Here is a 57,671-nt window from a genome sequence, read left to right as displayed (position 1 = left end):
GTGCCACGCCAGTCGGATCATCAGGCCGCCATAGTGGCCCCAATCGGCTGGCCACCAGTCCTGACTGTCGGTCAGCAACGCTTCGACGTCAGCACGAACAGCATTGAAATCCAGCCCTTTGACCGCTTCGCGGTGGTTGTAATCCGCGTCCATCGGGTTGGTGCGGGTGTCGTGCTGGCTCAGAATGTCCAGGTTCAGCGCATCCGGCCACCATTTGGTGACAGAGTTGCCTGTGCCCGTGTTCCCGCCATGCAAGACTGGGCAGCCGCCGGATTGATGATTGTGGGGATTGCCGTCCATTGTAAATCTCCTGAGTATTTACTGAGGGGTTCAGATGTCTTGACTCGTATCCCACAGTTTCGATAATTGGAAATTTGTAATTACTATCATTGTGATTAGTTTTTTCTATGAAGTCACTCACGCTTAAACACCTGCGCTACTTTGAAGCGCTTGCCACCTACCGCCATTTTGGCAAAGCCGCGGCGGCCAGCGCGATTTCGCAACCCGCGCTTTCCATACAAATCAAAGAGCTGGAGGCCATCATGGGTGGCCCCTTGGTCGAACGCGCAGCGCGCGAGACGCGCCTGACCGCGCTTGGCGAAGATGTCCTAAAACATGGCCGCGAAATCCTGACGCGGGTCGAAGATTTGGGGAATCTTGTGCAATCTTCCGCTGGTCCCTTGTCGGGTCGCATCAGAATCGGGGTCATCCCCACGGTCGCGCCTTACTTGCTGCCATCAATCATCAAGGCACTGTCGCAACGATTCCCACAGCTGACGATCGAGCCCAAAGAGACCATCACCCAAACCCTGATCGGCGAAATTTTGGACTCAAGACTGGATTTTGCCGTTGTCGCTTTGCCAGTATCGGAGCCCAGCCTTCGGGAATTTTCGTTGTTTAACGAAGACTTTCTGCTGGTTCGCCCGGCGCGGGACGCCGGGTTGCCAATGCCAAGTTCGTCACAGCTCAGAACGATGCGGCTGTTGTTGCTGGAAGAAGGGCATTGTTTCAGAGATCAGGCGCTTTCCTTCTGTTCGATCCGCAATATCGAACCGCAGCACATTATGGAGGGCAGTTCTCTGTCCACACTGGTACAGATGGTCGGGGCGGGCATCGGTGTGACGCTGATACCGGAAATGGCCGTGGGGCTGGAAACCCGGTCTGCCGACGTGTCCATCGCCCGCTTTCAGGACACCCCACCAACCCGAACCATCGGCCTGATCTGGCGAAAGACCAACCCGCTGGGCGAAAACCTTCTGAAAATCGGTGCAATTATTCGCAAAACCGCAGAAGAAAACGCGGGAGGCATGGGGCAAATGAAACCGGAACCAAACGCCTGATCATAACCCGCATTAATGCTATGCGCGGCAATTACCCGGAAAACACATCATAAGCCTTCAGCGCTTTGGCGCTGTAAGCATAAGACGGCCCGCCGCCCATATAGGTCGCCATCGCCAATGCCTCGCACATCTCGTCTCGGGTTGCACCCAGCCGGACAAGGGAACGCACGTGAAACCCTATGCAGCTGTCGCAGCGGGTCGCAATGGCGATGCCAAGGGCCATGAATTCCTTGGTTTTCTCACTTAGTGCGCCATTGGTCTTGGCGGCCTTGCCCATGATGCCAAAGCCGCGCACGGTTTCGGGCACTTCCTGCGAAAAAGTTCCGATATTGGCCTCGGTCTCGGCCATGAAAGCTTTCCAGTCCATATCAATTCTCCTTATCCGCGCTCGTCCGCGCCCATGCGACGCTCCAGCCAGCGCACACCCGCACTGATGATCAGAACCAGGATCAGGTATTCAAAGATCAACAGGGTATAGATTTCCAACGGGCGGTATTCCGTAACCACCAGCTCATTCGCGCGGCGGGTCAGTTCCTGCATCCCGATGACGCTGGCGAATGCACTCATCTTTACGATGTAGATGAACTGGTTTGCCAAGGGCGGCAGAATGCGCCGGATTGCCTGCGGCAGGATCACATAACGCATGGTCTGCACGTAGTTCAGCCCGATGGTCTGCGCCGCTTCGCTTTGACCTCGCGCAATGGATTGAATGCCTGCGCGGTAAATCTCGGCAGTGAAGGCGCTGTCAGAAATCGCCAATGTGATGATCGCACCCCAAAAGGGATCGATGGGGACATTCATGCCCATAGACTTGAACACGATGGGCAAGCCATAAAAGACCCAGAACAGCATTGGCAGCAGGGGAATGGCGCGAATAAATTCAACGTAAACACGGTTAACCAGCCGCCAGCCGCGTTTCTCGGACAATCCCGGCAGGGCCACCAACAATCCGATGACGATCGAAATCGCCGCTGCGATCAGTGAAATCTGGATCGTTGCCCCCATCCCCGAGATCAGAAATTTCACATTGATCCAGCCCGATGCAGTGGTCGGGTCGATCACATACCAACCCCAGGTCTGGGAAGACGAACAGCCTGCCAGCAGCAGCAAAGGTACAATTAGTAGAAGTTTTTTCATCAGCCCTCTCAGTGCTGCAGTATCTGAGACAGGAATTTGCGACAGCGGTCAGACTGAGGGTTGGTGAAGAAATGTTCCGGCTTGCCTTCTTCGACGATTTCACCAGCATCCATGAAGATCATTTTGTCAGCCACTTTCCGGGCAAACCCCATCTCGTGGGTCACGACCACCATGGTCATGCCCTCATTCGCCAGTTCAACCATAACTTCCAACACTTCCGAGATCATCTCGGGGTCCAGCGCCGACGTGGGTTCATCGAACAACAGCACGCGCGATTCCATGCATAAGGATCGTGCAATCGCCACACGTTGCTGCTGACCGCCGGACAACTGCATGGGCTTTTTGTCCGCCTGATCGGGAATATGTACACGATCCAGATAATGGCGCGCTTTTTCCTCCGCGTCCTTCCGGCTCAGGCCGCGCGCTTTGATCGGACCCAAAGTCAGGTTTTCCAAAACGGTCAAATGCGGAAACAGATTGAATTGCTGGAAGACCATCCCGACATCGGACCGGATGGTTGCCGTTGACTTCGCGTCATCCGCCAGGTCAACCCCATCTATCCGAATGATCCCTTTCTGGTGTTTTTCCAACCGGTTGATACATCGAACGACGGTGGACTTGCCTGACCCCGAAGGCCCGCAAATCACCACCTTTTCGCCGCTGCTGACCGTCAGGTTAATGTCCTTGAGAACGTGAAACGTGTCATACCACTTATTCACGCCCACAAGTTCGATTGCGGCGCCTGCCATAAGCTGAACTGCCCCCGTTTTTGCCCCATAGTAATATTTTCTTGAGGTTATCTTTCCCTTTGGACTGAAATCAATGAGGATTGCAATCACAAGGTCGTAACGCCACCAACGGGAGATACCTATGAGCGTTTTTTGGAAAGCCGCGGCGGTTGCCGTGTTGGGGCTTGTATTGTCCGGTTCCGCACAGGCGCAATCTGCGCTGAACGAGGTGCTGGATTCCGGCGTTCTCAAGGTTGGTACCACAGGTGACTGGAACCCGATGACACTGCGCGACCCGGCAACCAACAGCTACAAAGGGTACGACATCGACATCATGAATGCATTGGCCGCCGATCTTGGAGTTGAGGTCGAATTTGTCCCCACCGACTGGAAAACACTGGTGAATGGTGTGGTCGCGGGCAAGTACCACCTGACCGGGTCGGCATCGATTTCGCCACCGCGCATGAAAGTTGCGGGTTTTTCGGACAGCTATATTTCGGTCGAACTTTTTCCCTACACCACCAAGGACAAGGCTAACAAATTCGACGGCTATGACTCGATCAACCAGACCGGTGTGAAAGTCGCGACGACTTTGGGCACCACATTCGAAAAACGGGTCCGTGAATGGTTCCCAAACGCCGAGATCAAGGTGGTCGAGGCCCCCGCCCGCGGGTATCAGGAAGTAATCGCCGGTCGTGCTGATGTATTCATAACGTCGAACATCGAGGGCTCGACCCTTGAGGAGAAGTTTCCTGTTATCCGCGTGAAAAACGCCGGTCCCCGGACACCTTCGCCGATTGCGATGATCCTGCCACAAGGCGATCAGATCTGGATCAACTATGTGAACAACTGGATCGAAGTAAAAAGAGCGGAAGGCTTTTTTGAAGCAAACCGCGAGAAATGGGGGCTCTGACGCCATCAAGGATATGCAATTTTCCAAACGCCCGGTGCCTTGGCCCGGGCGTTTTCGTTTGCCATCTGGTTCTTCAGAAAAGAGGATGCAGACACGCGACCTGATGGGTTTCATCATCCAGTTCAGGCAATGTTTGCCTGCACTGATCAGTCACAAGCCAGCATCGTTGCGCAAAAGCGCACCCTTTCGGGATGTTCATGGGTGACGGCAACTCGCCTTCCAGCTTGATCCGTTCTTTGCGGGCATCCGGGTCGGCGCGGGGCGTCGTGGACAGCAACGCCTTGGAGTACGGATGTCGGGGTGCCGCGAACAGCTGCTCTTTCGGGCCTTTTTCAACCGCGCGCCCCAGATACATGACAATCACGTCATCGGCGAAATGCCGGACAACCGACAAGTCATGTGAAATGAACAGGTAGGCTAGGTTCAGCCGTTCCTGAAGATCGACCAGCAGGTTCAGGATCTGCGATTGAATCGAAACATCCAGCGCCGAAACAGGTTCATCCAGAACCAGCACCTTGGGGTCCAGCATAAGCGCCCTTGCAATAGCGATCCGCTGGCGTTGCCCACCCGAGAACATATGCGGATAGCGGTCATAATGTTCGGGGCGCAGGCCTACCATCTCGATCATCTTGCGTGCCTGCGTTTCACGGTCGGCGGCCGTCATCTGTGGCCGGTTGATGATCAGCGGTTCTTGCAGGATCTGGCCGATGCGCTGACGCGGATTCAACGAGCTATATGGGTCTTGAAAGACGATCTGCACCGTCTCTCGCATCTTGCTCCATTGCGAAGGGGTAATGTCGACCCCGTTGATCGTCAGGCTGCCCGAGGTTGGTTCTTCGATCATTGTGATCAGTCTGGCCAGCGTAGACTTGCCACAGCCTGACTCTCCGACAATGGCCAGTGTTTTTCCCGGTTGCAGGTCGAAATCCACCCCCGACAGTGCCTTTACGGTTGCGGGCTTGGACAGCAACCCGCCTTTGACCGTGTAAAACCGGGTCAGGGCGTTGGCCTGAACGATAGGTGTGGTCATACCAGCTCTCCGGCGGCAATCTTTTCAACATGGTGACAGCGCGCCTTGCCAAATGCCTCGGCATGAGGGGTCGGCGGGGTCTGGGCGCAGGTCGCATCGGCAAAGCGGCACCGTGGACTGAATAGGCAACCTTTTGGCCTGTCGAATTGCCCCGGAACAACACCTGGAATCGTCGGCAGAATCTTGGACGTCGCCCGTTCCGGCAAAGCACTTAACAGAGCCGTGGTATAGGGATGACGTGGGGTTCGGAACAAATCTCTGACAGGCTGTTCTTCAACCTTTTGCCCGGCATATTGCACCTGAACCCGCTCGGCGGTTTCCGCAACGACGCCCATGTCATGGGTGATCAGAACAAGGCCCATGTCATGCTCATCACGCAACCGGATCAGCAGATCCAGAATCTGCGCCTGAATGGTCACGTCCAGTGCCGTGGTCGGTTCATCCGCGATCAGCAGCTTGGGCTTGCAGGCAATGGCCATCGCGATCACAACCCGTTGGTTCATACCCCCTGACATCTGATGCGGAAAAGTATTCAGGCGGCTTTCAGGCGCGGGAATGCCAACCTGATCGAACAATTCGACCGCACGCTCGTGACGCTCTTTTCGGTTCAGGCCAAGGTGGATGCGCAATGCCTCTTTGATCTGGAACCCGACAGTAAAACAGGGGTTCAGCGAAGACATCGGCTCCTGAAAGATCATCGCCATGTCCTTGCCTATGATCTTGCGCCGTTCACGGGCCGAGATACCGGACAGGTCGCGGCCTTCAAAGCTCATCTCATCGGCGGTGATCGTGGCGGTCCAGGGCAGCAAGCCCATCAGTGCCAGCATCGACACAGACTTGCCCGAACCGCTTTCGCCAACGATGGCCAGCAATTCGCCTTTGTCGACCGACAGATCGACACCGTCCACGGCGCGGAAACTGCCCGAAGATGTGGCGAACTCGACAGTCAGATTACGGATCTGCAAAAGGCTCATGCGATCAGCTCCGTTTCAGTTTCGGGTCCAGCGCATCGCGCAACCCGTCGCCCATTAGGTTGATGGCAAGCACGGTGACCAGAATTGCGAGACCGGGGAAGGTGACAACCCACCATGCGCGCAGGATGAACTCGCGCGCTTCAGCCAGCATGGTGCCCCATTCCGGCGTGGGGGGCTGCGCGCCCATGCCCAGAAACCCAAGGGCCGCCGCGTCCAGAATGGCAGTGGAAAAAGACAGGGCCGCCTGAACGATGATTGGCGCCAGGCAATTGGGCAATACCGTGATGAACATCAGCCGCGACTTGCCAGCACCGGCCACACGGGCCGAGGTCACATAGTCTTTCTGCCGTTCCGCCAGAACCGACGCGCGGGTCAGGCGCACGTAATGCGGTTGAAACACGATGGCGATGGCGATCATCGCATTGGTCAGTGATGGGCCCAGAATGGCGACCAGAACAAGGGCAAGCAGCAGAGACGGGAAAGCCAGGACGATGTCCATCACCCGCATAATCAACGTATCAACCCATTTGGGCGCAAAACCCGACAGAAGGCCGACCATTACGCCGCCCGTTACGGCAACACAGACCACAACGATCCCCACAAAGAAGGAATAGCGTGAACCCATGATCAGCCGCGACAGCATATCCCTGCCCAAAGGATCGGTGCCCAACGGGAAGGCCCAGCTTCCGCCTTCCTGCCAGGCAGGGGGTTGCAGGATATGGTCCCGGAACTGTTCGGTCGGATCATAGGGGGCCAACAAAGGGGCAAAGGCCGCACAGAACACAAAGGCGGCAAAAACCCACAACCCGATCACGGCACCGCGGTTTTCGCTGAAATAGTACCAGAACTCTCGCAGTGCGCTGGGACGATTTTCGGCCATTGGCTGGTTCGACGAAAGCTCGGTCATCATCGTCTCCGGATTTTGGGGTTGATGATGCCGTACAAAACATCGACCAGCAGGTTCACCAGCATCACGATCACCGCGATCATCAGCAAACCCCCTTGCACCACCGGGTAATCCCTGCGGAAAATACTATCGACCATCCACTTGCCGATGCCCGGCCAGCTGAAGATGGTTTCAGTAAGAATTGCCCCCGCCAGCAACGTACCAACCGACAACCCGATCACCGTGACAACCGGTATCAGCGCGTTACGTAGCGCATGCAGCCCGTTTACCCGGGTCGGCGACAACCCTTTTGCACGTGCAGTGCGGATGTAATCCTCGCCCAGAACCTCCAGCATCGCCGACCGGGTCTGACGCGCGATCACTGCCAGCGGAATAGTACCCAGCACAATCGTCGGAAGGATCAGATGACGAACGGCCGACCCGAATGCGCCTTCCTGCCCGGACAAAAGACTGTCGATCAGCATAAAGCCAGTGACACTTGGGAAGTAATAAAGCAGGTCGATCCGACCGGACACCGGTGTCCAGCCAAGATTGCCCGAAAACACGATGATCAGCAGCAGCGCCCACCAGAAGATGGGCATCGAATACCCGACCAATGCCGAAGACATCAGTGCCCTGTCAAAAAACTTCCCCCGGTTCACCGCCGCAATCACACCGGCAGGCAGACCCAATGCGATGGCGAAGATCATGGCGCAGAGCGAAAGTTCCATTGTCGCGGGGAACAGCGAAAAGAACTCCTCCCAGACCGGTTTTTTTGTGACAAAGCTTTCGCCGAGATCGCCCTGCAAAACTCCGGCAAGGTATTCCCAGTATTGCTGCAACACCGGTTTGTCGAAACCCAGCTTTTCCACCATTTCCTGGTAGCGTTCTTCAGTCATGCCGCGCTCGCCGGCCATGACGATGATCGGATCACCCGGCAGCACCCGGATAAACATGAATGAAATCAACGTCACGCCCAGAAAGGTCGGGACGAACAGGCCAATGCGGGTGAGTAAGTAACCAAACATCAGCGACCTATGATTGTAAGCTCTTTGGGGAAATGGGTCAGCGACCGGCAGCCATCCTCAGTGACAAGCACATCATCTTCGATGCGAACGCCAAAACTTTCGAGCGCGTAGAGACCTGGTTCATTCGTCCAGACCATGCCCGGCAGAATTTTCTGGTGGTTTCCGCGCATGATATAAGGTGCCTCGTGCACATCCCGGCCAAGCCCGTGGCCCGTTTTGGTACGTATACGATCCGCAAATGGCGAGGCTTCGAGCACGCTTGTGACCGCATCGTCGATGTCATGGGCCGTTGCACCCGGGCGGCAAGCTTCGAACCCGGCTTTGTTGGCGCGCAGAACGGTATCGTAGACTTCCCTACCCTCGTCCGACACGTCCTGAACAAAGAAGGTTCGCGTGATGTCAGCGGCAAAACCATCGTTGCAGGCGCCGAAATCGAACAGTAACGCGTCGCCTGCCCTGATCTGGTAGTCGCTGCGTGCTTTCCCATGCGGCCGTGCAGAGTTGTCGGCAGCCGCAACGATTGGCGAAAACGCCAGAGACTCGGCTCCTTCTGCAAACAGCGCCTGTATCAGGGCCTGCTCGACCTGTTTTTCAGTCTGACCGACGCGCACATCTGCAATCACACGACCCAGAGCACGTTCCGAGATATCGATGGCCGCCTGCATCGCAGCAATGTCTTCATCGGTTTTGATAATGCGCAGGCCCGAGATTTCGCGTTCACCGTCAACGATCCGCAAGTCCGGCATAGCACGTGTGAAAGCCGCAGAGACAAAAACCCGCATCACCTGACCTTCCACCGCAAGAGAGCGGATCGGCATATGTGCGGCCAAAGCAGTAAACGCATCATCATAACCGCTCTGATCGCGCCAATCGAAAACAGCGCCCTCGAACCCTACAAGATCCCATGACGCCAGTTCCAGATTGGGCACAATCGCTGCGGCCTGTCCCTCAGCCGGGACAATCACCACGAAGGGCCGCTCGTGGCTCATGAAAGCTTTTCCCAAAGCGCGGGTGAAGTTCGGGCCAGGCACAAGAGCTACTGCGTCGACTGACAGGTCCCGTGCCAGTTGACGATATTCGGACAGATCCGGCATTCAGGCCGACCTCCTCAATAAAAAAGCCGGAGCTGCCAAACAGGCAGCTCCGGTGAGTGAGTGGTGGCTTACTCGACGCTCACACCATAGAAGATGTGGCCGCCCAGCGGGTGCACTTTGTAGCCTTGCACCTTGTTGCTCATCGGCATGAATACAACCGAGTGAGCAATGGTTGCCCATGGGGCCTGCTCTTTGAACACGACCTGCGCTTGTTCATACAGCTTGGTCCGCTCTGCCTGATCGGTGCTTTGCTTGGCTTTCAGGATCAGATCCTCGAACGGCTGGTGGCACCATTGTGCACGGTTCGATGCTTCGACCCCGTCACAGCCCAGCAGAACGGCCAGGAAGTTGTCCGGATCGCCGTTATCACCGGTCCAACCCAGCAGAACAGCACCGTCGCGGTTCAGTTCTTTCGAGCGTGACAGGTATTCGCCCCACTCGTATGAGACGATTTCGACGCCCACACCAACCTTGGCAAAATCAGCCTGGATCAGCTCGGCCATGCGGCGGGCATTGGGGTTATAGGGGCGCTGAACAGGCATCGCCCAGATCTTCATCGACAAGTCCGAGACACCTTCGGCATCAAGCATGGCCTTGGCCGCTTCGGGATCATAGGCATCGTCCACAATAGCGTCGTTATAGCCCCACATGGTTGGCGGGATCGGGTTCTTGGCAGCCTGGCCCGAGCCCTGGAAAACCACGTCGATGATCGCCTGCTTGTCGATCGCCATGTTCAACGCTTTGCGAACCTTGGGGTTGTCGAACGGCGCCATCGTGGTGTTGTAAGCCAGATACCCGACGTTCAGCCCTTCCTGCTCCATCATGTTGATGTCTGCATCATCCTTCATCGCCTGAATGTCAGCCGGGTTCGGGTAAGGCATCACATGGCATTCGCCAGCTTTCAGCTTCTGGTAACGAACAGACGCGTCCGGCGTAATGGCAAAGATCAGGTTTTTGACCTGCGCCGGTTCTTTCCAATAATCGCCATTGGCCGCATAGCGGATCACCGCGTCTTTCTGGTAGGCCACGAACGAGAAAGGCCCGGTCCCGATGGGTGCAGTATTCAGTTTTTCAGGCGTTCCGGCAGCCATCATAGCATCGCCATATTCGGCTGACATGATCGATGCAAAATCCATCGCCATGTTCGCAACAAAGGGTGCCTCTGGCTTGGACAGGGTGAACTTCACCGTGTAGTCATCAATCTTTTCGATAGAAGAGACCAGATCCGGCATCCCCATACCCTGGAAGTATTCCCACGTGCCGCCAGACACTTGGTTATAGGGGTGGTTCTCGTCCTTTTGGCGCATGAAGGAAAAGATTACGTCATCAGCGTTGAAGTCGCGGGTCGGGGTGAATTCGTCATTCGAATGGAATTTGACACCCTGGCGCAGCTTGAACGTGTATTCCAGGCCATCATCACTGGCCTCGACACTTTCAGCCAGACCGGGGATCACATTGGTTGTACCGGTTTCGAATTCAAGCAACCGGTTGTAAATAGGATGCGACGAGGCATCAAAGGTAGTTCCTGCGGTAAACAGTGCAGGGTCAAACCCCTCGGGTGAACCTTCGGAACAATACACCAGGGTATTTGCCTGTGCCACGGCACCCGACAGGGCTATTGCCGTGGTTGCGGCCAGAAGATTGAGTTTCATGATTTTCTCCCAGAAATGGACTTGGCAAGACAATCGCAGGGCTCTTTGTCGTCAGAGCGTTCAGTGACAATACAGGTCGTTGCGATATCCCTGACAAATGTATCCAAAATACAAAACCTGTTGTCAACCGGCTCTGTCACTGACTTTCGTGAAAGATGCCTGTTGCCAGGGTGTGTCTTGAACCTGAAAGCGCCCTGCCCCAAGGAAATCACGAAGGGCAACACTTACATTCCACTGGGCCCGGCAGTTTGGCCACAGATATTGACTGTCATTGACCCGAAGTCATTCAGGTAAGAAAGGATATCTAACTTTGACTGTTAGCTGATGAAGCATCCTTGCGCATATCGCGAATGCAATCGTAGCCCAGCCAGAATAAGACTGTCAGTGCTACCAGAAATACGTAGGGAAGCAGCGAGATATGCATAACCAACACGCCATAGAACATGGCGGCGTACGCAGCGATTTGGACTATCACCAACAAACCCCACGCAACCATTCCCCAAAGATTGCGCGCTTTCCTCTGACCGGCCGAGTTGCGCAGGCTTTGACACTCTGCCTCGTTCACCACAGGGGACGCGGCACGCGTTGAATTGAGAATGCCGTTGGTGTCGAGCGCGCTGGATCGACATGCATCGAAACAAGGGGCCGCCTCTCGACAGGTGGGCGCAGTGTGTAGCATTGATTGAGTCCTTGGACATCTGGGGTTTGGCAGCGAGCCTTCACTGTGCCCCAAGACACCGACCCTCTGCACCATGCCGCGCGCGAGATCAGGTGCCACCGTTGCCGTCTTGCAATCATATCCAGCGGAGAAATGCCGATCCTCGCTCAGGCGCAGCATAAAACCGCACAAATAGTCGATTGGCCCGCGAAAACCGCGATCAGATGAGGTCTGAAGAACTTTCTCATGACCCTCGGTGGCTCATGACTTTTGGCGCGGTTTCGGAAGCGCACTAACCACCGAACAGGGACTTCGCATGCTTCCAGCGCTCTATTCTACTGCGTCCTTCGATGCTGAGGGCGAATACCCTGTACGCGTACCATGATCTCCTCGTTAGATAACCCATTAACTTCTAATAGGGGTTTCGGTTCAGGTATCGCTTACAAGTTCATTTGTGTACAAATTGGAAAGATTGCGCTCAAGTACATGTCATATCCAGCCTCCGAGGATGCCATGCCGATTGAACACGCCCCCTTCAGCCAAGCGGAATATGACCGCAGGATCGCCAAGACCCGAAGCGCTATGGAAAAAGCGGGGCTAGAGCTACTGTTTGTCACCGACCCTTCGAACCAGGCTTGGCTGACTGGCTATGATGGTTGGTCCTTTTACGTGCATCAGGGCGTATTGCTCGGCATGGAAGGTGAGCCGATTTGGTGGGGACGTCAGATGGATGCATTGGGTGGGTTGCGCACATGCTGGATGTCCAAGGACAACATTCGCGGCTATGCAGACCACTACGTTCAATCAACCATACGCCATCCAATGCAGGATCTGGCTGGCCACATTCGCGCGCTTGGGCTGAGCACCGCCCGCTTCGGCGTTGAGATGGAGAACTATTACTATTCCGCAAAGGCACACGAGGTTTTGGGCAAGGAATTGCCCGAAGCGACGCTGGTGGATGCGACGGCACTTGTAAACTGGCAGCGTCTGATCAAATCGGAAGAAGAAATTGTCTTTATTCGCAAGGCGGCCCGGATCTCCGAAAAAGTAATCCAAACGGCCATTGATCGCGCCGCGGTGGGCGTGCGCAAGAACGACCTTGTCGCAGATATCTTTCATGCCGGGATTACCGGGGTTGAGGATGATTGGGGGGATTACCCGGCCATTGTCCCTTTGACACCCTCAGGGCTGGATGCCACTGCCGCGCACCTAACATGGAATGGCGCGCCGATGAAAGAAGGTGAGGCAACATTTTTCGAACTATCAGGCTGCTATCGGCGGTACCACGCTCCGCTTTGCCGCACGGTATTTCTTGGCACTCCGCCGCCAGAAATGCGGGACGCGGAACGCGCGCAGATCGAAGGGATAGCGGCGGGTCTGGAGGCTGCACGGGCTGGCAATCGGACCAGCGACATTGCAACCGCTTTTCTTAAGGTTCTTGCCCGTCACGGACTCGAACGGGAGGGGCGCATGGGATACCCTATCGGCCTGAGCTATCCGCCAGATTGGGGCGAACGGACAGCGTCGATCCGCGCCGAAGACGAGACCATTCTGCAACCGGGCATGGTTTTCCATTTCATGCCTGCGCTATGGATGGACAGCTGGGGGCTTGAGACCACGGAAACCATTCTTATCACTGAAAACGGCCCCGCCGAAGCCCTGTGCAATATCGAGCGAAAGCTCTTTGTGAAAGACTAAGCCTTGAGCACCCTCGAAGACGCCAAGACCCTGCTGGGCGAACTGATCAGCTTCCCCACGGTTTCGTCAGACAGCAACCTGGACATGATCAAACACCTCGCGGACCGGTTGAGCGATTGCGGTGCAGAGGTTGAAATATGGCATGATGAAACCGGCACCAAAGCCAATCTTTTTGCCACATTGGGCCCAAAGCGCGACGGTGGTATCGTTCTGTCAGGCCATTCCGATGTAGTGCCTGTCGCCGATCAGGACTGGTCCTCGGACCCGTTCGTGATGGAGGAGCGGGACGGCAAGTGGTTTGGGCGCGGAACCTGCGATATGAAAGGGTTTATAGCGGCGGCAGTCGTCATGGCCCCGTATTACGCAAAGCTGGACCTTCAGCGCCCGGTGCATTTTGCCTTTACCTATGATGAAGAAATCGGCTGTTTTGGCGCGCAGGCTTTGGCCAAGACCCTGCGGGAGAAAGCGATCAAACCCGCTGTGGTCATCATCGGCGAGCCCACCTCGATGCGCATCATCGAAGGCCATAAGGGTTGCTATGAATATACAGCGCATTTTACCGGGTTCGAAGGCCATGGCTCGGCCCCCGAGCGCGGCGTTAACGCAGTCGAATACGCGGTGCAATACGTGTCGAAACTGCTGGCGCTGAAGGCTGATTTGCAAGGGCGAGCACCGGCAAACAGCCCGTTCGACCCGCCATGGACAACAATCAATACCGGTACGTTGGTGGGCGGGGTGGCCCATAATGTGATCCCCGGTAAGGCGCGGGTCGATTGGGAGATGCGACCAGTGCAAAAGGCGGATGCGGATTACGTCAAAGACGAACTGCACCGGTTTTGCGCGCAAACCCTGATCCCGGCAATGCAGACTGTTCATCCCGGTGCCGGTATCAAGACCGAAGTAATCGGTGAGGTCGACGGGCTGGAGCCAATGGACGAGAACGAGGCGCGTGACCTTGTGATGGAACTGACAGGGGCAAATGGCGCCGACGTTGTACCTTTCGGCACCGAGGCCGGGATATTCCAGCAGTTGGGGATGAGCGTCGTTGTCTGCGGCCCCGGATCAATCGATCAGGCGCATAAACCTGATGAATACGTCTCGGTCGACCAGATGGCCCAATGCCTTGATATGCTTGGGCGATTATCTTCGAAGCTGGAATAGATGATGACCTCGGCCCGCGCGGTATCGATATTCTGGTTGGGTGCACCGGTTCTGTTCGTGCTGTTCTGGGCGGGTGGCTACAGCTTTGCCAAGCTGGGGCTGCCCTATGTGGAACCTATGACCATGCTTGCGATCCGTTATGGTCTGGCTGTTCTGTGTCTTCTGCCGCTGCTGGCGCTGTTCCGCCCTGCCCTGCCGCGTGATCCGGCGCACTGGGCCGCTATGGCGGTAAGTGGGTTTCTTATTCAGTGTGTTTATTTCGGTCTGGCCTATCAGGCGATGAAACAGGGGTTGGGTGCCGGCACCACTGCCATCGTGATGGCCTTGCAGCCCGCCCTTGTCGCCGCCTTCTCTCCGTTGGTCGGAGAAGCGCGTGGACGGCCCGTGATGTGGGTTGGCCTGGCGCTGGGTTTTGCGGGGGTTGCAATCAGCGTCTTTGACAAGACCAGCGCAGTGCCTCTTTCCGCCGGGCTGCTTGCGGTTAGTGCATTGGTCGGCCTGACCGCCGCCACTTTGCTGGAAAAACGTCACGGGCGGCGCAGCGACCCAGTGTTGGGTGGTGCTGTTCAATATGTGATCGGATTTGCCGTGCTGCTTCCCATCGCAATGGCGACCGAAACGATGGAAGTCACCTGGCATCCAAACCTGATCCTTTCCCTTGCGTATCTGGTCATCGCAAATTCCCTGATCTCGATCAGCCTCTATGTCGCACTTGTTCAGCGCGGCGACGCGACCCGCGTGTCCACATTGCTTTACCTTGTCACACCTTTGGCAATTGCACTGGCCTGGATGATCCTGGGCGAGCCGGTAACCTGGCGCATCGCCTTTGGTTTCGCTCTCTGCCTCGCAGGCGTATATATCGTGCGGAAATCCAAAGATTGACGCCTATGGCAGTTTTCGATCGGACAACCGGAAATTCAAAGCCTGCGACCAGTTCTATAATGGAAACCACCTGAACCGAGATCACATCCGTCAGGAAAGCGCATTCAGATAGCTTTTGATCGTCGTCCGGCATCCGTGCTGCCAGATCCGTGGCAACCAGCGTATGAAGGCTTCTGCGAACTGGGCTTCACGACCAGTACTTCCGTACAGGTTTGCTGCCTCAAGCCACTTTTCGGGCTGTTCCCTGGCGGCAAGGGCCGCACTCTGCAAATCGCTCCAGATGGGATCATTGGGCGCAATCTCTGATCCATCCTCACGCAGACCGGCGCACATCCGGCACCAGAAAGCTTCAACCAGCGCCAGACCGGTGACAGATGTACCCGAGGCCAGTGCATCGCGAAGGGACGGGAGCAAGAATCCGGGGTGGCGTGCAGACCCATCAAAGGCCACGCGCCGCGTGGTGTCGTGAATAGCCCTGTTCGAAAACCTGCGTTTGACCAGATCCAGATACTGTTCCGGTGTCATCCCGGGAACTGCAATGGCATGAGGAAGAATTTCTTCGGTCTGTACTTTCAGGAAGAATGCCGAAATTTCCCGGTCGTTCATGCAGTCCGCGATTGTGGGGATGTTCAGAACCTCACCCACATTCGCCAGAATCTGGTGCCCGCCGTTCAGAATACGCAATTTCAGGGTTTCATATGCGTGTACGTCTTTGGTGATCGTAACGCCGACATTCTCCAACATCGGCCGCCCAGCGCAGAAATCATCTTCAATCACCCATTGGCGAAAGTTCTCGTGTGAAACCGGAACGCTGTCTTCAATTCCCAGGGCGCGGGCCTGCAACCGGACATGATCAGAGGTGGCAGGAACAATGCAATCCACCATCGAATTCGGGAACGCCCCGTTCTGATCGATCCAATCCGCAAGATCAGGGTCCGTAAGGCGTGCCAGTTCAACAACGCAATTGCGCAGGATGGTTCCGTTGCCCTGAAGGTTGTCACAACTTAATGCCGTAAAGGGCAGATGCCCGGCGGCACGGCGATTGCCAAGTGCCGCCACAATGGCACCAAAAACCGTGCGAGGCCGTTGCGGGTTTTGCACGTCGTGTCGAATATCACCGTGGTCCACGTCGAAAACACCCGACTTGGCATCCAGAAAATAGCCGCCTTCAGTAACGGTAAGGGACACGATCCGAATGGCGGGATCGGACATCTTCCTGATCAGAGGTGCATTTCGGGGTTCAATGGGCAGATAGTCGATCAACGGGCCGATGATTTCGGCCGAAACACCGGACGGGTCAAGCTCGATCAAAGTTGTCAGACAGTCCTGCCCAATCAGCTTTTCGCGCATGTCCGCGTCATAGGCCCGAACACCGGCCCCGATGATCGCCCAGTCGAGGGCCAACCCTTTTTGCATCAGCCTGTGAATGTACCACGCCTGATGCGCACGGTGAAAATTCCCAAGTCCGATATGAACAATCCCAGGTGCCAAATCTTCTCGCCGGTATCCGGGTTTCTTGATATCTGCCGGAAGCGCCCCAAGGTGGTTAAGGCGCAGCTCTACCGGTGTTATGTCCGCCAAAGGGGTCATCAGCTCATCCAGTTTCCGCCATCGACATTGTAAGTCTGGGCCACGATGTATTCCGCTTCATCAGACGCCAGAAACACAGCCATCCCGGTCAAATCCTCGGCACGTCCCATACGGCCGAACGGTACCGCTGATGCAACTTCGCGCTTCTTCTGTCCCGGTTGTTTATTTTCATACTTCGCAAAGAAGGCATCGACGCCATCCCAATGTTCTCCATCCACAACACCAGGTGCGATCGCATTCACATTTATCCCGTGAGCGATCAGATTGAGCCCCGCTGACTGCGTCAAAGAGATTACGGCGGCCTTGCTGGCGCAGTAAACGGCGACCAGAGATTCGCCACGCCGACCAGCCTGTGAGGCCAGATTGATGATCCGGCCTTTGACATTGGCGTCGATCATGTGTCGCGCGACGGCCTGCAGTGTAAACAGGGTGCCCGAGACATTGATATCGAAGACGCGCTGGTAATCGGCGCGGTCGATTTCGGTGATTGGCGCTGCTGAAAAGACGGCGGCATTGTTGATCAGAATGTCAATCTGGCCGAACTGATCCACTGTGCGCGCAACAGCATTGTCGATGCTGTCCTGATCAGCGACATTCATTTCGACCGCCATTGCTGCGCCACCTATTTCCGAGGCTGCGGCTTGCGCCCGCGTGATATCAATGTCGGCAATGGCCACACGCGCACCTTCGGCGACGTAAGCTTTTGCAAAGGCCAGCCCGATTCCGCGCGCAGCCCCGGTGATGAGCGCGGTTTTTCCGTCCAGTCGCTTCATTCGATCCGCAGCCCTTGGGCGTCAAAACGATGAAGCACGTCGGCACGTGGCGTCAGGTAGATACGGTCGCCATGCCGAAATCCAACCTCTCCGTCCGCGCGCACCGTGATTGTTTCCGCCAGACCGGTTTCATGTATGTGGAAAAACGTATCTGATCCAAGATGCTCGGACACGCCGACGACACCGCTCCAGGTTCCTTCGCTCTCGGACACAGCAATATGTTCGGGGCGGATACCGATTGTATGCGCGCCGTGTTTTGCAGCCTCTTCGCCTTCGATAAAGTTCATCTTGGGCGAGCCGATGAACCCGGCGACAAAAAGGTTCCGCGGTGTACGATACAGGTCCAGCGGGCTTCCGACCTGCTCGATTACACCAGCCTGAAGCACGACGATCTTGTCGGCCATCGTCATCGCTTCGACCTGATCATGGGTCACATAGATCATGGTGGTCGCCAGCCGTTCGTGCAACTCGCTGATCTCCAACCGCATGCCAACGCGCAGCGCGGCGTCCAGGTTGGACAGCGGCTCATCGAACAGGAACGCTGCGGGTTCGCGGACAATGGCACGCCCGATGGCCACGCGCTGACGCTGGCCACCGGACAGCTGGCCGGGGCGGCGATCCAGATAGTCGGTCAGGTTCAGAACCTGCGCGGCCCCTTCCACACGTTTGTCGATTTCGGCCTGATCCAGTTTTGCCATGCGCAAGGGAAAGGCGATGTTCTTGCGAACGGACATGTGCGGATATAAGGCATAAGACTGGAAAACCATCGCCAGACCGCGTTTTGCAGGTGGTACGTTTGTTGCATCGGCCCCATCAATGCCGATGGAGCCAGAGGTGATGTCCTCCAACCCCGCAATCAGGCGCAGCAAAGTGGACTTACCGCAACCCGATGGCCCGACGAACACCGTGAACTCTCCGTCTTCGATGGTCAGATCCAATGGCGGGATAACCTGCACGTCGCCAAAGCTTTTGGTCACGGACTTGAGTTGAATACGTCCCATGAGAAGTTTTCCTTATTTCACAGCGCCAAAAGTCAGGCCGCGGACAAGTTGTTTCTGGCTAAACCAGCCAAGGATCAGGATCGGTGCAATGGCCATTGTCGAAGCCGCGCTGAGCTTGGCAAAGAACAGGCCCTCGGGGCTGGAATAGCTGGCGATAAATGCGGTCAGCGGGGCCGCGTCAACGGCTGTCAGGTTGAGGGTCCAGAATGCCTCGTTCCAGGCAAGAATGAAGTTCAGCAAAACAGTCGAAGCGATGCCCGGTACAGCCATGGGTGTCAGGATGTGCAGGATTTCCTCTTTCAGCGTTGCCCCGTCCATCCGCGCGGCTTCAAGGATTTCACCGGGAATTTCGCGAAAGTAGGTGTAGAGCATCCAGACGATGATCGGCAAGTTGATCAGCATCAACACGACAACCAGTCCACCTCGTGTATCAAGCAGCCCCAGACGGATGAACAGCAGGTAGATCGGGTAAAGGACCCCGACTGCGGGCAACATCTTGGTAGAGAGCATCCAAAGCAGAATGTCCTTTGTACGTTTCGAAGGAACAAACGCCATTGCCCATGCTGCCGGTACGGCAATGATCACACCCAACAGGGTTGACCCGCCTGCGATGATGACTGAGTTCCAAAGGAAACGCATGTAGTTCGAGCGTTCCTGCACGACAGCATAGTTCTCGAGCGTCCAGTCGAAGTTCAGGAACAGTGGCGGGCTTGCGATGGCCTGTGCTTCGGTTTTGAAGCTGGTCAGGATGGTCCAGAGGATCGGGAAAAAGATCAGCAGACCGACGGCCCAGGCCAGGGCAGTGTTCAGCGACTTGCGTTGGATTGTAACGGTGCGGGCCATGGTTTTACCTCTTCACGCGTCCAGGTTCTTGCCGACGATGCGCATCAGGAAGACCGCAACGATATTGGCGAGAATGATCGCATAGACACCTCCGGCTGATCCGAGACCGACATTCTGGCTTTCCAAAACGCGCTGGAAGATCAGGTAGGTGAGTGTACGGGTGCCGAACGCGCCACCGGTGGTGACGAAAATCTCGGCAAAGATCGAAAGCAGAAAGATTGTCTGGATCAGAATTACGATTGTGATTGCACGGCTCAGGTGCGGCAGAATGATGTGGTAGAACCGCTTGATCGGCGGTGCGCCATCCATTTCAGCAGCTTCCAGTTGCTCACTGTCCAGCGACTGGATTGCGGTCAAAAGGATCAGTGTCGCAAATGGCAACCATTGCCACGACACGATCATGATAATCGAGGTCATTGAAGCTTCGGACAACCACGAGACCGGTTCAGCCCCGAAAAAGCGCCACAGATGGGCCAGCAACCCGTTGACCGGGTCCATGAACATGTTTTTCCAGACCAGAGCTGACACAGTCGGCATAACAAAGAATGGTGCAATAACGAGGATGCGCACCACCCCCTGGCCCCACATCGGTTGATCTAAAAGCATCGCCAGCAGGATGCCCAGTAGGACCGTAATCGCCAACACGCCGATAACAATGACAAGCGTTGCCTGTACCGCAGGCCAAAACGAACTGGACGAAACAAACCGGATATAGTTGTCGAAACCCACCCATCCGAGATCACCGCCCCGCAAGGGAAGGTATTTCTTGAAGGAAAAATACAGAGTCATCGTCAGCGGCACGAGCATCCAGCCAAGCAGCAGCACCACTGCGGGTGCCATCATCAGGCGTGCAACTGATCTGGAATGTTGAGTTGCCATTGTGCAAGACCTCTCTGTTCAGGCGTAAGGCAGCCTGCGAGAAAAACACGAATTGTGGAAGTGGGAGCAGGGGGCAGAAGGTCTGCCCCCCGCTGGGAAGGTTGCCTCAGTACCCTGCGGCTTCCATCTCTTCTGCTGTGAAGGCCTGCGCTTTGGCAAGCGCCTCATCCACCGTTTGCTGTCCGGCATAGACGGCCGAGAACTCCTGGCTGACTTGCGTGGCGATACCTGCAAATTCCGGAATTGCCGCAAACTGAACGCCAACATAAGGCACCGGCTTCACTGTCGGGTTGCTTGGATCGGCAGACAGGATCGAGTTCAACGTCATCTGAGCGAATGGAACTTCCTGATAGTTAGGGTTTTCGTACAGCGATTTGCGCGCACCCGGCGGCACGTTCGCCCAACCTTCGGCTGCGGCAACCAGTTCAATATAGTCCTTGGACGTGGCCCACTCGATGAATTGTTTGGCTGCATCCTGTTTTTGTGTGCCCGCTGGAATGGCCAGCGCCCAGGCCCAGAGCCAGTTGGACCGCTTGCCCAAACCGGTGTCTGGCGCAAGAGCAAAGCCAACGTGATCCGCCACTGTCGAGTCGTTGGGGTTGGTCACGAAAGAGGCTGCAACTGTCGCATCGATCCACATGCCGCACTTGCCCTGCTGGAACAGCGACAGGTTTTCATTGAAGCCGTTGGTGGCATATCCGGCCGGTCCGGATTCCGACATCATTCCAACGTAGAAATTCAGCGTTTCAGCCCATTCGGGCTGGTCGAATTGCGGCTTCCAGTCTTCGTCAAACCAACGTGCACCAAACGAGTTGGACATGGCCGTAATGAACGCACCACCTTCACCCCAACCTGCCTTACCACGCAGGCAGATGCCGTTGATGTCGTTGTCACGATCGGTCATGGCAGCCGCAGCTTCACGGATGAATTGCCATGTAGGTGCTTCGGGCATTTCCAGACCGGCCTTTTCCATCAGGTCGGTGCGGTACATGATCATCGAGCTTTCGCCATAAAACGGCGCAGCGTAAAGCGTGCCATCATGGCTCAACCCGCCTGCCATCGCAGGCAGCAGATCACCAACATCATATTCATCGGACAAACCGTCCAGCGGTACCAGCCAGCCGTTCGCGCCCCAGATCGGAGTTTCGTACATGCCGATGGTCATGATATCGAACTGACCGCCCTTGGTCGTGATGTCGGTGGTCACGCGCTGACGCAGTACGTTTTCTTCAAGCGTCACCCACTCGACATCGATGCCGGTCGCTTTAGAGAAATCGTCTGTGTAGCCCTGCATCCGGATCATGTCGCCATTGTTGACGGTCGCGATCGTGATGGTTTCCGCTTGGGCTGCTGCCGTAGCGACGAAAGTCAACGCAGTCGCCGCACGAAGTGCGTTCTTCAAATACATCCCTGTCCTCCCTGAGCTTGGATGCTGTACAGAGACCCTAGTTTATAAATTGTCGCGGCGTCAATAATAACTTTACGCGCGTTAAGTTTTAATTCACGCGGATTCTCTCAAGACAAGCCGCGCAGGAAACAGAGTCTCCGTCCGGTCGTCAAATTTTCCGCCGCTTTCAATGAGTTCAAACAAGGTATCCACACTGCGCCCAGCCACGTTGTCATAATCATGCGCAGCTGTTGTCAGCGATGGGCAGGTAAATTTTGCAAAGGGGTGGTCGTCATTTGATGCGACACGGAGTGAGCAATCTTCCTTTCGCCCAACCCGAATCCCCTGCTCATAACAGGCTGCCAGAAATCCGATCGCAAGACGGTCATTGCTGCACAAAACCGAGTTCGTCCTGAGAGCACCTTTCTCCAACACTCTCAAAGCACCCTGATGCCCGATCTCTTCAAACGCCCAGCCTTCACCATCGATTTTTATGACATGGGGTTCGAACCCCAGACGTTCCATAACCTCAATATATGCCTTGCGTCGCTTGTTGGCGTTTGGGTTTGCTGGCGTGCGCATTTCAAAGAAAGACGGAGGTTCACCCGTCCGGGTCATGTATTCCACGGTTTGGGAAACAAAACTGAAATTGTCCGACCCTATAAAGGCTGCACCCAAACCTTCGAGGTTGCTGTCAAACAGAACTGTTGGCACCTCGGCACAAAATTTCTCGATGTGAGCTCGGTCCGACCCGCGCCCCAAAGGAGCAAACAGTACTCCGGCCGGCTTGAGCGACCGCAGGCTGTCGAGTATATCGTTCTCGAGTTCCTGCTCACCGTGCGAGCTGAAAAGAGATGGACGATACCCGGCGACAATACAACTCTGCTCAAGGTATCTGGCCATCTCGGCGAAAAATGGATCGGCAAGATAGGGAACAACGATACCGATATTCTTGGTCAGCTTTCGGTTCTGGTTCACCGCATAGATATTTGGACGGTAATCGAACTTTTCCAATGCTTCTTCGATACGCGCCCGCGTAGAGGAACGAACGCTTTCCGGGTCGTGGAAATATTTGGAAACCGTTGGCCGAGAAATCCCGCTCAGGGCCGCGAACTCCTCCATATTTCTTATTTTTACCATACCTACCCGCTTGCGGAACTCTTTTGCTTTGACCTTACATCTTCTTTACGCGCGGCAATAAATCAATAGGCAGCCGTATCCGCGCGAATGGCCAGATGCGTGACACCAACGCCGACAGGCGAAAACCTCCTGATCACGTCGCGACGTTTTGGAATTGAGCCCAATATACCGCCCCTCAGCGCAGCCATCTTGGCAGTCAGGTCTGTTCAGGCTCATTTTGCTTCTTAGCAGTACCTGCTGCGACGTCCTAGTAGTCGCCCTGAACACCATAAGAAGCGAAACCGGATAGCGTTTCGAAAATCTGTTCATCGGTCAGGATCACCGGACCGAGGGTCAGGGAAAGGTAATATTGACGGGCAATGGTTTCCAGCTCGACTGCGCGCCATATGGCCTTGTCCAGGTCCTCTCCCATGGCAATGGACCCATGATTTCCAAGCAGACAGGCGGTTCGACCTTGCAGCGCTTCGATCGCCAGCTCCGACAGCTCGGGCGTTCCAAAGCGCGCATAGGGTGCGCAGCGAACATTGGGACCGCCGAAGGCCGCGACCATGTAATGCGCTGCCGGGATTTCTTTGTGTGCAATCGCCAGCGCCGTGCAATAGGTCGGATGTGCATGGACCACCGCGCCCATATCGGGGCGGGTCTTGAGAATGTCGAAGTGAAACCGCCATTCGGTCGAAGGTTTGAGCGGGCCATCCCAGGTCCCATACTCTCCATCAAATGGCATTGAGACGATCATCTCGGGGGTCAGCTTGTCATATGGCGTCGCCGAAGGTGTGATCAGCATCCGGTTCTCGTATCGGGCCGAGATATTGCCGGATGTGCCCTGGCTAAGACCGCTGGAATTCAGAAAAAGGCATTTCTCGATAATTGCCTCACGGATTCTGCGTTCCTTGTCATCCATCTTGTGCTCCTGTCCTAGCGCCACCCCGGCAGAATGGACCAGCCTTAGTTATCAGAGGTCGCACCATCAGGCGACAAGCCCAACCTCGCAATTGCATTGTCCAAAGCCAACCCGAAAACCTGCGCCTGAGGTGACAGGACCTGGTCAGGCCGACGCATCAGCCCAACGGGCCCGCGTGTGATCGACGTATCAAACGGCAGCGCCACAAGGTGGCCATCGCTGATTTCATTGGCGACCACCCCCGCCGAGATGATCCAGATCGCGTCGGTCTGCCGGGTATACACCCGCCCGAAAGCACCCGAGACAGTTTCCAGACGATCTTCGATTTCACCAATCCCATGCGCGATCATGAGGCGATCCACCAAGGGCCGAATTGCCGATCCTTCAGGCGGGTAAAGCACTTGCCACTCGGTAATCCGCCTGAGATCGGGGGCTTTCAGCAGCGGGTGATCCGCGCGCACGACAAAGACGACCTTCTCCTCGTAAAGCTGGGTAAAGGAAATGCCCTGCATGGTTTCAGGGCGACCCAAACGCCCGATAACAAGCTCTAGGTCGCCCAGTCGAAGACGCTCCATCAAATGGCCATGTGGACCGTCGAAAACGCTCAGTCGGGCATTGCCCGCAAGTTCGGAAAACTCGGTAGCAACGGCTGGCATCAAACGGGCCGCAACCGAAGGCAGCACCCCGACCCGAAGGCTGGCCCTGCCCCGCGCCTCGATCTGTTCCACACCAGAAAAACCTTGCTGCAAAGCGGCCAGTGACATTTCGGCAAAATGCAGAAACACTTCGCCCTGCCGCGTCAGAGAAACACCGGACCGGTTACGGGACAACAGCACAGTGCCCAGAATATCCTCAAGCTCCTTAAGTGTCTTGGATATCGCCGGTTGCGTGAGAAACAGCTTCTCTGCCGCAACTTTCAGGCTTTTCTCGCGACATATCTCAATAAAACATTGAATATGCCTAACTTTGATGCGGCGATCTATCATTACTTTCCAATTCCGGCAACTAAGTCCAAGCAGAACTCATTTTACATATCGAGATATGGCGTTCAATTATTAGATACGCGAAATCAGGAGAGCCAACATGCGCGTTCAGGTCGCGATCATCGGCGGTGGACCTTCAGGTCTTTTGCTCAGCCAGTTGTTGCACCGCAAAGGCATAGACACCATCGTATTAGAGCGCAAAACCAGGGAATATGTTCTGGGCCGCATTCGCGCTGGTATTCTGGAAACCGGTTTTGTGGAACTGATGCGCGAAGCCGGTGTGGCAGAGCGGATGGACAAGGAATGCTTTGTCCATGACGGCACAGTGATCTCGTATGGCGATATCGAATTCGGCATCAACTTTAAAAAGCTGACAGGCAGTCATGTGGTTGTTTACGGACAAACTGAAGTAACCCGTGACCTGTATGATGCGCGCGAGGCAATGGGCGGTAAGATCGTTTTCAACGCCGATGATGTTCAGATTCACGGGGCTGACAGCGATGCACCCTATGTGACGTATCAAGCGGATGGGACCGGACACCGGATTGATTGCGATTTTGTCGCCGGTTGCGACGGATTTCATGGGGTGTCGCGTCAAACCATCCCGCTGACCGTGCGCCGGGAATATGAAAAGGTCTATCCGTTTGGCTGGCTGGGCGTTTTGTCCGAAACACCCCCGGTCCATAACGAACTGATATATGCCGGATCGGAACGCGGTTTTGCGCTTTGTTCCATGCGCAATGAGAACCTCAGCCGATACTACATTCAATGCTCGCTGTCTGACAGTGCCGATGACTGGACTGATCAAGCCTTCTGGCAGGAGCTGAAACGCAGGATCCCCGCGCAATATGCTGAGACACTGATTACCGGGCCATCGGTCGAAAAATCAATTGCGGCGCTGCGGTCTTTCGTGACCGAACCAATGCGCTGGGGCCGTTTGTTCCTGTGTGGGGATGCCGCGCATATCGTGCCCCCCACAGGGGCCAAGGGGCTTAACACGGCGGCAAGCGACATCCACTATCTGCACAACGCACTGCTGCAATTCTATGAAGACCGCGACAGCGAAGGCATCGACCGCTATTCCGAAAAAGCGCTGGCCCGGATCTGGAAGGCCGAGCGGTTCAGCTGGTCCACGACCAATCTGTTGCACCGTTTTCCGGAACAGAACGGCTTTGACCTGAAAATGCAGAAGGCTGACATTGATTTCCTGTGCGAAAACAAAGAGGCCCAATCGGTGTTTGCACAAAACTACGTCGGGCTGCCCTACTGATGCAGATTGCGGCGCTGGATAACATTCACCTGCATTGGCGTGAGGATGGCGATCCAGATGGCACGCCTGTGGTGTTTGCCAACTCGCTGGGAACTGACCTGCGCCTTTGGGACAAGGTTTTGCCGTTGCTGCCCAAGGGGCTGCGCCTGATCCGGTTCGATCTGCGTGGTCACGGCCTGTCGGAATGCCCTCAGGCGCTTTACAGCATGGCTGGGCTGGCGGATGACGCCGAGGCTTTGCTTGACCATATCGGGGTTCGCGACACGGTGTTTGTCGGCCTGTCGATTGGCGGCATGATCGGTCAGGTGCTGGCTTCGCGCCGACCAGACCTGATCCGCGCCCTTGTTCTGTCCAACACCGCCGCAAAAATGGGGACGGCCCAGATGTGGCGTGACCGGATGGGCGCAATCCGATCGTCCGGCATCGAGCCTGTGGCAGACGCAATTCTGGACCGTTGGTTTGCGGCGGGTTTCAGGGCAACCGATAACGTGCTGCTTTGGCGCAACATGCTGGTGCGTACCCCTGATTCTGGGTACCTGGGATGTTGCAACGCCATTGCAAATGCTGATCTTGAATCCATGACCCGGACGCTGCGATTGCCGGTTCTGGCCATCGCGGGATCAGATGACCGCGCCTGCCCGCCCGAACTGGTCCGGCAGACCTGTGCTATGATCCCCGGAGCGCACTATGTCGAGATACCCAACACCGGGCACCTGCCATGCGTGGAAGCCCCCGCCACCTATGCTGAACACTTGTCCGCTTTCCTGATGGAGAACCGCAATGAGTGACAAATACGAGTCCGGTATGCGAGTGCGCCGCAGAATTCTGGGCGACGCCCATGTGGATCGCGCCGAAGACGCCAAGTCTGATCTGGACGGTCCATTTCAGACGCTTATCACCGAAGGCGCGTGGGGCACCGTCTGGGCCTCGGACGGGATCAGTGACCGAGAAAGATCCATGCTGACGCTGGCTTTGCTTGCTGCGTTGGGAAATTTCGAAGAAATCCCGATGCATATCCGCGCCACAGTCCGTACCGGCGCCAGCAAGCAGGATGTACTTGAAGCGTTTCAGCACGTCGCAATTTACGCGGGCGTGCCACGCGCCAATCAGGCCCTCAAACTGGCAAAACTGACCTATGATCAAATGGAACAGGACTGAATGGGAAACGCGCAGAAACCCGAGTCAGACAAAAAGGAAGTGTGATCCGACAATGTTGAAACAAGGTGATTTCTACCAGCGTGACCGCGAGTGGCACCCACCTGCGCTGACACCCGACTACAAGACCAGCGTGACCCGTTCACCGCAATATTCGCTGATCTCGCTGCAAAACTCGATCAGTGAGGTCACCGGCCCGGTTTTTGGCCACAACGATGTTGATCCTCTGGATAACGACCTGATCTCGAACTATGCGCAGCCCGGTGAAAGCCCGATTGGCGAGCGTATCATTCTGCACGGCAGGGTGCTGGATGAAAACGGACGTCCGGTGCCAAACACGTTGGTGGAAATCTGGCAGGCGAATGCGGGTGGGCGCTATCGCCACAAGAAGGATACCTATCTGGCACCGATCGATCCCAATTTCGGTGGTTGTGGCCGCACCCTGACAGATGAAAACGGGTATTATTTCTTCCGCACCGTAAAACCCGGTGCCTACCCCTGGCGCAATTGGGTGAACAGCTGGCGTCCCGCCCATATCCACATGTCGATATTCGGAACAGGTTTTGCGCAACGCCTGATCACACAATGTTATTTCGAAGGTGACCCGCTGATTGACAGGTGCCCGATCGTGAAAACTATTCCTGACGCCGATGCGATCAGCCGCCTGATTTCGCGGCTCGATATGAATTCGACGATCCCACTGGATACCATCGCCTATAAATTTGACGTGGTCTTGCGCGGTCGGCGCTCGACCCTGTTTGAAAACCGTCTGGAGGGGAACTGAAGATGCAACAGCTGAATTATCTGAAGGAAACCCCCTCGCAAACAGCCGGGCCTTACGTCCATATCGGTCTGGCGCCTGGGGCTGCCGGATTTGAGATCTACAGGCAGGAACTGGGCTGGGATATAGCCGGACCAAATGCCGAAGGTGAGCGTATTCGGGTCGAAGGACTGGTCGTGGACGGGGCAGGATCGCCCATCAAGGATGTTTTGCTCGAGGCCTGGCAGGCAAATGCCAGGGGCGTCTATGCCCATCCTGAGGGCGGCGGCGATGTCGAAGACGGCTTTCGCGGCTGGGGACGCGTCATCACCAATTTTGAAACCGGCGAATGGGCGTTCGACACTGTCAAACCCGGCCCGACACCGGGACGAAACGTGGGCCAGCAAGCGCCTCACATAAACCTTTGGGTTGTAGCCCGGGGCATCAATGTCGGTCTGAATACGCGTATCTATTTCGAGGACGAGGAAGAGGCCAATAGCAAGGACCCGGTCCTTAATCTCATCGAATGGGAACGCCGCCGCGCAACGCTGCTGGCCAAACGCACCAATCGGGACGGTCAAGTTGTCTATCGCTTCGATATCAAGATACAAGGCGAAGATGAGACCGTCTTTTTTGATATCTGATTACTTGGTGCTGCCTTGCCAAGGCCGCACTCATTTCAGGAAGTCACCATGACCAAACCCTGCATCATTTGCGTGGCCATCACTGGTTCCCTGCCCACCAAAAAGAACAACCCCGCGGTGCCGATCTCGGTTGCGGAACAGGTCGAAAGCACGCAAGAGGCGTTCGAGGCCGGTGCCAGCATTGTCCACGCCCATGTTCGCAACGATGATCAGACGCCCAGCAGCGACCCCGACAAATTCGCTCTCCTGAAAGAGGGTTTGCAAAAACACTGTCCCGGAATGATCATCCAGTTTTCCACTGGTGGGCGGTCAGGCGCCGGTCAGGCCAGAGGCGGAATGCTGCCCCTTGCCCCTGACATGGCGTCGCTGTCGGTTGGATCGAACAACTTTCCCACCCGGGTTTATGAAAATCCACCCGACCTGGTGGACTGGCTGTCAGCCGAAATGCAAAAATACAAAGTCACGCCCGAGATCGAGGCGTTTGACCTGTCCCACATCCTGCAAGCGATCAGATTGCACAAGGAAGGCAAGCTGTATGGCAAGCTGTATGTTCAGTTTGTCATGGGTGTCAAAAACGCGATGCCGGTCGACAGGGCCGTGTTCGACTTCTACGTGAAATCCATGCAGGATCGCGCACCGGATGCCGAATGGTGTGCCGCCGGGATCGGTCCAAACCAGATTGTGGTAAATGAATGGGCCATTGCTGCGGGCGGACACACGCGGACAGGTTTGGAAGACAATGTCCGGCTGGATCGGAATACACTAGCGCCTTCGAACGCTGCGCTGGTCAATCGCGTGACCGAGCTATGCGCAAAGCACGAACGTCCGGTCGCCACCTGGCAACAGGCCCGCGAGATTTTGGCTCTTTGAGCGCAGGGAGGAATGATGCCATGACGATTGATATCCGCTCGCTTCATTTCAAAGGCCACACATAAGATGGAACAGCTTTCCACTCATCCCTGGCTCAGCGGGCTGTTTGAGGACCCACAGACCTCAGAGTTGCTGGGTGCAGAGGCTCAGCTGAGACACATGCTGGCCGTCGAGGCCGCATATTCAGAGGCTTTGGCGGCGGTCGGCACCGTACCACCAGAGGTGGCGGAAACCGCGGCAAAACTTATCCGACAACACCGTCCCGACATGCAGGCGCTGCGCGACGGGACGGCATTGGATGGCGTGGTGGTGCCCGCGCTGGTGCGGTCGCTCAAAGCGGCATTGCCTGAACATTGCCACGTCGCGCTGCATAAGGGGATGACGTCGCAGGATGTTGTCGACACCGCTCTGGTTTTGTCAATCAAGGACATTCTGGAGGTGTTTTCGGCCCGTCTTTCTGACCTGATGGATGCGCTTGTGGCGTTGGAACAGGCATATGGCGAACACGTGATGATGGGGCGAACCCGAATGCAGGCGGCATTGCAGATTTCTGTTGCCACGCGCCTGCGAAACTGGCGGTTGCCATTGGCCGATCACCAGAAACGCCTGACCGAATTGCAACCCAGATTGCTTGTGCTGCAACTTGGCGGCGCCGTTGGCGACCGCGCCGGGATGCACGGGTCCGGACAGGTAATCGCAGATCATGTGGCCCGTGGGCTTGGCCTGGCCAGCTGCGATGCAAACTGGCATACCCGCCGGGACAATCTTGCAGAGTTTGCCTCATGGCTTTCATTGATAACCGGATCGCTGGGAAAGATCGGTCAGGACGTGTCGCTCATGGCCCAGCAGGGGGTGGACGAGGTTTCGCTGGCAGGTGGCGGCGGATCTTCGGCGATGCCTCACAAGCGCAACCCGGTCCGCGCGGAACTGCTGGTCGCACTTGCTCGTTTCAACGCAACCCAACTTTCGGGCATGCATCAGGCGCTGGTGCACGAGCAGGAACGTTCCGGCGTTGCCTGGACGCTGGAATGGATGATCCTGCCCCAGATGATCCTGGCAACGGGGCAGGCTCTGATCAGCTGTGGTACGTTAGTGCAACAGATCGAACGGATAGGCATGGTGGAGTGACTGCACTGGCCTCTGAGCCCGACGTTATTCAGGCGCGACACTGACTTGGCGTCGCAGGTTGTGTCACTTGTTTCCCATCGTGTTTCCTCCGTTTTCCCAATCCCAACGACGGGCCACTTCAGTAGCGAAGGATCAGTGACGGTGCGGGCAACCTAAAGTCGCCGAAGAACCGAGAACAGGCGGCGTTCCTGATCAAGGTGATGGCCGAGGATCGCCCTGACGATCTGTCGCTGGCCTATTTCACGGCCAAGGAAGTCAGCCTACGCTGGACGGAACATATCGGAATTTCGTTGACGCGGATATCAGGACAGCTGCCATTTTGGAGTGCCGGAGTATGTCAGATGTCGCCGACAATATTGATGCGGCCCACGCGTTATGCAAGCGACGCAATCCCGCCACTCCACACAGCTTTGTGGTAAATAATAGGAAAAAACGTCCGTTCCCAAAGGCCAATCACTCATCAAAAGCTTGAAACTGATCTGCAGCGATTACTGTCTTTGCCTGACCTATGACGCCTTCGAATTTTGGCGCAGGCTTCCGCTCGGTTATCAGGAAGTCACTTGCCGAAAGAGCCGGAAGACGCAAGGCTGGTTTGGGTTCGGATGCCTGGAACTTGGTCGAGTCAACTGCCATGAAACATCGTTCACTGATCGCCTTCATTGCGACCGCAATATCGACTTCGCATTGTTCGAACACCAAAAAACCCTGTTTCGGATCCACACGTGACGCCGACAGGATTGAGTACTCCACCGACATATTTGCAATAACGTCAAAGGCCGCGCGGTCGAACGCTGCCCCGTCATGATTTCGAAGCTGTGTGCCCGCCATAAAGACCCGGTTGCCGTTCCCCATGGCCAAAGTTGTTGCGATGAACGCTGAATTCGTCACCACGGTAAGATCTCTGCGCGCCTTGAGGGCTTGGGCCACAAAACCCGACGTAGATCCCGTATCGATAGCAATGGACGCGTTATCTGGTACAAGGTTCAATATTGACTTGGCAATGGCGACTTTCGCTGCGCGGTTGGTTGTCATACGCGCGATGAAAGGGGGATCCAGAACCTTTTGGGTGCTGATCAACGCGCCGTGAACCTTGTCGATTTGCCCCGCATCCACCAACGGCTTTACAATTCGACGGATTGTCTGATCGGAAACGTTAAGCCTCTGCGCCAGGTCCATGACCGAGATTCGGCCATGCATGTTAACCGCGCTCAGGATGTCCTTTTCGTATTTTGACATTCAGTCACTCGGATGTTGGACTTTAACAGGATAAATTGTAGTTACCCCCTTAAATCAACAGATTTCAACACTATTGTTTAATTTTTGTTGATTTATATTGGCCGATACGGTGATCTGGCACCCAATTTGTCGACAGGGGCGAGGCCATGACAACCCATTCTGCAAAACACCTTATTATTGGCGGCGGCATCATCGGATGCTCAATCGCTTATCATCTGGCCCAGGCAGGTGAGACGGATGTCGTCCTTCTGGAAAAGGCATCTCTGACAGAGGGGGCAACATGGCACGCTGCCGGGCTGGTTGGGCAATTGCGATCTTCCCGCAATACAACCCGGATGCTGAAACGTTCGGTCGCGCTCTATGACCGGCTGGCCGACGAGACTGGTATGGAATTCGACTGGAAGAAAGTCGGCAGCTTGCGGCTGGCGGCAACCAAGGAACGGTTGCTGGAGGCAAAACGCTTGGCAACGATGGCACGCAGTTTTGACCTGGAGATGGAAATCATCTCACCAGCCGAAGCGAAAGCCCTGTTTCCCTATATCGATGCCGACGGGTTAGAGGGGGCCGCCTTTATTCCGTCGGACGGCCACGTTGACCCCGCTGGCCTGTGTCTGGCGATTGCAGCCGGTGCGCGTAACCACGGCGCACAGATCAGGCAGGGGGTGAAGGTTGAGGATTTCGAAATCCGCAATGGTCGCATAACCAAAGTGATGACAACCAACGGCGACTATGAGGCGGAAACCGTTGTGCTGGCCTCGGGCATGTGGAGCCGTGAACTGGCGGCAAAACTGGGCGTCGTGGTGCCAGCCTGCGCTGTCGAGCACCAATATGTCGTAACAGAACCGTTACCAGAGCCGGAATTGGTCAAGGGCCTGCCCACACTGCGCGACCCCGAGCGTCTGGTCTATTTCAAGCCCGATGCTGGCGGGCGTCTGGTCATCGGAGGTTACGAAGACGACACATTACCATTTGGAAAACGGGGCATTCCCGGAGAGTTTGTGCGCCAGTTGCTGCCTGACAATCTTGACCGTTTCGCGCCGCTGGCTGAACTTGCCGGTGTCGTCACCCCTGTCGTGAACCAGGTCGGAATCCGGCAAATCATCAATGGACCGATCCCCTATTCCGCCGATGGTGATTTTGTCATGGGCTGGGCCCCTGAGATCAAGAACTTGATGCTTTCGACCGGGTTCCTCTACGGCATTGCGGCTGGCGGGGGCGCGGGGGAAATGATCGCGGAATGGATTCTGAACGGGCGCCCAAGCCTGGATCTTTGGCCATTGGACGTGCGGCGGTTTAGCCCACATCATGCGACCAAGGCCTTTATGTATCCCCGAGCCGTCGAACATTACGCACATCACTACAAGATGCGCTATCCGGGCCAGGAGGCCGAGACCGCACGTAATTTGCGCTTGTCTCCACTATATAACCGATTGAAAGAACACGGGGCGGTTTATGGATCGAAGAACGGGTGGGAACGGCCTTTGTGGTTTGCCCCAGCTGGGGTCGCCCCAGTGGATCAGCTCGATTTCCTCAATCCCGGTTGGCATGTCTTCGCGGCCGAAGAACACCGCGCTGCCCGCGAAAGTGTCGTTCTGATCGACCAGTCGAGCTTTTCCAAGTTCGAGCTGATCGGCTCTGGCGCGTTGGGTGTGTTGCAACACCTGGCGGTCTCAAACATGGACAAGCCGGATGGCAGCGTAATCTATACCCAACTTTGTAACGACAAAGGCGGCGTCGAGGCGGATGTCACCATCACCCGCCTGGGGCGCGACCATTTCTATATCGTGACCGGCGCTGGATTCGGGGTTCACGATTCCGACTGGATCCGACGTCATCTGCCGGAAGACGGATCAGCACATTTAATCGAGGTTACCTCTTCCCGCGCGGTGATCAACATGTGCGGGCCAAAAGCGCGCGACGTCCTGCAGACGGTAACCGAAGAGGATATCTCAAACGCTGCGTTTCCCTTTGCAACAGCGCGCGACATTACAGTCGGAGCAGCAAGAGTGCGTGCAGTGCGCATAGGCTATACCGGCGAGTTGGGCTGGGAACTGCACATCCCAACCGAATTTGCACTTCATGTCTATGATCAGCTTTGGAAGGCCGGGCACGCCCATGGCATCCGCGATATCGGCTACCGGGCCATTGACTCGCTGCGCCTGGAAAAGGGGTATCTTTACTGGAGCACCGACATCACCCCGGACTATACACCTGTAGAAGCGGGCCTGGGCTCTCGCGTCCACCTGAAATCGAAGGAAAGTTTCCTAGGGCGCGATGTGCTGGAGGACCAGAAATCCAATGGCACGGCACAGATACTCTGTACCTTCGTGACCGAAGAAAAACTGCCGATGACCGGGGGAGAAACCATCCTGCACAATGGCGTAACCGTTTCGCGCGCCAGCAGCGGTGGTTATGGGTACCACGTCGGGAAAACGATCATCTACGGCTATCTTCCGGTGGCGATGACGGACCAGACGGAATTCGAACTCGAACTGTTCGGTGACCGCAAACAAATCTGCCGGGTGGACGGGCCTCTGTTCGACCCGGCCAATGAACGGCTAAAAACCTGAGGGGGAGGGCAGAAAATGACTGACGGAAACACTGACCGTGTCCTGAGTGAACTTCGCAACCTGAAAGGCTTTGAGGACACCTCAGCACAAAACAGCGAAATCAAGCGGCTGGGTGGGTTGACCAACCTGGTCTACAGAGTGGAAACCTGCGGACACACCATGATCGTTCGCATCCCCGGAGACGGCACCGCGGATTATATCGATCGTGGCGTTGAGATTCACAATGCCAAGGTCGCAGCCGAAGCTGGTATCGGTCCCGCTGTGCTTTGGGCGGATGCAGATACCGGTGTGATGATCAGTGACTGCATTGACGATATCGTCACCATGACACCCGAGCTTTTCGCGACGCGCACCGGAGCGGCTGCGCGTGCCGGGCATGCCCTGCGGCAACTACACGAGTCACCCCGCCCTTTCGAGTTCCGGTTCGAACTTTTTTCGATGATCGATGAATATCTGAAAGTCCTGGCAACAAAGGATATTTCCCTGCCCGAAGGCTATACTGAAATCGTCGCCGAAGCGGCGCCGATCAAACAGCTGCTGCAAGACAAGCCGGGCGCGCTGGTTCCCAGCCATTGCGATCCGCTTTGCGAGAACTTTCTCGACAACGGTGACCGTATGTGGATCGTGGATTTCGAATATTCCGGGATGAATGATGCTCTTTGGGACCTCGGCGATTTATCAGTCGAAGCAGGGCTGACCGAGAAGCAGGAAATCGAAATGCTGACCTCCTATTTTGGCGCGGCACCAACAGCGGCTCAATTCGGGCGAATGGTGATCTACAAGGCGATGTGCGATCTTCTGTGGACACTCTGGGGCTTGATCCAACATGCTGATGATAACCCGGCCGAAGATTTCTGGGCCTATGCTACGGGTCGGTTCGACAGGTGCAAGGCACTGATGTTCAATCCTGCTTTCGCAGCCCATGTTCAGGCAGTTGCGAACGAATAGTGCAGATGGATAAGTTGCGATCTCTTGATGAATGACTGGCATGTGGAAATGAAAAATGGTTCGGACAAATGGGATTCGAACAGGTTTCACGGTAGGCTCTTTGAGGGGCCGCAACGTCCCCAAAACGGCAGTTAAAATGCTGTGCTGTTCTACCTGAGGCACAGTTTCCTGTCGTGATCGAACAGATATCATAGCTGAATGCGGTCCGAGAGTTGATCTGGCGACCTCAACATACGGGTTGCGATTTTCCACCGTTGGTCTTTGCACGGGGCACATTTGAAGGAACGCTAAGTGCAGAATTCCTGGCGCTTGGGCCAAACGTATATCAACGCAACAGGTACGCGGGCGTTTCTACGCCCCTTCTTGAATGATGGCGTCAAAATCACTGATTTCCTTCTGTGCGCGCGGTGAAGTAAGTCGACTGCAACAAGGTCCCCTGTCAGATCTGAGTCTGTCATAGCGGCGGGCTGATTTGGCTAGGTTCCTCACACGTGTTCGCCAAGACAACGCCTCTCATTCAGAAACTTGTAGCGACACGAAGGACCGAACCAAATTTGCTTTTCAGGGTCAAAAACGCTTTTAGTAGAAACTTAGCCAATGATAACCGTACCGGTTATGAAGTTCGCCTAGGTAAGCGAATCGCTGTCCCCTTCGGACACTGGTACAGGATTTGCTGAAACAAGGCCTTTGAGAGCTGTCGAGCTCTACCACTAGAGAAGAAATGATGGATCAGAAAAATCACCCGTCTCAACTGGGGAAAGCAATTCGACGCCGCCGGAAAGCGCTTGGCAAAACACTTGTCGAAGTTGCGGATGAAGCTGATTTGACGACAGGGTTCATATCGCAGGTTGAACGCGGCATCAGTGCCCCGTCCCTGTCTTCGCTTATGGCAATTGCTGCATCTTTGAAGACCAGCATTGAACAGCTAGTCAGCGTTCCCGAGGAGTACACCGAATACGTTCGCAAAGATCGACGTCAAACCTATGCTTTGGGAGTCAACGGGCGGTTCTATGAAAAGTTGGGTCCGGGGTTTTCGGGCGCGCTTTTGTATCCTTGTATTGTTCATCGCCCTGCGGGTCACATGTCCGAGAAAATGTGTCACGAAGGCGAGACCTTTTGTTATCTGATTTCGGGTCAGTTGGAATATCATCTGGGTGACGAAGTCCACATCATGTCGAGCGGTGACACGATACATCACGACGCGTCCAAGCCGCATTATTCGATCGTTCTAGGAGATACCGAAGCGGTTGAATTGTGGGTGGATACGACGCCGATCAAAAATACGTCCAAGTAATCGCACCGGCTGAACAGCTCACCGAAAGTTCTCCGAATTCTATCGCGGGGCCGCACTTGAAAGTGCTGCCCCGAACGTTGTGGCGCGCCCTGAAATTCTCAATCAATGCTCCTGTGAGCGCAATACACAATTTACACATTACTAAAAAAAGTTTTAGCAGCAATGAAATTAATGTATAACACCTTCACGCGATGGAGAATCGCTTTGGGAGGAACTCATCAATGAAACGTAATTTGATGGCAGCGACTGCCGTCGTGGCCACTGCAATGGCCCTACCTTTGTTTGCACAAGAGCGTGGTGGCATTCTGAATTTCGCCAGATATGACGGATCAAACCTGATTGACCCTATTTATGCAGATCGAAACCCTGACATCTGGATGGTTGGCAGCCTTTTCGACACGCTTTTGCGCCCCAGTGAAGATGGGAACTCTGTCATCCCAGGACTGGCCGAAGAATACAGTATCTCCGACGATGGACAGTCTGTATCGCTCACCTTGCGCAGCGGCGTCTCGTTTTCGGATGGAACACCTTTGACCGGAGAAGACGTTGTCTTTTCGCTGGATCGCGCCCGCAATCCCGATCTGAGCCCATGGGCTGGGCTTCTCGGATCCATCGACAATGTAAGCGCGGAAGGAAACGTCATCTCGATCAGCCTGAAAGCGGCTGACCCGACAATCCTCTCTATGCTTGCCACTTTCACAACCGGCATTGTCTCCAAAGCCGTCTTTGAGGCGGCCGAAGGTTCAACAGACCAGGAAAAGTCCGCCGCAATCTTTGCAGCCAAAGGCCCCGGTGTCGGGTCCGGCCCCTTCTATCTGTGTGGATTTGAGCAGGGAACTTCCATGGAGTTCTGTGCCAACAAGAATTATTGGCGCAAAGGATCCGACGGCAAAGCGCTGCCCTACCTGGACGGCGTGCATTTCGAGATCATACCCGATGACGCAACCCGGATTCTGAAGCTTCAGGCCGGTGAGGTGGATGCCGCCGAGTTCATTCCCTTTTCACGTGTGCCGGAGCTTGAAGCAGACCAAGCGATCAACATGAACCTCTATCCGTCCACACGGATCATATATTCGCCGATCAACACGCGTGAAACCCGTGCTGACGGATCGCCTAACCCTTTGTCAGACGCTCGGGTACGGCAAGCACTCAACTATGCCACCAACAAAGAGGCACTGATCGGGCTTGTGCTGCAAGGCGCCGGCAAGCCAATGACGTCGCCTTTGATGGCGGCGGCGACCCAGCTTTCCGCAAATCTTGATCCGTTGTATGCCTACGACCTTGACAAGGCGAAAGCTCTGATCGCCGAGGCCGGCGTAGCGCCAGGAACCGAAATCACCTTTACGACTTTGGCTGGCTCTGCGGATGACAGCACAATATTTGCGGCTCTTCAGCAAATGTGGGCTCCGTTGGGGATAAACCTGTCAGTCGAACAGGTGGATGGACCGACACGTGGCGCCAAGAACCGCTCGGGTGAGTTTGACATCCACACCTATGGTTGGGTGAACGACGTAAACGACCCCAGCCAGGTCGTAGGCTGGTTGGGTCATACACCTACGGCCAATGCGGTCGGTACTGGTTGGGAAAACGCGGAATTCAACGCTCTGTTTGAGGCTTCGGCAACCGAAATCGACGCCGAAAAAAGAGCGGCCCAGTATGCTGAAATGCAGGAAATATATGCAGATGCTGCCCCCTTGCTTTTCATGTATGAGACGCCCTTTGCGGTGGCCGTTTCGACCAGCGTGGATGGATACGTTCAGACACCACTGGGAAACAACGTCTTCGATCAGGCGACCGTCAGCCGCTGATCGCTAAAATGCCGCCGGCAGTACCTGCCGGCGGTTCTTTTGACGGAGGCCTTGATGGCAACCCTTCAATACACGTTCAAACGCTTGCTGTTGATGATCCCCACATTCATCCTCGTGATGATCATCATCTTTGTTCTGGTTCGTCTCCTGCCGGGGGACCCGGCCATCGCCATCGCAGGAGATCGGGCATCGGATGCGGATCTTGCTGCTATCCGCGAACGGTTGGGACTGAACGAGCCGCTTTTGGTACAGTTCTGGCTGTTTCTGACAAATACGCTGCAAGGCGATTTGGGCCGGTCAATCCTGATGCGCGCACCGGTAACTGAAGTCATCATCAACCGTCTTCCGACCACGGCTTTTCTGACGATCTATGCTGTCCTCATGTCTTTGTTGATTGCAGGACCACTGGCATTTGTTGCAGCTCTGAACCGCGGACGGTGGCCTGACGCAGTGATCCGCACGGTTTTCCAGGTGGGGCTGTCGATGCCTGTGTTTTACATCGGTCTGATTCTGCTAACCTTTCTTGCCGCACAGCTCAGGTGGTTTCCAGTCGGCGGCTACGGCGACACCTTTGGCGACAGGCTTTATCACCTGTTCCTGCCTGCCGTAGCGGTGGCGTTATATACCTCGGCGATCATCATGCGAAATCTGCGTGCTGCCATCATCGAGGTTCTGGATGCTGAATACGTTCAGTTTGCCCGAGCCAAGGGTTTGCCTGACAGGCTGATTTTGGGACGCCATGTGCTGCGTAACGCGCTGATTTCGACCGTTACACTTTTGGGTCTGTCCATCGGCAACCTCATGAGCGGAACACTGGTTACCGAAACAGTTTTTGCCGTGCCTGGTGTCGGACGCTTGATGCTTGAGGCGATTTTCGCGCGCGACTACCCGCTTATCCAGGGATTGACGCTGACCTTTGCGGTTCTGGTCTCGGTCGTATTCCTGCTTACGGACCTGTTTCAAAGCTCGTTGGACCCGAGGATGCGATTGACATGACCAACACTGCCACTTCTCCTGTTGGGGCGGGTGAGCCGCCAAGGACGCGCATGCCAGCGGCGCTACGAAAACCGGGTTTTATAATAGGCCTTTGCATCATTGGAATGTCGACTTTGCTTGCGATCATGCCAAATGCTTTCGTCCCCTATGATCCCAATTTCATTGATTATAACGCGGTTCGCCAGCCACCAAGCTGGGCCCATCCCTTCGGCACCGACCTGCTGGGGCGCGACAGTCTGAGCCGCGTTATTTCAGCCTATTCGGTAAACATGCAGATGGCAGTCCTTGCCACAGTCTTTGCCCTGATCATTGGCGTCGTGGTTGGCGCGCTTGTCGGCTACTACCGCGGAATTGCCGATATGATCTTCGGGCGTGTCGTAGACGCGATCATCACGTTCCCATTTCTGGTTCTTGTTATCGCGGTCGTCGCCGTGCTTGGGCCGGGTTTGGTCAATATGTACATTGCGATAACGGTTGTTGGTTGGGTCTACTATGCCCGGTTAATGCGGGCCGAGGTCATCGCGCAGATGGGAAACGACTATGCTGCTGCTGGCATCGTCATGGGATACTCTGACAGGCGCATTATCTTTCGCCACCTTCTGCCGAACGCGATCACGCCGGTTATCGTTTACTGGATGACGGACATGGCACTGGCAATTCTGCTGGGTTCGTCGCTGGGTTATCTGGGTCTTGGCGCACAGCCACCGCAGGCGGAATGGGGTGTCCTGATCGCGGAAGGACGCAATTTTATCACAACGGCCTGGTGGTTGAGCCTGATGCCCGGCATCGCGATCGTTATCACAGGTCTTGGATTTTCCCTTGTTGGCGATGGGTTAGCAGACCTGCTCAGGCCACGTGGGTAAGGAGTTGACAATGACAGGCAATCAGCAACCTATCCTCGAAGTCAAAAACCTGAGTACAACCTTCTGGAAGGAAGGGACCCCTCTGCCAGCTGTGCGAGACGTAAGTTTTTCCGTTCGACGTGGCGAAGTGCTGGGATTGGTCGGTGAAAGCGGTTCTGGCAAGAGTGTCACTTTGCGTTCGGTTCTGGGACTGTCGCGGCGCTATGGTGAAGTCACAGGAGTCGTGAATTGGCAGGGGCAAAACCTTGTTTCGCTTTCCGAACGAAAACTGAGGCGCATTCGCGGTGGCGAAATTGCGATGATCTTTCAAGAGCCGATGACATCGCTTAACCCGTTGTTGACGGTTGGCATGCAGCTGACCGAGACGTTGAAAGCGCATACCGACCTCAGTCGCGCAGCGCGCCGTGATCGGGCGGTTGAGATGCTGGATCATGTAGGGATTCCATCTGCTGCGTCACGTTTGGACGAATACCCACATCAGTTTTCTGGTGGTATGCGGCAGCGCGTTATGATCGCGATTGCTCTGGCAGCAAATCCGAAACTGTTGCTTGCCGATGAACCAACCACCGCATTGGACGTAACAATTCAGGCACAGATTCTTGATCTGATCCTGTCCTTGGCCGATGAGCTTCAAATGGGCGTGGTTCTTGTCACGCATGATTTAGGTGTGGTCGCTCAGACCTGTGAATCCTTGGCGGTCATGTATGCCGGGCGGGTGGTTGAACAGGGGGCTGTGCGTCAGGTTTTGAATGCACCACGCCACCCTTATACCGTAGGGCTGATGCGGTCTGTCCCTCAGAATGTGCCGCCGCGTACACCACTCTATTCGGTGCCGGGCACGCCTCCGAGTCTTGAGAAGTTGCCGGTCGGATGCGCCTTTGCCCCAAGGTGTCAGAGCACCATCGACGCGTGCCTGAACGCGCGTCCGCCTTTGTCGGCGATATCCGAAGGCCGTCATGTGGCGTGCTTCAATCATGTGCCCGCAGCTCAGGGAGACGTCGCATGACAGATACGGTCATGGAGATAAATGATGTGGGTCTTCAATTTCATTTGTCACGGTCGGTTCTTGACCTGATCAGCCAGCGACCCGGGCGGGTTGTCAACGCGCTGAACGGTGTTAGCCTCGAGCTCAAGCGAGGAGAAACACTGGGAGTTGTCGGTGAGTCCGGCTGCGGTAAGTCCACACTTGCACGTTGCATAGTTAGGCTCCACCAGCCTCAGACCGGCAGTATCCGTTTCACTGGAAAAGATATCTTTGACCCGAAATATCGTAACGAGCGCGATTATAATCGTCGCGTTCAGATGATGTTTCAGGATCCTTATTCGTCCCTGAACCCCCGCATGACGACTGGTCAGATTCTGTCCGAGGCTCTTAGTGTTCACAAGATGCGCCCCGAGAGTGAAATCCCCTCGCGTGTTATGGAACTGTTGGATCTGGTACGCCTGCCACAGGACGCCGCAAACAAATTACCGCACGAGTTTTCGGGGGGTCAGAGGCAACGAATTGCGATCGCTCGCGCACTGGCAGTCGAGCCGGAAGTTTTGATTGCCGACGAACTGGTTTCCGCGCTGGACGTTTCAGTACAGGCACAAGTGGTCAATCTTCTGCTTGAATTGCAGGACAAACTGAACCTCACAATTCTGTTCGTCGCACACGACTTGCGACTTGTACGTCACGTCTCGAACCGGGTGGCTGTGATTTATCTGGGCCGGATTGTGGAGATCGGCGACAGTGAAACCTTGTTCTCCGATCCCTCACATCCTTACTCCCAAGCTCTGCTCAGCGCCGCGCCTTCGCTTGATCCGGATGACAAGGGGAACGTCATTCGACTGGAAGGTGAATTGCCATCACCTATGAACGTACCGCCCGGATGCCCGTTCCACGTGCGCTGTCGCTTTGCCACAAGCCTGTGTCAGCGCGACGTTCCCGCACTCAGACAATTTGGGAGTTTTGGAGAAGTCGCCTGCCACCACGCGGAAGAGATCAAAGCAAATGCTGGATAGGTTTCACTTATGTCCGAGCGAGAGAATTTCGCTGTTCCGTGACCAACTGATTGTGCAGGACCTGGATGCCTTTGTACTACCGCGATTTGATGCTCATCAAGGCGAATACGTCGCACCGCATGACGAACGTCTGGCGTATCTGACCGGGTTCACCGGATCTGCCGGACTTGCTTTTGTAACACCCGAGATCGTCGCTCTTTTTGTCGATGGTCGTTACAGCTTGCAGGCTGCGCAAGAGTGCAAAGGCGCGTTGTTCTCTCATCACCACCTTCATGGCGAGACGCCCGAAAAGTGGCTGAGAAAAGAAATGCGTATTGGTTGGCGACTCGGATTTGACCCGATGCACATACCCCCGTCGTGGTTTGACCGGTTTGACGCAGCTTGCAAGGAAGTAGGCGCAACGATGGTGCCGCAACAAGTCAATCCAGTCGACGCGGTTTGGACAGATCAACCAGCACCACCCTGCGGTCGTGTGACAGTATTACCGTCGCAAATTGCCGGGAAAAACTGTGCTGAAAAATGCACTAATCTGGCAAACTATCTGGTTGAGCGACAGGCCGACTTTGTCGTCGAAACACAACCTGACAATATCGCCTGGTTACTGAACATCCGCGGGGCGGATGTTAACTATAATCCGGTAGTTAATTCCTTTCTTCTCGCAAATCGCGATGGGGCGCTGGTTTGGTTTGTCGATCCGAAAAAGCTGGATGATTTCGTAGAGGGGGCACTGCCTTCTAATCTTCAGATAGTTCCTCAGGCTGAGTTTTTACCCACGCTCAAGGCCAGCTTTAAGCCAGGTCAGTTTGTTTTGGCTGATCCGGATTTCTCACCTGTCGCGGTAAGGCAAACCATTGAAGAAGCCGGCGCGAAGCTTGGTTCTGAACGCAGTGTGATTACCCTGACTAAGGCATTGAAAAACACGATTGAACTGGAGGGTCTTCGAACCTGCCATTTCATCGACGGAATTGCGTGGGCAGAATTTGGGGCCTGGCTTGCAAACACCGTTCCCGTTCGCGCCGAAAGTGGTGACCCCCTGACCGAGCGTGAAGCAGAGCAAAAACTGAGGGCGCTGCGCTGCGCACAACAAGGTTTCCTTGATGACAGTTTTCACGCGATCTCAGCAGCAGGAGTGAACGCGGCGATGTGCCACTATAGCGCAACCGCGGATCGGAATGATCCTATCCGACCGGATCAAACCTATCTTATGGACAGCGGCGGACAATACGAGACTGGCACAACCGACACCACCCGGTGCTACGCTTTTGGATCACGACCGGAAGGGTATGATGAGGCATACACGGCAGTCTTCAAGGCCTTCTATGCCTTGGCCACCTTACGGTTCCCACCTGGTACCCAAGGGCACCATATCGACGGGATCTGTCGTCGCCCGTTGTGGGATCTCGGGCTGGACTATGACCATGGGACCGGTCACGGCATCGGCCATCGACTGTCAGTGCACGAACACCCGCAGCGAATAGGAAAACCCTATAACCCGATTGATCTGGAACCGGGCATGGTCATGTCGATTGAACCGGGGTTTTACAAAGCCGCCAGCTTCGGCATCCGCATAGAAAATGTCTTTGAGGTCGTCACAGAAGACAACGGTTTCCTCGCCTTCCGCAATATGACTTTTGTGCCAATTCAGACTGACATGCTGATTGTTGAAAACCTGACTCAGGCCGAACGGCACTGGTTAAATCAATATCATCGTCAAATCAGACAGATGCTTTCACCGCGATTGAGTGAGCCTGCAAAGGGGTGGCTGACAAAAGTGACGACTGCAATCTGAAACACGAAACGAACTATTGGCCGGGCTGTATACTGCTGTGCGGCGAAACGAATGGCAACGTTTCCAACTGTCAGAATACCAAACCAATGACGGTTCGCGTGTGGCGTAAGAATAATAAGATCTGCCGAGATCGCCGAAACGGGTGGTTTTGGTCACAATAAGGGTTGGTAAGGATGCCAGATTTATCAGAATATAGCCGGTTGGCCCGTGAAATCTCTGTCGATGCCGTGGCATTGGTGCCGGGTCCGAATTTCGACCGAGCCATGGGCAAGTCTTTCATGACCAACGAACGCCCCATCGTGGTTGTGATCCCCGCATCAGGAGAACCCGCTGCCGTTGTTCCAAATCTGGAACTTGGCTCGTGGGATCAATTAAGGTTCGAAGGAGCGGTATTCGATTGGCGGGATGAGGCGGGTTACAAAGGGGCTTTCACCGCTTTGGCGAACCACCTGAGCATCGCGTCCCTTGCCGTTGAAGGGCAGGTCATGCGTGTTTTTGTCTCTGACGCGCTGACCGAAGCTATGCCTGGGTTACAAATAACTGATGCGGAACACCAAATCTCGAACCTGCGACTGATCAAGTCCAGCAAGGATGTGGCCTCCATGCAAGCTGCGATCACCATCTCGGAACGTGCGCTTGAGCGGGTTATCGGAACGGTACACGCAGGTCAGACCGAGAAACAGATCGAACAGGATTTGATCCAGGCAATGTTTGCCGAAGGCGCCGATTCTCTGGCCTTTACACCGATTGTGGTCGCTGCCGACAACTCGGCCCGACCACATGGGAAAGCGCGTATGGATTATCGGATTCAAACCGGCGATGCGCTGCTCTTTGACTTTGGCGCGCGCAAGGATGGATTTGTCGCGGATATCACGCGAACCTTTTTCGTTGGCGAAGTCTCAGATGAGGGCAAGGCTGTCTACGAAACTGTATTGCGAGCAAATCAGATGGGTCTGAACGTGTGTCGCCCCGGTGTGACGGCCCATGATATCGATGATGCTGTCATCGGCGTTCTTGAAGCATCCCCTTTCGCCAATCGCATCCGCACCAAGACAGGCCACGGATTGGGTCGGGATGTGCACGAGGCTCCATATATCATGCGCGGAAACAACCAGGTAATGCGCGCAGGCATGGTCTGGACCAACGAACCGGGTCTGTATGACCTGGGCAATTTCGGTGTCCGTATTGAAGATGACGTCTTGGTCACAGAAGACGGATGCCTATCACTGACCAGTTTCCCGAAAGAGCTTATTGTCCTGGGGGCGGGACGTCGATAACCGGGCTGTCCCAGCCACACGGTTGGGGTCAGTGAATGGCAGCCAACATGATGCGGGTTGGATATGTCGCAAAGCACTGATTGTGAGGCATTGTCTTGGCAATCGCAGGGCACGGGTTCCCCTTCTGCCATGTCTTATCAAGTACAGGAAGTTGGGCTATTGTACCTGGCATTGCGCCTACACATGACGCGTCTAAAGCGCTGGCAACCGGTTTCATATGGATGTTGCGAATTACAGGCAAAAAGACGCGTTGACCACAAACCTGAAAGGTGACCCATGTCTTTCTCAAGCCGTTCTTCAATTTCGCGACGCCGCTTCCTTGCCACGACAACCGCTGGTGCGGCGGCAATTACCCTGCACCCGTTTTCGGTGGCGGCGGCCAATAGTCAGGCGCATCTGCGCATCATGGAAACCACCGATATCCATGTCCATGTGTTTCCTTATGATTATTATGCGGACAAACCCCGCGACACGGTGGGCCTGTCCCGCACAGCTTCGATCATCAACGAAGTCCGATCTGAGGCGACAAACTCGATCTTGGTGGACAACGGCGATTTTCTGCAAGGCAATCCGATGGGCGACTACATCGCTTACGAGCGCGGCATGAAGGACGGCGACAGCCATCCCATCATCACGGCCTTCAATACGGTCGGGTATGATGCCGCGACGCTGGGCAATCACGAGTTCAACTACGGTCTGGAGTTCTTGGACAAGGCTTTGGCCGGTGCCGAGTTCCCTGTTGTTCTGGCAAACGTCGCCAAGGAAAAAGGTGCAAACCCGCGTGACGACAAGACCCTTGTTCAGGCCTATGCCATTCTCGACCGTGAAATCGAGATGGGCGACGGCACCAAACATCCGATCAGGATCGGTGTCATCGGTTTTACCCCGCCACAAATCGTGAACTGGGACCGCAGGCACCTGGAGGGCAATGTTCAGGCCCGCGATATCGTCGAGACGGCTCAGGCCTATGTGCCCGAGATGAAGGAACAGGGATGTGACCTGATCATCGCCCTGTCGCATTCGGGGATCGGGGGGGCCGATCATGAGGACGGCATGGAAAACGCATCGGTGGTTCTGGCAGGGGTCGACGGGATCGACGCGCTGGTCACCGGCCACAATCACCTGGTTTTCCCGTCACCGACATTTGCTGACCGCCCCGGGATCGACGTGGAAAAAGGCACGCTGATGGGCAAACCTGCCGTCATGGGCGGTTTCTGGGGGTCGCATCTTGGCCTGCTGGACCTGCTTTTGGAACGGGACGGCAATGAATGGCGCGTCGTTACCACAACTTCCGAGGCGCGACCGATTTCCAAACGTAACGAAGATCGATCAATCACCGCTCTGGTCGAAGATGATCAGAAGGTTCTGGAATCGGTTGCGAAAGCTCATGACGAAACGCTGGCCTATGTTCGGCGCGCGGTCGGCAAGACCTCGGCCCCGCTGCACAGCTATTTTGCGTTGGTCGCGGATGATCCGTCTGTGCAGATCGTCTCAATCGCGCAGAAATGGTATGTCGAAGACATGCTGAAAGGCACCGAGCATGAAGGGCTGCCAATCCTGTCTGCGGCAGCACCGTTCAAGGCTGGTGGCCGAGGGGGTCCGGAGTATTACACCGATGTCCCGGTCGGGGACGTTGCCATCAAGAACGTGGCCGATCTGTACCTCTATCCAAACACGGTCCGCGCTGTTCGCGTGAACGGGGCGCAGGTGCGTGGCTGGCTGGAACGCTCGGCCGGTATGTTCAATCAGGTCGAAGCTGGGTCCAAGGATGCGATCCTTCTGAACCCCGAGTTCCCATCGTACAATTTCGACGTGATGGACGGTGTGACCTATCAGATCGACCTGTCGCAACCGTCGCGCTTTGGACCAAAGGGCGAAGAGGTGAACCCCGACGCAGCACGGATCGTGAACCTTGCCTTCAATGGCGCGCCTGTTACGGATGACATGGAGTTCATCATTGCCACCAACAATTACCGTGCATCCGGTGGTGGCGCGTTCCCGGGCGCAATGGGCGACACGATCGTGTTCGAAGCACCGGACACCAACCGCGACGTCATTGTGCGCTACATTGTCGAACAGGGCACAATCGATCCCAAAGCGGATGCCAATTGGTCGTTTTCGCCGCTGGCGGACACCACGGTGTTGTTCGAGACGGGTCCAAAAGCCCGCGACTATATGGGCGACGTCAAAGGTGTGGCAATCGAGGACGCCGGGGAAGGCGCCGACGGTTTCGCAGCCTTCCGCATTAAGCTCTGATCCAAAAGAAATGTCGCAACGATAACCTGACCCGCCACCTTGGTAACTCGGTGGCGGGTTTGCGCTGAACACCCGTACAGCTCGAAGGCACTGCCCCTGCAGAGTCAGATGCTACATTTTCAATTCGCGTTCCCGACAAGCGTCGTGGCGGCAGGTCATAGAACTTAGCGAACCGTTTGATCGCCAACTGAACTTCTGCGCTCCCAGTTCTGTCAAAGAAGCTGAATGGGTGAAGGCAGGGGCAAGTTGGTGAAATCTGTATTCAAGGATCTCGCGGCAAAGGGAGATTGAATATCCTATGGCAGGTAAAAAGTAGTCGCCTGCTGAACGGCATCTTGTTTCTCAGTTTTTTGCAAAGACCACGGACTGCGATCTGTAGAGCACAGCAACAAAAGGTCTTTCAGCTTCTGAACTACATTCGATACCATGAAAGACTCCGCTCTGTTGATTTTGAGTTCCTGTAATCCCGTCAGTTTGTTCAGTCTCATTTGTACCAGAGGCCGAATTGAAGATTTTGCCTTTCCCGTTACTTTCGTCAGCGTTTTAAGCCTGAGTGCAGTTGGATATTACAACGCCATGGGCCAAATCCAAATTCTATTGTACGCCGTGCGCCATCGGACTCGTTGTCTTACGTCGCACTTTGGGGTCTTCGTCGCTGTCTCGGCCAGCCTCTTTTTACGAACTGGCGAGTTTTGACTGATCCGACGTGTCAACTCTCGGCCTTGATAGCAGCGATCACAATGTCGATTGCGTGGTCCAGATCCGATTGCGAGATGGTCAGCGGCGGCGACAGTGTCAGAACGCATCCCTGACTGATCTTATAGCTCAAACCGGCCTCCAGACAGGCGTAGTAAATCCGTTCGGCACGCGCATTGCCCGGTATCTTTTCAACGCGATCATCAACGATTTCGACCCCGAACATCAAACCCCTTCCCCGGATGTCTCCGACGGCGGGTACGTTCTGAAGTTCGTCCATCAGACGACCAATTGCGTGCTCACCCAGCATGGCCGACCGATGAACCAACCCCTCATCTTCGATGATCTGAAGTGTTGTCAAAGCGGCCCGCGCGGTGACCGGGTTCTTTTCGTGTGTGTAATGACCAATGGCAAAATCCCCGCAAACATCCAAATGTTTGCGAGTAACACATGCGGCAATGGGAAGGATACCACCGCCAAGCGCTTTTCCAAGCGTCACAATGTCGGGAATGATCTCGTCATGTTCAAAGGCGAACATCCTGCCGGTTTTGCCAAGGCCGGTCGGGATTTCATCCATGATCAAAAGCGCGCCGTGACGATTGCACGCCTCGCGCACGGATTTCCAAAACCCCGGCGGTGGCACATAGGGCACCGCACGCATGGGTTCGGCTATGACCGCCGCCACATCTCCTTCACGCTCCAGAACATATTCGACCATTTTCGCGCAGGCCAACCCGCAGGTTTCCGGTCCCGCGTGATTGTATGGGCACCGGTAGCAGGCGAAAGGCGCGACATGTTCAGTCCCCGACAAGAGGGGGCCCGCGATATGACTGCGGAACGTCGCCTCGCCACCGACGCTTGCGGCGCCGAAGCCCGCACCGTGGAAGGCATCCCAGAAGCTGATTGTTTTGAACCGACCGGTCGCGGCACGCGCGATTTTGAGGGCAACCTCGTTGGCGTCAGAGCCGCCAGTGGTAAAGAGCATCTTCCCCAGATCGCCAGGCACGATATCTGCCAGTTTTTCTGCCAAATCCACTGCCGGGTCATTGGTAAAGCGGCGGGGTGCAAAAGGAAGATCATCAAGCTGCGCTTTGATGGCGGCTATCAGACGCGGGTGCCCATAGCCTATGTGGTGCACCGAGTTGCCATGGAAATCCATGTACCGGCGACCCTCCATATCCTCGATCCAGATCCCCTCGGCCTTTGCAATAGTGCTGACGCAGGGTGATGACAGAGATTGATGCAGAAACACATCCGCATCGCGTTTGAGCAGAGGTGCCGACTTCGGTCCCATGGACTTTCGCAACCATGCCTTGCGCGCTTCGGATGTGTTTGATTCCCCTTCCGTGTGGACAATCTGTGGCATGTCCGCTCCTCATTTCTGTCATCAAAAGATGCGGGCCCCAAAAGGCCCGCCAGTATCAGGGAGGATTTGAAGCGTCCTTCCCGTCTGTGGGGAAAGGACACAAGGTTTAGTTGGGCCAGGGCAGCGAATAGGTTTTGACGTTGGTGAAGAACTTCATCGCCTCGATAACGCCCTCTTTCACCCCGTTTCCGCTGTCCTTGATGCCGCCAAAGGGTGACATTTCAATGCGGTAACCCGGCTGTTCCCAGATGTTGCAGGTGCCGACATTCAACCCGTTGATAAAGGCGATGGCCCTGTTCAGGTCATTGGTGCATACCCCCGAAGACAGGCCGAACTCGGTCGAATTCGAGATCGCCATCACCTCTTCGTCGTTGTCTGGCACGCGCACGATCGGCACGATAGGACCGAAAGTTTCTTCCATCACCAGCTCGCTGTCATGGGGAACCTTGTCGACGACGATAGGCGGCAGCAATGCGCCCTGACGGCCCGGGTGATACAGGATTTCTGCACCCTCTTTCTCAGCCTGCAGAACGCGGTTCTCGAATATCTCCGCGGCTTTGTCGTGGATCACGCACCCCAGCTCGGTTTCGGGGTCTTGCGGATCGCCGAATTTGATCTTCTTGGCCTTCTCCAGAACCAGCGGCACAAACTTGTCGGCCACACTTTCCTGCACGAGGATGCGCTTGACAGCCGTACACCGCTGACCGGAGTTTCCGGTAGCCCCCGCCACTGCGATTGTTGCGGCTTTGTCCAAATCCGCATCGCTGAGGTCATTCAGAACGATCAGAGGATCATTGCCCCCAAGTTCCAGCGCCTGCCGCTTGTAGACGCCTTTTTCAGCGATCAACTTGCCCACCGGCACACCCCCGGTGAAGGTGATGATGTCGATATGTTCATTGGTGATCATCTCATCGCCAATGTCAGCCGGCCAGCCGGTCACCACCTGGAACATCTCGTGCGGCAGGCCTGCCTCGTAAAGTATGTCGGCCAATGTCAGCGCGGTCAGCGGCGTCAGTTCGGTAGGTTTGCAAACCATGCAATTATTAGTCGCAATCGATGGCGCGATTTTGTGGCTAACCATATTCAATGGGTGATTGAACGGAGTGATCGCACTGATTGCTTTCACCGGCTCTCGGGTGGTGAAAATCTTGCGGGCTTTGCCATTGTGGGTCAGATCGCAGGAAAAGATCTCGCCATCGTCCTTTAGCGCCTCAGCCGCCGCAAACTGATAAACATCCTGTGCGCGTTTGGTTTCGTAGATCGCATGCTGGTGGCAGATGCCCAGCTCCAACGTCAGCCATTTCGCAAGGTAATCGCGTTTCTCGCCGATCAGCTCGCCTGCGCGCTGCAAAATCTGGCTGCGCTCGTACCGGGTCAGTTTAGGTTTGTAATTCGCCGCGATTTCGAATGCCCTGCGTGCGTGTTCTGCGGTGCCAGCGGGAACATGGCCCACGACCTCGTTGGTGTACGGGTAAAGAACAGGAATGGTTTCATCGGTAAAGACGATTTCGCCACCGATCCGCATTCCTTCGTTACGTACTTCGATTTTCGACATGGTCTGGTCTTTCATGGCTTACTGTGCCGCCGCTGTAGTTGCGTAGAAAAAGGCATCAAAGTTGCGCAGCACGGGTTGGTTTGGCAGGTCGATGACACGGTTCACGATGAAGGGAACTTCTTGTTCCGTCAAACCACCATGGCTGCGCAGGGGCTCTTTGAGCGCTGCCAGATCGTGGCGATGCTCGGACGTTCCGATGCAAATGTTTTCGCCAGAAACCATCACAATGTCGCCAATCCGATCACCGGGCAATTCGAACCGTTCAATGGCCTGAGCCTTGGTCAGCACATGGGTGATCCCTTCGGTCGCCTTGAGTTTGGCAATGATGTCGCTCTGATCCGCGCCATCCGGCAGGTAAGCGGTCGCGAACGAACCCAGTGCCCCATGATGCACGACATAGGGGTCAGTGATCGGAAGGATGACTCGTGCCGCATCCTTGCCCAGCCATTCGTCCATCAGGTCCTGCACATAGACGACCGAAGGGGATCCATCTGCCAGGTGCTTAGGCTTCATGCCATGATCAGCCGTCACCACGATGGCGGCCCCCAATGCGTCCAACTCGCCCAGATAGCGGTCGAACATGGCGTAGAAATCAAGTGCGCCCTTTTGATCGGGTGCAAACTTGTGCTGGATATAGTCGGTAGTCGACAAATACATGACGTCGGGCTTGAACTCTTTCAGCAGCTTGACGCCAGCAGCAAAAACGAATTCCGACAGCTCGGCCGAGTATACCTCGGGCACGTCCATGCCCAACCATTTGCTGGCATTGTCGATGCCATGTTCCTCAAGCGTCGTTTCGCCCGAACGCTCAGAAGAGAATGCAACCGCCCTGCCCTCGTCAAACTTCAACCCGGCACCAAGCAGCGCGCGCAGTTTGTCCTTGGCGGTTACCATCGCCACCCGGAAACCTGCATCATAGAACTGCGAGAAGATGGTCGGCGCGCGCAGGAAGCGGACATCGTTCATCATAACCTCTTCACCGGTGTCGGGATCAATAAGGTAGTTGCCGCAGATTCCATGCACGATCGGCGGACGCCCGGTGGCAATCGAAAGATTGTTGGGGTTGGTGAACGACGGAATAACAGAATGCGCCAGACGGTCTGTACCTTCCTCCCGCATCCGTTTGAGGTTGGGCATCAGCCCTTTCGCAATCGCCACGTCGAGGTATTCAGGTTCACATCCATCAAGGCAGATGGCAATTGCGGGCACCTTCGGCGTTGGGTAGACGCGCTCATTTGCTTCGACAGGGGTTTGAATGGTCATCTGTGTTTTCCTTGATTTTTATGCGGCCAACTTGGCGCGTTCTTCCAGTGCCCGGAGAGGAGGCGCAGCGCTTGTCACGCCCATTTCTTCCAGAGATTCTTTTGCAGCGATCACAACTTTACGCATGACATCTTCGTCCATCTGGCCGATGCAACCGACGCGGAAACTGTCGACGACAGTCAGCTTGCCCGGGTAGATAATGAACCCTTTTTCTTTCATCCGGTTATAGAACTGATCGAAAACGAAATTCTCATCAGCCGGGCAGAAGAAGGTAACGATGATCGGGCTCAACCAACGATTATCCAGCAGTGTTTCGAAACCCAGTTCCCGCATGCCCGCGACCATGACGTCCCGGTTGCGGGTATAGCGGGCGCCTCGACCTGCAACACCGCCTTCGGCAGTGTGCGCCCGAAGTGCCTCGATGAAGGCCGCAACCACATGCGTCGGCGGGGTAAACCGCCACTGTCCCGTTTTGTTCATATGCGCCCACTGCGCATACACATCCAGAGACAGCGAATGACTGTTGCCTTTTGCGGCTTCCAGCTCGGTCTTGCGCGCCACGATGAACCCGAAACCCGGAACGCCCTCGATGCATTTGTTCGCCGAAGACACCATGGCCTCGTAACGAATTTCAGTTGGTTTGAGCTCAATCGCTCCAAAGGCGGACATCGAGTCAATCAAGAGCTTGCGCCCGGCGGCATATGTGACCTCCGAAATCTCTTCGACCGGGTTCAGAATGCCCGAGCTGGTTTCGCAGTGAATGGCGACGACATGCGTGATGTCCGGGTCATCCGCGAGAATGCGCGCAACCTCATCACCCCTCGGCGGCAGGTAATCGCCTTTGTCCAACACAACATGATCACGACCCAGGTACTGCAACGTCTGGGCCGAACGCTGCCCATAAGCACCATTTGCCAATACCAACGCCTTTCCGTCTCGCGGAATAAAGGATGCCAGCATCGCCTCGACGGAAAACGATCCGCTGCCTTGCATCGGTACGCAATCGAACGCGTCGGCACCCTCGCCAAGCAGGTTCAGCAGGCTTGACCGCACCTCCCGCGTCATGGCGCGGAAATCATCGTCCCAGCTACCCCAGTCACGTAACATTGCCTCTTTGACCGCGTAGGACGTTGTCAAAGGACCGGGCGTCAAAAGGTAGGGTTCACCAAGGCGCGGTTGCTCTAATTTTGGTTTGGATGGCGTCATTACCAGGCTCCAGAACAGCGTTTTCAGGAACACAATTGCAGCAACGCTTGCTATATGTGAAATTGCAATTATCAATCTAATCATAAGCGCAGCCTATGAACGCATCTACAGGGAACTGCCATGCGACACAGCCAGTTGAAAGCCTTTCATTACGTGGCCAAACATGGGGGATTCTCCCGTGCGGCAGAGGCTTTGTATCTGACCCAGCCAGCGATTTCCGAGCAGGTCCGAAAACTGGAACAGGATCACGACCTGCTGCTGTTCCAGCGTGAACGAAAACGCGTGAACCTGACGCCCGAAGGCGAACAGCTTTACAGATTCACAAAACAATATTTCGAGATCGAAGATCAGATTGAAGATTACCTCTCTGAAACCAAAGCCGCGATCGATGGTGAATTAAGGATTATTGCCGATTCAGCGCATCACATGACATCTTTTCTAGGTTCGTTCCAAAAGAAATACCCGAAAATCACGATCACTGTGCGATCCGGCAACACCGAAGAAATCCTGGAAGAGCTTCGGTCTTACAATGCGGAAATCGGCGTTGTTGGCAGCCTGTCTCCTGGCAAGGACATGGACGTATTGAATTTGGGGTCCACTGAAATTGTGGCCTTTGCTGCCCGGGGCGTGCTGTTGGCATCCAAACCCACCCTGACCCTGGAGGAGCTTGCCGAGTTGCCCCTGATTTTCAGAGAGCACGGGTCAAAAACACGCGAGAAACTGGAAGAAGCCGCCGAGAAACAAGGTATCAGGTTAAACCCGGCGATTGTTGCTGAAGGCCGAGAGGCCGTTCGCGAACTTGTTGCCTCGGGTGCAGGTATCGGTTTTGTTTCTCAGGCGGAATATGGGCACGATGATCGATTGCGGCAAATCAAATTGAAGGGCGTGAATCTGCAAATGGGTGAGAGCATGATTTCCCTTTCCCAGCGTCGTGACGTCAAGATCATACGTGCGTTTATGGATTTTGCGGAGCGGGTGCATAAGGAGAAGGAAACCCCCGCAGATATGTGATCTGCGGGGGTATTGAGTTTTTTGTGTGGATTACCTGCTGCGCCAGGCCTGTGTGCGGGCCAGGATGCCTTTTGATGCCATCAGATGAAAGATCCGGGCGGCTGCGTTGGTGTAGAAGATCATCATGCCCATTGCGGCTGCGGGTGCGATATCCCCGGCATCATCCATGTTCAGCACCGCGATGGACGCGAGTGTGGTTTTGGGTGAGTAGAGGAACACAACCGCCGACACGGTCGTCATCGCGTTGACGAACAGATAGATCGAGATGTCCAGCACCGCAGGCAGGCAGACCGGCACCGTCACGCGGGCAAACAGCTTCATTGTTGGCTGTTTGAGAGAGGCCGACACCGACTCGAACTCTTTATCCATCTGCTTGAGAGCGGTGACCGCCGTCAGGTGCGATACGGTATAGAAATGCGTCACCGTGCAAACCACCAGGATCGCCATGGTGCCGTAGATCGCATTGAACGGATTGGACGGGTTGTTGAAGAAGAAGATATACGACAGTCCCAGAACCATGCCCGGGATGGCCATCGGCAGCATGGCAAACATCTGAAAGATCGACCGCCCGGTTTTGAAGCCGTTCGATTTTTCCACCAGGTACGCCCCGAAGAAGACAACCGTCGTGCCGATCACCGCCGTCAGGAAAGCCAGTTTGATCGAGTTGAAATACGACCCCCAGCCGCCGCCATCCATCTTGTCGAACTGGTAGTTCTTGAGGCTCAGGCTCAGATCGTAGGGCCAGAACTTGATCAGCGCCGCAAACTGACACACGGCCAGAAGACCAACGATGAACAGGCCGATCAAACTGCAGTAGATCAGGAATATGCGATCAGTCTTTGGGTTTGGTGTTGCCTGATATGGAACCGAACGCGCAGACAGCAGCGCCACCTGCTTGGACTGAACCATCCGGTCGATGGCAAAAGCCAGAATTGCGGGGATGACCAGAACCACCGAGACCACGGCGCCCATCTCAAAGTTCTGCTGGCCGATCACCTGTTTGTAGATATCCACGGCAAGCACGTTGAACTGGCCGCCGATCACCTTTGGCAGGCCAAAATCGGTGATCACCAGATTGAACACGACAAAGGCTGCGGAAATCAGGCCATAGCGCGCGCCGGGTATGGTAACGGTCCAGAATGTCCGCCAGGGGGTTGAGCGCAAGCTGACAGCGGCCTCGTACAACCGCGCATCCGATATCGCGAGCGCGGTCGATATGATCAGGAACGCGTGTGGAAAGGTAAAGAAGACCGATCCGATCACGATGCCTATGGGGCCGTAGATACTGGCGCCGAACAGCAACTCCTTGATCATCCCCTGATTGCCGAACAGGTAGACCAGCGCGATGCCCGGCAGCAGCGAGGGAACCAGAATCGGCGCCATCGCGATCAGGCGAAAGACCCCCTTGAACCGCATGCAGCTTCGGTTCAGCGCATAGGCAAACCAGAACGCCAGCGTCACCGTAACGATTGTGCTGACAACCGAAATCCAAAGGGAGTTCTTGATCGAGTTGAACAGGGCCGGGGTTGAGAAGTAGTTGATGAAGTTGCCCAGACCCCGCGCTTGAACCGGCCGCATCTGCACCCGGCGGAACGTGTTGGAATCAAGCTCGACCCAATCGGTGCCTTCGTTCAAAGTCGACCCGACCAGAAAGCGCCCGGCCTCCGTCGTGTTCCGCATCTGGTACATGACCGGGCTGCGAAAGCTGAAATCCGGAAAGAACCCGGTCACCGGCAAACGCCCGTCCGAGCCGGTTGTCAGATCGGTGTCGGAATACACCCCCAATTGCCTGTTCAGTTCGTCAGCCGTCAGGATCGTTCCGTCGAACACACCCGCTTCATCACTGACCTGAAACTCATACTGGGACAGCTCGACCCGGTAGGTCGAGAAGGACTTGGAAAGCATCGTGTAAAGCGGCAGCGCCAGTGTCACGATCAGATAGAGCGCGATCACCATCATGCTTCCGCGCATCAGGATGTCATCGCGGCTGAGCCTGGGCCTGATATCCGGTCCGACAGGCAATGTGTCGTGATTGGTCGACATCGTGCTCATGCCGCAGCCTCCGGAAGGTCAAACGCCATCAGGCGGTTCTCGGGAAGCTCGATCACCATGCTGCACCCCTCTTCCAGCTCAAGACGACGCACGGCGTTGATCGAAAAATCCGCGATCAGTTCAGAAGATCCGAACCGCTCGTTGTTCAGGCGGCAGCGCCAGAACGAGCCCAGAAACTCCATTTCATCAAGCGTGACCTCGATGCAGTTCCGATTGCCGCCCGTGTCAAGATAACCAGCTTCATGAGGGATGATGTCTTCGGGACGAATGGCTGCGATGACCGGAGTGCCATCATTGAACGTGTGGCTGAGGCAGGCAAAGGTCTTTTCCCCGACGCTCAACCGCCCGCCTTTGGTGACCTGAGATCGGATCTGGTTCATTTCACCGATAAAGTCGGCCACGAACAGGTTGGCCGGTTCGCGGTAGATCTCCGTGGGCGATCCAACTTGTTCAATCACCCCGTGGTTCATCACCACGATGCGGTCGGCCATGGCCAGCGCTTCTTCCTGATCGTGCGTCACCATCACGGTGGTCACACCCAGCTTGCGCTGCAATTCCTTGATCTCATGCCGCAGGTGAACGCGCACCTTGGCGTCCAGCGCCGACAGGGGTTCGTCCAGCAGCAGCAAACCGGGATTGGTTGCAATGGCGCGGGCCAGCGCAATCCTCTGCTGCTGGCCACCGGACAATTGTGCCGGGTATTTCCTGCCCTGATCCGGCAGACCAACAAGGTTCAACAGCTCGCTCACCCGAACTGCGATATCCGACTTGCTGCGGCCCGTGTTTTCAAGGCCAAATGCGATGTTCTTTTCGATCGTCAGGTTCGGGAACAGCGCATAGGACTGAAACACAATCCCGAAATCACGCTCGGACGGGGGCAGGTTGGAGACGTCCTTGCCATCCTGCATAACCGTACCCTTGGTCTGCAGATCCAGCCCGGCAATCGCCCGCAACAAGGTGGTCTTGCCGCAGC

General features: G+C 55.6%; 51 protein-coding genes (1 of these 51 running past the window's edge). 24 read left to right on the top strand and 27 right to left on the bottom strand.

Going from position 1 to position 57,671, the window contains the following annotated elements:
- Window positions 1-300: the beginning of a catalase/peroxidase HPI gene (gene katG, locus ACR0DY_RS18365; protein ID WP_480484654.1), read on the bottom strand. Its footprint begins 1,881 nt before the window's first position; 300 of the gene's 2,181 nt are visible here — the first part of the coding sequence; the start codon lies at window positions 298-300; its stop codon lies off the left edge, out of view.
- A 107-nt stretch (window positions 301-407) separates the two neighbouring features.
- On the opposite strand from katG, the gene ACR0DY_RS18360 reads away from it, so the two are divergent.
- Complete coding sequence (locus ACR0DY_RS18360) at window positions 408-1,340, top strand: hydrogen peroxide-inducible genes activator (RefSeq protein ID WP_480484653.1); 933 nt, start codon at window positions 408-410, stop codon at window positions 1,338-1,340.
- Between the two features lie 31 nt (window positions 1,341-1,371).
- On the opposite strand, the gene ACR0DY_RS18355 is transcribed toward ACR0DY_RS18360, so the two are convergent.
- Genes ACR0DY_RS18355 through ACR0DY_RS18345 form a run of 3 tightly spaced genes read right to left on the bottom strand, consistent with a single transcriptional unit; the run spans window position 1,372 to window position 3,226 of the window.
- A complete protein-coding gene (locus ACR0DY_RS18355; protein ID WP_480484652.1) occupies window positions 1,372-1,707 on the bottom strand; it encodes a carboxymuconolactone decarboxylase family protein in 336 nt (111 codons plus the stop codon).
- A gap of 11 nt (window positions 1,708-1,718) precedes the next feature.
- On the bottom strand, window positions 1,719-2,477 hold the full coding sequence (locus tag ACR0DY_RS18350) for an amino acid ABC transporter permease (RefSeq protein ID WP_480484651.1): 759 nt from the start codon (window positions 2,475-2,477) through the stop codon (window positions 1,719-1,721).
- Window positions 2,478-2,485: 8 nt separating this feature from the next.
- Window positions 2,486-3,226, bottom strand: a complete 741-nt coding sequence (locus ACR0DY_RS18345; RefSeq protein WP_480484650.1) for an amino acid ABC transporter ATP-binding protein — start codon at window positions 3,224-3,226, stop codon at window positions 2,486-2,488.
- Between the two features lie 121 nt (window positions 3,227-3,347).
- Here ACR0DY_RS18345 and ACR0DY_RS18340 point away from each other — a divergent pair, with 121 nt between their 5' ends.
- Window positions 3,348-4,118 (top strand): transporter substrate-binding domain-containing protein, encoded by a 771-nt coding sequence (locus ACR0DY_RS18340; protein ID WP_480484649.1) that lies wholly within the window; start codon window positions 3,348-3,350, stop codon window positions 4,116-4,118.
- 73 nt (window positions 4,119-4,191) lie between these two features.
- On the opposite strand, the gene ACR0DY_RS18335 is transcribed toward ACR0DY_RS18340, so the two are convergent.
- The 6 genes from ACR0DY_RS18335 to ACR0DY_RS18310 form a co-directional block, all read right to left on the bottom strand.
- On the bottom strand, window positions 4,192-5,148 hold the full coding sequence (locus tag ACR0DY_RS18335) for a dipeptide ABC transporter ATP-binding protein (protein WP_480484648.1): 957 nt from the start codon (window positions 5,146-5,148) through the stop codon (window positions 4,192-4,194).
- Window positions 5,145-6,122, bottom strand: a complete 978-nt coding sequence (locus tag ACR0DY_RS18330) for an ABC transporter ATP-binding protein (protein ID WP_480484647.1) — start codon at window positions 6,120-6,122, stop codon at window positions 5,145-5,147. The genes ACR0DY_RS18335 and ACR0DY_RS18330 overlap by 4 nt, the downstream gene beginning before the upstream one ends.
- Window positions 6,123-6,126: 4 nt before the next feature.
- Window positions 6,127-7,029 (bottom strand): ABC transporter permease subunit, encoded by a 903-nt coding sequence (locus tag ACR0DY_RS18325; RefSeq protein WP_480488831.1) that lies wholly within the window; start codon window positions 7,027-7,029, stop codon window positions 6,127-6,129.
- Window positions 7,029-8,036, bottom strand: coding sequence for an ABC transporter permease subunit (locus tag ACR0DY_RS18320; RefSeq protein ID WP_480477613.1), 1,008 nt, complete (start codon window positions 8,034-8,036; stop codon window positions 7,029-7,031). Before ACR0DY_RS18320 ends, ACR0DY_RS18325 begins: the two co-directional genes overlap by 1 nt.
- Window positions 8,036-9,130, bottom strand: a complete 1,095-nt coding sequence (locus ACR0DY_RS18315) for a M24 family metallopeptidase (protein ID WP_480547506.1) — start codon at window positions 9,128-9,130, stop codon at window positions 8,036-8,038. Before ACR0DY_RS18315 ends, ACR0DY_RS18320 begins: the two co-directional genes overlap by 1 nt.
- A 68-nt stretch (window positions 9,131-9,198) precedes the next feature.
- Window positions 9,199-10,782, bottom strand: coding sequence for an ABC transporter substrate-binding protein (locus ACR0DY_RS18310; RefSeq protein ID WP_480547504.1), 1,584 nt, complete (start codon window positions 10,780-10,782; stop codon window positions 9,199-9,201).
- 1,144 nt (window positions 10,783-11,926) lie between these two features.
- Between ACR0DY_RS18310 and ACR0DY_RS18305 the strand changes: the two genes are divergently transcribed.
- Genes ACR0DY_RS18305 through ACR0DY_RS18295 form a run of 3 tightly spaced genes read left to right on the top strand, consistent with a single transcriptional unit; the run spans window position 11,927 to window position 15,181 of the window.
- Window positions 11,927-13,138, top strand: coding sequence for a M24 family metallopeptidase (locus tag ACR0DY_RS18305; RefSeq protein WP_480547502.1), 1,212 nt, complete (start codon window positions 11,927-11,929; stop codon window positions 13,136-13,138).
- 3 nt (window positions 13,139-13,141) lie between these two features.
- A complete protein-coding gene (argE, locus tag ACR0DY_RS18300; RefSeq protein ID WP_480488823.1) occupies window positions 13,142-14,299 on the top strand; it encodes an acetylornithine deacetylase in 1,158 nt (385 codons plus the stop codon).
- A 3-nt stretch (window positions 14,300-14,302) separates the two neighbouring features.
- Window positions 14,303-15,181: a DMT family transporter gene (locus ACR0DY_RS18295; RefSeq protein ID WP_480547498.1), complete on the top strand. Its 879-nt coding sequence runs from the start codon at window positions 14,303-14,305 to the stop codon at window positions 15,179-15,181.
- A gap of 90 nt (window positions 15,182-15,271) precedes the next feature.
- Here the strand turns inward: ACR0DY_RS18295 and ACR0DY_RS18290 are convergent, their stop codons facing one another.
- The 10 genes from ACR0DY_RS18290 to pcaQ form a co-directional block, all read right to left on the bottom strand.
- Window positions 15,272-16,771 carry a mannitol dehydrogenase family protein gene (locus tag ACR0DY_RS18290; protein ID WP_480547496.1) on the bottom strand — a complete coding sequence of 500 codons (1,500 nt, stop codon included), beginning with the start codon at window positions 16,769-16,771 and terminating at the stop codon, window positions 15,272-15,274.
- Window positions 16,771-17,544, bottom strand: coding sequence for an L-iditol 2-dehydrogenase (locus tag ACR0DY_RS18285; RefSeq protein ID WP_480547494.1), 774 nt, complete (start codon window positions 17,542-17,544; stop codon window positions 16,771-16,773). The genes ACR0DY_RS18290 and ACR0DY_RS18285 overlap by 1 nt, the downstream gene beginning before the upstream one ends.
- Window positions 17,541-18,545: an ABC transporter ATP-binding protein gene (locus ACR0DY_RS18280; protein ID WP_480898888.1), complete on the bottom strand. Its 1,005-nt coding sequence runs from the start codon at window positions 18,543-18,545 to the stop codon at window positions 17,541-17,543. The genes ACR0DY_RS18285 and ACR0DY_RS18280 overlap by 4 nt, the downstream gene beginning before the upstream one ends.
- Window positions 18,546-18,557: 12 nt before the next feature.
- Window positions 18,558-19,388, bottom strand: a complete 831-nt coding sequence (locus tag ACR0DY_RS18275; protein WP_209506825.1) for a carbohydrate ABC transporter permease — start codon at window positions 19,386-19,388, stop codon at window positions 18,558-18,560.
- A gap of 12 nt (window positions 19,389-19,400) precedes the next feature.
- The gene (locus ACR0DY_RS18270) at window positions 19,401-20,267 is read right to left on the bottom strand and encodes a carbohydrate ABC transporter permease (protein WP_267366281.1); all 867 of its coding nucleotides are present in this window, start codon (window positions 20,265-20,267) and stop codon (window positions 19,401-19,403) included.
- 106 nt (window positions 20,268-20,373) lie between these two features.
- Window positions 20,374-21,675, bottom strand: coding sequence for an ABC transporter substrate-binding protein (locus tag ACR0DY_RS18265; protein WP_480484636.1), 1,302 nt, complete (start codon window positions 21,673-21,675; stop codon window positions 20,374-20,376).
- A 93-nt stretch (window positions 21,676-21,768) separates the two neighbouring features.
- On the bottom strand, window positions 21,769-22,794 hold the full coding sequence (locus ACR0DY_RS18260; RefSeq protein ID WP_480488813.1) for a LacI family DNA-binding transcriptional regulator: 1,026 nt from the start codon (window positions 22,792-22,794) through the stop codon (window positions 21,769-21,771).
- 62 nt (window positions 22,795-22,856) lie between these two features.
- Window positions 22,857-22,982, bottom strand: coding sequence for a hypothetical protein (locus ACR0DY_RS18255; protein ID WP_480529140.1), 126 nt, complete (start codon window positions 22,980-22,982; stop codon window positions 22,857-22,859).
- Window positions 22,983-23,041: 59 nt separating this feature from the next.
- A complete protein-coding gene (locus ACR0DY_RS18250; RefSeq protein WP_480539847.1) occupies window positions 23,042-23,698 on the bottom strand; it encodes a class II aldolase/adducin family protein in 657 nt (218 codons plus the stop codon).
- Between the two features lie 44 nt (window positions 23,699-23,742).
- Complete coding sequence (pcaQ, locus tag ACR0DY_RS18245) at window positions 23,743-24,684, bottom strand: pca operon transcription factor PcaQ (RefSeq protein WP_480488809.1); 942 nt, start codon at window positions 24,682-24,684, stop codon at window positions 23,743-23,745.
- Window positions 24,685-24,781: 97 nt separating this feature from the next.
- Between pcaQ and pobA the strand changes: the two genes are divergently transcribed.
- The 7 genes from pobA to ACR0DY_RS18210 all read left to right on the top strand — a co-directional run bounded on the left by pobA (window position 24,782) and on the right by ACR0DY_RS18210 (window position 30,508).
- On the top strand, window positions 24,782-25,951 hold the full coding sequence (gene pobA / locus ACR0DY_RS18240; protein ID WP_480547488.1) for a 4-hydroxybenzoate 3-monooxygenase: 1,170 nt from the start codon (window positions 24,782-24,784) through the stop codon (window positions 25,949-25,951).
- Window positions 25,951-26,739: a 3-oxoadipate enol-lactonase gene (gene pcaD, locus ACR0DY_RS18235; RefSeq protein WP_480898884.1), complete on the top strand. Its 789-nt coding sequence runs from the start codon at window positions 25,951-25,953 to the stop codon at window positions 26,737-26,739. The genes pobA and pcaD overlap by 1 nt, the downstream gene beginning before the upstream one ends.
- Window positions 26,732-27,109, top strand: coding sequence for a 4-carboxymuconolactone decarboxylase (gene pcaC, locus ACR0DY_RS18230; protein ID WP_480508248.1), 378 nt, complete (start codon window positions 26,732-26,734; stop codon window positions 27,107-27,109). Before pcaD ends, pcaC begins: the two co-directional genes overlap by 8 nt.
- A gap of 52 nt (window positions 27,110-27,161) precedes the next feature.
- On the top strand, window positions 27,162-27,890 hold the full coding sequence (pcaH, locus tag ACR0DY_RS18225; protein ID WP_480898881.1) for a protocatechuate 3,4-dioxygenase subunit beta: 729 nt from the start codon (window positions 27,162-27,164) through the stop codon (window positions 27,888-27,890).
- 2 nt (window positions 27,891-27,892) lie between these two features.
- On the top strand, window positions 27,893-28,510 hold the full coding sequence (gene pcaG / locus ACR0DY_RS18220) for a protocatechuate 3,4-dioxygenase subunit alpha (protein WP_480898878.1): 618 nt from the start codon (window positions 27,893-27,895) through the stop codon (window positions 28,508-28,510).
- 48 nt (window positions 28,511-28,558) lie between these two features.
- Entirely contained in the window at window positions 28,559-29,380 is an 822-nt protein-coding gene (locus tag ACR0DY_RS18215; protein WP_480898876.1) for a 3-oxoadipate:acetyl-CoA acetyltransferase, read from the top strand.
- A 66-nt stretch (window positions 29,381-29,446) separates the two neighbouring features.
- Window positions 29,447-30,508 (top strand): 3-carboxy-cis,cis-muconate cycloisomerase, encoded by a 1,062-nt coding sequence (locus tag ACR0DY_RS18210; protein WP_480547480.1) that lies wholly within the window; start codon window positions 29,447-29,449, stop codon window positions 30,506-30,508.
- A 453-nt stretch (window positions 30,509-30,961) separates the two neighbouring features.
- On the opposite strand, the gene ACR0DY_RS18205 is transcribed toward ACR0DY_RS18210, so the two are convergent.
- On the bottom strand, window positions 30,962-31,744 hold the full coding sequence (locus tag ACR0DY_RS18205; protein WP_480484626.1) for a DeoR/GlpR family DNA-binding transcription regulator: 783 nt from the start codon (window positions 31,742-31,744) through the stop codon (window positions 30,962-30,964).
- A 146-nt stretch (window positions 31,745-31,890) separates the two neighbouring features.
- On the opposite strand from ACR0DY_RS18205, the gene ACR0DY_RS18200 reads away from it, so the two are divergent.
- From ACR0DY_RS18200 to ACR0DY_RS18150, 11 genes are all read left to right on the top strand, one after another.
- On the top strand, window positions 31,891-34,314 hold the full coding sequence (locus ACR0DY_RS18200; RefSeq protein ID WP_480484625.1) for a GcvT family protein: 2,424 nt from the start codon (window positions 31,891-31,893) through the stop codon (window positions 34,312-34,314).
- Window positions 34,315-34,329: 15 nt separating this feature from the next.
- Window positions 34,330-35,262 (top strand): phosphotransferase, encoded by a 933-nt coding sequence (locus ACR0DY_RS18195; RefSeq protein WP_480484624.1) that lies wholly within the window; start codon window positions 34,330-34,332, stop codon window positions 35,260-35,262.
- Between the two features lie 721 nt (window positions 35,263-35,983).
- A complete protein-coding gene (locus tag ACR0DY_RS18190) occupies window positions 35,984-36,556 on the top strand; it encodes a helix-turn-helix domain-containing protein (protein WP_480484623.1) in 573 nt (190 codons plus the stop codon).
- A 221-nt stretch (window positions 36,557-36,777) separates the two neighbouring features.
- Entirely contained in the window at window positions 36,778-38,364 is a 1,587-nt protein-coding gene (locus ACR0DY_RS18185; protein WP_480484622.1) for an ABC transporter substrate-binding protein, read from the top strand.
- Between the two features lie 54 nt (window positions 38,365-38,418).
- A complete protein-coding gene (locus ACR0DY_RS18180; RefSeq protein ID WP_480484621.1) occupies window positions 38,419-39,360 on the top strand; it encodes an ABC transporter permease in 942 nt (313 codons plus the stop codon).
- A 104-nt stretch (window positions 39,361-39,464) separates the two neighbouring features.
- Window positions 39,465-40,223, top strand: a complete 759-nt coding sequence (locus ACR0DY_RS18175; protein ID WP_480484620.1) for an ABC transporter permease — start codon at window positions 39,465-39,467, stop codon at window positions 40,221-40,223.
- Window positions 40,224-40,233: 10 nt separating this feature from the next.
- Window positions 40,234-41,229 carry an ABC transporter ATP-binding protein gene (locus tag ACR0DY_RS18170; RefSeq protein ID WP_480484619.1) on the top strand — a complete coding sequence of 332 codons (996 nt, stop codon included), beginning with the start codon at window positions 40,234-40,236 and terminating at the stop codon, window positions 41,227-41,229.
- Complete coding sequence (locus tag ACR0DY_RS18165) at window positions 41,226-42,227, top strand: ABC transporter ATP-binding protein (protein WP_480547632.1); 1,002 nt, start codon at window positions 41,226-41,228, stop codon at window positions 42,225-42,227. The genes ACR0DY_RS18170 and ACR0DY_RS18165 overlap by 4 nt, the downstream gene beginning before the upstream one ends.
- On the top strand, window positions 42,217-44,016 hold the full coding sequence (locus tag ACR0DY_RS18160; protein ID WP_480547630.1) for an aminopeptidase P family protein: 1,800 nt from the start codon (window positions 42,217-42,219) through the stop codon (window positions 44,014-44,016). The genes ACR0DY_RS18165 and ACR0DY_RS18160 overlap by 11 nt, the downstream gene beginning before the upstream one ends.
- A gap of 173 nt (window positions 44,017-44,189) precedes the next feature.
- On the top strand, window positions 44,190-45,293 hold the full coding sequence (locus ACR0DY_RS18155) for a M24 family metallopeptidase (RefSeq protein ID WP_480484616.1): 1,104 nt from the start codon (window positions 44,190-44,192) through the stop codon (window positions 45,291-45,293).
- 276 nt (window positions 45,294-45,569) lie between these two features.
- Entirely contained in the window at window positions 45,570-47,549 is a 1,980-nt protein-coding gene (locus tag ACR0DY_RS18150) for a bifunctional 2',3'-cyclic-nucleotide 2'-phosphodiesterase/3'-nucleotidase (protein WP_480488779.1), read from the top strand.
- Window positions 47,550-48,258: 709 nt separating this feature from the next.
- On the opposite strand, the gene pbfA is transcribed toward ACR0DY_RS18150, so the two are convergent.
- The 4 genes from pbfA to ACR0DY_RS18130 form a co-directional block, all read right to left on the bottom strand.
- The gene (pbfA, locus tag ACR0DY_RS18145) at window positions 48,259-49,611 is read right to left on the bottom strand and encodes a (R)-1-hydroxy-2-aminoethylphosphonate ammonia-lyase (RefSeq protein ID WP_480484614.1); all 1,353 of its coding nucleotides are present in this window, start codon (window positions 49,609-49,611) and stop codon (window positions 48,259-48,261) included.
- Window positions 49,612-49,717: 106 nt separating this feature from the next.
- Window positions 49,718-51,181, bottom strand: a complete 1,464-nt coding sequence (gene phnY, locus ACR0DY_RS18140; RefSeq protein ID WP_480477695.1) for a phosphonoacetaldehyde dehydrogenase — start codon at window positions 51,179-51,181, stop codon at window positions 49,718-49,720.
- Window positions 51,182-51,184: 3 nt separating this feature from the next.
- Window positions 51,185-52,429 (bottom strand): phosphonoacetate hydrolase, encoded by a 1,245-nt coding sequence (phnA, locus tag ACR0DY_RS18135; protein WP_480484613.1) that lies wholly within the window; start codon window positions 52,427-52,429, stop codon window positions 51,185-51,187.
- Window positions 52,430-52,447: 18 nt separating this feature from the next.
- Complete coding sequence (locus ACR0DY_RS18130; RefSeq protein ID WP_480484612.1) at window positions 52,448-53,635, bottom strand: 2-aminoethylphosphonate--pyruvate transaminase; 1,188 nt, start codon at window positions 53,633-53,635, stop codon at window positions 52,448-52,450.
- Window positions 53,636-53,755: 120 nt separating this feature from the next.
- On the opposite strand from ACR0DY_RS18130, the gene ACR0DY_RS18125 reads away from it, so the two are divergent.
- A complete protein-coding gene (locus ACR0DY_RS18125) occupies window positions 53,756-54,646 on the top strand; it encodes a LysR substrate-binding domain-containing protein (protein WP_480484611.1) in 891 nt (296 codons plus the stop codon).
- 30 nt (window positions 54,647-54,676) lie between these two features.
- Here ACR0DY_RS18125 and ACR0DY_RS18120 read toward each other — a convergent pair whose 3' ends face one another.
- Both ACR0DY_RS18120 and ACR0DY_RS18115 read right to left on the bottom strand, forming a co-directional pair.
- Window positions 54,677-56,698 carry a putative 2-aminoethylphosphonate ABC transporter permease subunit gene (locus tag ACR0DY_RS18120; protein WP_480484610.1) on the bottom strand — a complete coding sequence of 674 codons (2,022 nt, stop codon included), beginning with the start codon at window positions 56,696-56,698 and terminating at the stop codon, window positions 54,677-54,679.
- Window positions 56,695-57,671: putative 2-aminoethylphosphonate ABC transporter ATP-binding protein (locus ACR0DY_RS18115; protein ID WP_480898873.1), on the bottom strand; the 977-nt coding region annotated here is incomplete at its 5' end. The genes ACR0DY_RS18120 and ACR0DY_RS18115, both read right to left, overlap by 4 nt.

The organism is Ruegeria sp. O6, from assembly GCF_056535045.1.
This window is presented reverse-complemented; position numbering and strand designations above follow the sequence as displayed.

Excerpts from the sequence above, each read along its gene's own strand:
- ACR0DY_RS18210 (WP_480547480.1), top strand. The coding sequence starts at position 29,447 with ATGGAACAGCTTTCCACTCATCCCTGGCTCAGCGGGCTGTTTGAGGAC.
- ACR0DY_RS18305 (WP_480547502.1), top strand. The coding sequence starts at position 11,927 with ATGTCATATCCAGCCTCCGAGGATGCCATGCCGATTGAACACGCCCCC.
- ACR0DY_RS18170 (WP_480484619.1), top strand. The coding sequence starts at position 40,234 with ATGACAGGCAATCAGCAACCTATCCTCGAAGTCAAAAACCTGAGTACA.
- ACR0DY_RS18165 (WP_480547632.1), top strand. The coding sequence starts at position 41,226 with ATGACAGATACGGTCATGGAGATAAATGATGTGGGTCTTCAATTTCAT.
- ACR0DY_RS18265 (WP_480484636.1), bottom strand. The coding sequence starts at position 21,675 with ATGTATTTGAAGAACGCACTTCGTGCGGCGACTGCGTTGACTTTCGTC.
- ACR0DY_RS18275 (WP_209506825.1), bottom strand. The coding sequence starts at position 19,388 with ATGGCCCGCACCGTTACAATCCAACGCAAGTCGCTGAACACTGCCCTG.
- pcaH (WP_480898881.1), top strand. The coding sequence starts at position 27,162 with ATGTTGAAACAAGGTGATTTCTACCAGCGTGACCGCGAGTGGCACCCA.
- ACR0DY_RS18330 (WP_480484647.1), bottom strand. The coding sequence starts at position 6,122 with ATGAGCCTTTTGCAGATCCGTAATCTGACTGTCGAGTTCGCCACATCT.
- ACR0DY_RS18295 (WP_480547498.1), top strand. The coding sequence starts at position 14,303 with ATGACCTCGGCCCGCGCGGTATCGATATTCTGGTTGGGTGCACCGGTT.
- ACR0DY_RS18310 (WP_480547504.1), bottom strand. The coding sequence starts at position 10,782 with ATGAAACTCAATCTTCTGGCCGCAACCACGGCAATAGCCCTGTCGGGT.
- ACR0DY_RS18195 (WP_480484624.1), top strand. The coding sequence starts at position 34,330 with ATGACTGACGGAAACACTGACCGTGTCCTGAGTGAACTTCGCAACCTG.
- ACR0DY_RS18315 (WP_480547506.1), bottom strand. The coding sequence starts at position 9,130 with ATGCCGGATCTGTCCGAATATCGTCAACTGGCACGGGACCTGTCAGTC.
- ACR0DY_RS18260 (WP_480488813.1), bottom strand. The coding sequence starts at position 22,794 with ATGGTAAAAATAAGAAATATGGAGGAGTTCGCGGCCCTGAGCGGGATT.
- ACR0DY_RS18205 (WP_480484626.1), bottom strand. The coding sequence starts at position 31,744 with ATGTCAAAATACGAAAAGGACATCCTGAGCGCGGTTAACATGCATGGC.
- ACR0DY_RS18155 (WP_480484616.1), top strand. The coding sequence starts at position 44,190 with ATGCCAGATTTATCAGAATATAGCCGGTTGGCCCGTGAAATCTCTGTC.
- pcaQ (WP_480488809.1), bottom strand. The coding sequence starts at position 24,684 with ATGATAGATCGCCGCATCAAAGTTAGGCATATTCAATGTTTTATTGAG.
- ACR0DY_RS18335 (WP_480484648.1), bottom strand. The coding sequence starts at position 5,148 with ATGACCACACCTATCGTTCAGGCCAACGCCCTGACCCGGTTTTACACG.
- ACR0DY_RS18345 (WP_480484650.1), bottom strand. The coding sequence starts at position 3,226 with ATGGCAGGCGCCGCAATCGAACTTGTGGGCGTGAATAAGTGGTATGAC.
- ACR0DY_RS18250 (WP_480539847.1), bottom strand. The coding sequence starts at position 23,698 with ATGGATGACAAGGAACGCAGAATCCGTGAGGCAATTATCGAGAAATGC.
- ACR0DY_RS18130 (WP_480484612.1), bottom strand. The coding sequence starts at position 53,635 with ATGACGCCATCCAAACCAAAATTAGAGCAACCGCGCCTTGGTGAACCC.
- ACR0DY_RS18290 (WP_480547496.1), bottom strand. The coding sequence starts at position 16,771 with ATGACCCCTTTGGCGGACATAACACCGGTAGAGCTGCGCCTTAACCAC.
- ACR0DY_RS18350 (WP_480484651.1), bottom strand. The coding sequence starts at position 2,477 with ATGAAAAAACTTCTACTAATTGTACCTTTGCTGCTGCTGGCAGGCTGT.
- ACR0DY_RS18190 (WP_480484623.1), top strand. The coding sequence starts at position 35,984 with ATGATGGATCAGAAAAATCACCCGTCTCAACTGGGGAAAGCAATTCGA.
- ACR0DY_RS18180 (WP_480484621.1), top strand. The coding sequence starts at position 38,419 with ATGGCAACCCTTCAATACACGTTCAAACGCTTGCTGTTGATGATCCCC.
- ACR0DY_RS18360 (WP_480484653.1), top strand. The coding sequence starts at position 408 with ATGAAGTCACTCACGCTTAAACACCTGCGCTACTTTGAAGCGCTTGCC.
- ACR0DY_RS18215 (WP_480898876.1), top strand. The coding sequence starts at position 28,559 with ATGACCAAACCCTGCATCATTTGCGTGGCCATCACTGGTTCCCTGCCC.
- ACR0DY_RS18185 (WP_480484622.1), top strand. The coding sequence starts at position 36,778 with ATGAAACGTAATTTGATGGCAGCGACTGCCGTCGTGGCCACTGCAATG.
- ACR0DY_RS18175 (WP_480484620.1), top strand. The coding sequence starts at position 39,465 with ATGTCGACTTTGCTTGCGATCATGCCAAATGCTTTCGTCCCCTATGAT.
- phnY (WP_480477695.1), bottom strand. The coding sequence starts at position 51,181 with ATGAAAGACCAGACCATGTCGAAAATCGAAGTACGTAACGAAGGAATG.
- ACR0DY_RS18125 (WP_480484611.1), top strand. The coding sequence starts at position 53,756 with ATGCGACACAGCCAGTTGAAAGCCTTTCATTACGTGGCCAAACATGGG.
- ACR0DY_RS18150 (WP_480488779.1), top strand. The coding sequence starts at position 45,570 with ATGTCTTTCTCAAGCCGTTCTTCAATTTCGCGACGCCGCTTCCTTGCC.
- ACR0DY_RS18285 (WP_480547494.1), bottom strand. The coding sequence starts at position 17,544 with ATGAAGCGACTGGACGGAAAAACCGCGCTCATCACCGGGGCTGCGCGC.
- pobA (WP_480547488.1), top strand. The coding sequence starts at position 24,782 with ATGCGCGTTCAGGTCGCGATCATCGGCGGTGGACCTTCAGGTCTTTTG.
- ACR0DY_RS18320 (WP_480477613.1), bottom strand. The coding sequence starts at position 8,036 with ATGTTTGGTTACTTACTCACCCGCATTGGCCTGTTCGTCCCGACCTTT.
- ACR0DY_RS18270 (WP_267366281.1), bottom strand. The coding sequence starts at position 20,267 with ATGGCAACTCAACATTCCAGATCAGTTGCACGCCTGATGATGGCACCC.
- ACR0DY_RS18325 (WP_480488831.1), bottom strand. The coding sequence starts at position 7,029 with ATGACCGAGCTTTCGTCGAACCAGCCAATGGCCGAAAATCGTCCCAGC.
- pcaD (WP_480898884.1), top strand. The coding sequence starts at position 25,951 with ATGCAGATTGCGGCGCTGGATAACATTCACCTGCATTGGCGTGAGGAT.
- ACR0DY_RS18280 (WP_480898888.1), bottom strand. The coding sequence starts at position 18,545 with ATGGGACGTATTCAACTCAAGTCCGTGACCAAAAGCTTTGGCGACGTG.
- pcaG (WP_480898878.1), top strand. The coding sequence starts at position 27,893 with ATGCAACAGCTGAATTATCTGAAGGAAACCCCCTCGCAAACAGCCGGG.
- phnA (WP_480484613.1), bottom strand. The coding sequence starts at position 52,429 with ATGACCATTCAAACCCCTGTCGAAGCAAATGAGCGCGTCTACCCAACG.
- ACR0DY_RS18340 (WP_480484649.1), top strand. The coding sequence starts at position 3,348 with ATGAGCGTTTTTTGGAAAGCCGCGGCGGTTGCCGTGTTGGGGCTTGTA.
- ACR0DY_RS18355 (WP_480484652.1), bottom strand. The coding sequence starts at position 1,707 with ATGGACTGGAAAGCTTTCATGGCCGAGACCGAGGCCAATATCGGAACT.
- ACR0DY_RS18120 (WP_480484610.1), bottom strand. The coding sequence starts at position 56,698 with ATGAGCACGATGTCGACCAATCACGACACATTGCCTGTCGGACCGGAT.
- ACR0DY_RS18160 (WP_480547630.1), top strand. The coding sequence starts at position 42,217 with ATGCTGGATAGGTTTCACTTATGTCCGAGCGAGAGAATTTCGCTGTTC.
- pcaC (WP_480508248.1), top strand. The coding sequence starts at position 26,732 with ATGAGTGACAAATACGAGTCCGGTATGCGAGTGCGCCGCAGAATTCTG.
- ACR0DY_RS18200 (WP_480484625.1), top strand. The coding sequence starts at position 31,891 with ATGACAACCCATTCTGCAAAACACCTTATTATTGGCGGCGGCATCATC.
- pbfA (WP_480484614.1), bottom strand. The coding sequence starts at position 49,611 with ATGCCACAGATTGTCCACACGGAAGGGGAATCAAACACATCCGAAGCG.
- ACR0DY_RS18255 (WP_480529140.1), bottom strand. The coding sequence starts at position 22,982 with ATGGCTGCGCTGAGGGGCGGTATATTGGGCTCAATTCCAAAACGTCGC.